Raw genomic sequence first — 41,105 nt, 5'->3', positions numbered from 1 at the left:
CATCGAGATTGAAGAAGGGGGAGGCCTCGCGGCCTCCCCCTTTTTTGCGTTTATTGGGCGTAAATGACTCTATTACACCAGACGATCTTATCGTTTTTGGTATTGAGCCTTTATTTAAAGAAGATAAATCGAATAACAAGGGCAACCGCTATGGCCACAATGATCAAAAGCAGGATTGTCAGTCGATGCTGCTTGTGTCGTTTACTTGATGAAACAAAGATTGATTTTCCCTGTTTTGGCGTTTCGAGATAGCGAGCCGAATGCGTCAAGGTTTGCTTTGGCCGAGGACCTCTTTGTTGATGAGCGGCGGATGCTTTCAGTGGCTCCTCACTAGCTGCGCTGTTTTTTGATAACGGTGCGTCTTTCAGATATACAGGGTCTCCCGAGGCGACGCCCATATGTTTACGTTCCGTTTGGGCATCCTCGAGCGTTTGATATCGATTTCTCGTCACATACTCGGGCTCAGGATCATTAATGGGCTCTTGTGAGATGTGGGGGCGATGGAACCGTGGCGGCTGCGTGGAAGTATCTTCCCCCTGCGTCGGCATAAACATTTTGTTCTGGTTTTGGTCGTCCATGATGCCCTTTAGCTCGTTACCAACAACGTGTACGCGCTCATTGTAAGCCCCTTGTTATTTGTAGCTGCGAACATACTCGTTATTATAGCTCTGGTTCAAAGAACCTTAATCTTACTAAAACCTGAGTCATACACACTTAGATATGCTTATAGTACAGGACTCAAAAAACTTTATAGTCGATGTATATATAAGAAGCGGTTGGGCATATATAAGAGCGTCAAAAGAAGTCCCAGTCACCTAAAAGATGGCTCGGCAGTCCTTAAAAGGAGTGGTAAACATGGCAAGCATGGTTCCTTATCGTTCGGTTTTTGGCGTTCGTCCTTCTGCTAGCTCGCTGTTCGATCTGTTTGATGATATGACCGACCTTGCAAACAACTCGATTGCTTCCAAGGCGTTTCCCGTTGACGTTGAGGATAAGGGCGACGGCTATGAGGTCAAGGCCTATCTGACCGGCGTCGCCAAGGACGATATTGATGTCGAGCTCAATGAGGGCCGTCTGTCCATTAGCGTGAATGTCGAGGAAGACGAGGAGAACGAGGGCAAGAACTTCCTGCAGAAGGAGTTCAGCTCGTACAGCGCGACGCGTGGCGTGTATCTAAAGGACGCTTCGAGCGAGGGTCTCTCGGCTAAGTACGCTGACGGCATCCTGACCGTTACGGTTCCCAAGATCGTCGAGAAGAAGAACGTTACGAAGATCTCCATCGACTAACTTCGTTGGTGTTCTGCGCTATTAAAAGACAGCAAAAGGGGCTGGGAAGCGATTCTCGGCCCCTTTTGCTGTCTAGGACAGTTTATTGAATGGTTGCCGGCTGATACTGACTCGCAGGGCGTATCGAGAGTTTTCGCAATCCTTGGAGGAGGGTTGCGGAGCTGCCGACCTCGTCATCCAGGGTTGCGGCCAGAGCTTTGGCATAGCTTTTGACGGTAAGGCTCGGACGATTGTTATCTTGGCTGATATGCATGGCAATGAGCTGTTCGGTGCGATCGGTAACAAGTTCGCGCGCGGCTTCGGCGGCTTGGCCATTGGAGAGGTGTCCCCTTGCAGACAGGATGCGCTCCTGAAGAAAGCGGGGATATTCTCCCTCGCGCAGCATGGTCACATCATGGTTGCTTTCGAGCGCGAGGACTCGACAATCTTTGAGGGCGTTCATGGCTTGGCTCGATAGCTCTCCGGTGTCGGTGGCAAAGCCGATGGAATCATCGAGGGCGTCGAATCGATAACCGACTGGATTGATGACATCGTGTGATGTTGAGTAGGTTTGCACGTGAATGCCGGCAATGGATAGGGCGTCGCCGGGATCGAATTCCTCGACAGGCAGATGCGAAAGATTTTCTTTGTTCGAAAGGGTGCCCCTGCTGGCAAAGAGGGGGCCGTGCCAGTGCTTGCACCAGACATCGAGGCCCTTGATGTGATCGCTATGCTCATGAGTAATGAGAAGAGCCGAGACGTTGTCTGTCGAGAGCCCCAGTTCTGCCATGCGCTTTAATGTCTCGCGGCGAGACAGCCCGTCATCGACCATAATGAGCCCCTGCGGGCCCTCGATGAGTGCGCAGTTGCCTTTAGAGCCACTGCCGAGGATATGAAGGTGCAGACGAGACATAAGATTCCAAAGGATACAATGGGTGCGGACGAATAGAGGAGGAAGCAAATGCCTACGGTATCTCAGCATTATGGACACCATGCCGTGCCTGGGGCAGTCGATGAGACCCGGACGAGGCAGCAGGCTGCTCCTGTCGTGCTCATGGTATCAGGCGGCGCGGACTCGACGGCGCTGCTTCTTATGGCGTGCACATCAAAGCTGGATATCCAAGACGGACGCGGTGTTGCCCCCATTGCTCGCGAGCGCCTGCATGTGCTGCATGTAAACCATCATCTGCGCGGCAAGGCGTCCGATGGCGACGAGGCCTTTGTGCGTGAGCTTTGCGCGAAATATGGTTTACCGCTGTGCGTGGAGCACGCTTATTTTGATGGGGAGTCGGGCAATATTGAGGCCGCGGCCCGCGAGGTGCGCTATGCCGCGGCGCGGAGGTATGTTCGCGAGCTCTGCGCCCAGACGGGGGCACCGCGAACGGCGGCTCGTATCTGCACCGCGCACACGTCTTCGGATCGCGCGGAAACGTTTTTGATGAACGCGATTAAGGGTTCGGGGCCCGCTGGCCTATCGAGCATTCCTCGCCGGAGGAATATCGTGGTGCGTCCCTTGCTCGACCTAACTCATGGCGAGCTCGTGGGCTATCTGCAGGTACATGGTCAGCCGTGGCGTGAAGACGAGAGCAATGAGGATATCTCGTATCTGCGAAACTACGTGCGCCATCGAGTGATGCCGGTGGTGGCGCAGCGCAACGCGAGCGTCTGCAAGACGATTGGCGCCGCCTGCGAGATCTTAGGCGATGAGGACGCGTTTTTGTCTCAGCTTTCAGCACAGGCGTTTCGAAGCTGCCTGCGTAAGGAGGCGGCGGGCGCGCTGGTGCTCGATGCCAGGCGCCTTGCTGCGGCCGAGGTGGTAATCGCGCGGCGCATCGTGCGACTGGCGATTAAGCGCATCGATCCGGACGCTCGTCCAGAGATGCGACATGTGGAGCGAGTCCTTTCCTGCGTTGCCGAGGGCGCCGGCTCGGTCACGCTTCCGGCGGGGATTGACGCACGCATTGAGTTTGGCATGCTGGCGTTCAAGGCGCCGGCGGCTCGCGAGGGCCTGGTCGCGGACTGGGTTACCGTACCCGGTCGTTTGCCGTTGGGCGGGGGACGTATGCTGGTCACAGAACCGATGGCCGTTGAGCCGGGATGCGATATCGTGCGCCGCGCCCGTGAGCTTGCAGCTGCCGGGGAAGTGACAGCTTTGGTAGACGCGGCTGCCCTGGGTTTTGCCGACAGCGATAGTGAGCGGATCCTGGCGGGCTCGCGTGGCGAGATCCCTGCCGAGGCGCGATTGGCGCGCCTGTGGGTGGACGGTCCTGCACCGGGAGACGTGATGTGCCCGTTAGGGATGAGTGGTCGAAGCAAGAAAGTATCCGACTTGCTAGGTGAGGCTCGCATTCCCGTTTCCGAGCGCGCCGGCGTGCCCATGGTGAGGACGGCGCCGGGGGGTGTCGTGGTGTGGGTCGCCGGAGTTCGCGCGGACGAGCGTTTTAAGTGCACGGCCGCAACGCGCGTGGCATATCTGCTTCGTGTGGTCGATGCGGAATAGCGTCCCACGCCAGCTATTCTGTGCGACGTTGACGGTATTCCCGCGCTGATGGCGTACGGGCTGGAAAATATACCCCGTGCGCTGCTAGAATGTGAAGTTCGCGTCCATACGGCGGTGTGTGGGCGATAAGCACAAGAAAGGGTTGTCATGGCTTCTCAACATCCGGATATCGAGAAGGTTCTGTTCACGCAGGAGGATATCGACGGTATCGTCTCTCGCTTGGGCGAGGAGATTACTCGCGACTACGCGGGTAAGGATCTGGTGCTGATTGCGGTCCTGCGCGGCGCCGTGGTCTTTATGGGCGACCTGATGCGTAAGATCGAGCTGCCGACCAACATCGATTTCATGGCTGTTTCGAGCTATGGCGACGGTGTGAAGTCCTCGGGTATCGTGCGTATCATTAAGGACCTGGATATCGACATCCGCGGTCGCGACGTGCTGATCGTCGAGGACATTCTGGACTCGGGCCTGACGCTCAAGTATCTGATGAAGAACCTCGAGAGCCGCAAGCCCGCTTCTCTGGAGGTCGCCGCCTTCCTGTGGAAGGACGTTGAGGACCGCGTCTCGGCCATCACGCCCAAGTATGTTGGAACCCATTGCCCCGATGCCTTTGTGGTGGGCTACGGCCTCGACTATGCCGAGCGCTATCGTAACCTTCCGTATCTGGGCATTTTGAAACCGGAGGTTTATTCGTAAGATGCCCGACGACCGTAACGACAACAATTCCCAGACTCCCCGGGACCCAAAGATCCCGGGGATGCCCGGAGGCAAGAAGCCCACGCGTACGGGCTGGCTGTATTTTCTTTTGGCTTGCGCGCTTCTGGGCTATGCCTTCTTTAATATGGGCTCCGGCTTTGCCAGCTCCAGCAATACCGTTAAGCTCGCGACGAGCGAGATGGTCAGCGCCATCAAGCAGGATCGCGTCGAAGATCTGACCTATACGGTTCAAGACGGAAGCGTGACGGGTCATTACTGGAAGACGAAGAAGGACAAGGGCGATACGAGCGAGCTCAAGAGCTTCTCCTCGACCTATGTCGGCTCCGATTCGCTTGCCGAGCTCATGGCGGAGCACCCCGATACCAAGTACATCGTCAACACCAACGATCCCGATTTTTGGGGCGACTTGGCGATGAGTGTGCTTCCGACGATCGCCCTTATCGCCATCATGTTCTACTTTATGCGCCAGATGATGGGCGCCAACAACAGGAACATGCAGTTTGGCAAGACCAACGCCAAGACCAACGAGGCCACACGCCCCAAGGTCAAGTTTGAAGACGTTGCCGGCGTGGACGAGGCAGTCGAGGAGCTCGAGGAGATCCGTGACTTTTTGAGCGATCCTGATCGCTATCGCAAACTGGGCGCCAAGATCCCGCGTGGCGTGTTGCTGGTTGGCCCTCCGGGCACCGGTAAAACGCTGCTGGCCAAGGCCGTTGCCGGCGAGGCGGGCGTGCCGTTCTTTAGCATCTCGGGTTCCGACTTTGTCGAGATGTTCGTAGGCGTCGGCGCCAGCCGTGTGCGCGACCTCTTTAAGGAGGCCAAGTCCCAGGCCCCGTCGATCATCTTCATCGATGAGATCGATGCCGTGGGACGTCAGCGCGGAGCTGGCTTGGGCGGCGGTCACGACGAGCGCGAGCAGACGCTCAACCAGCTGCTGGTCGAGATGGACGGCTTTGAGGAAAGCGAGTCGGTCATCCTGATCGCTGCGACCAACCGTCCTGACATCCTGGATCCGGCATTGCTGCGTCCCGGCCGTTTTGACCGTCAGGTTACGGTCGACCGTCCGGATGTGAAGGGCCGCGAGCAGATCTTGCGCGTGCATGCCGAGAACAAGCCGATGGACGAGGACGTTAAGTTTGAGAAGCTCGCCCAGATGACCGTTGGCTTTACTGGTGCCGATTTGGCGAACCTGCTCAACGAGTCTGCGCTGCTGGCCGCTCGCCGTCATCGTTCCGTGATCTCGATGGACGAGGTCGAGGAATCGATGGAGCGCGTGATTGCCGGGCCGCAGCGCAAGGGTCGCGTGATGACCGAGGCCGAGCGCACCACGATTGCCTACCACGAGAGCGGTCATGCCCTGGTGGGCCACATCCTGGAGCACTCCGATCCGGTCCACAAGATCTCGATCGTCAGCCGCGGCCAGGCTCTGGGCTACACGCTGCAGCTTCCGCAGGAGGACCATTTCCTCAAGACCAAGAACGAGATGCTCGACGAGCTCGCCGTGTTCTTGGGCGGTCGCGTTGCCGAGGAGCTCATGTGCGATGACATTACGTCGGGTGCGAGCAACGATCTGGAGCGCGCAACCAAGATGGCGCGCGAGATGGTCACGCGCCTGGGCATGAGCGAGGAGCTGGGCACACAAGTGTTTGGCGAGGCGCAACATCAGGTGTTCCTTGGTCGCGATTACGCCGATCACCAGGATTACTCCGAGGAGACGGCACGCCGCATCGATATCGAGGTTCAGCGCATCATGCGCGAAGCCCATCGTCGTGCGGTCGAGATTTTGGATGCCCGTCGCGATCAGCTCGATCTGATGGCGAAGGTGCTGCTTGAGCGCGAGACCGTCGAAGGCGACGCCGTGAACGCCCTGCTCGACAACGAGTGGAATGCCTACCTTGAGCGCGAGGGCGATATCCTGGCGGCCAAGGAGGAGCGCAATGCCAAGGCGGCCGGCATGCCGACCAAGAAGCGCGCGCCTCGTATGAGCGAGGAGGAGCTGGCGGCTGATGCCGCGGCCTTTGCGCAGGCGGCCATGCAGGAGGATGCCGAAGCCGCATCCGATGATACTGACGATGACCATGCCGTCGTCGATGCCGATGCCGATGCCGACAAATAGTCTTTGTGGCGAAAGCCTCCGCGGGGAAACCTGCGGAGGCTTTTTCTTTTGAGCGATATGGGGCCGTCTGTTGATTGGGGACAGACTTAAATGAGCGTTTTCACGCATTTAAGTCTGTCCCCAATCAACATTGCTGCGGCACTTTGCTCGGCTAAAGCGTACAATAGCGCCTATGCGAAAGGGGAACAGATGATTAACGAAACTATGTATGCTCGCGGTGCGGAAAGCTCCATCATCCGCGAGATCTTTAGCTATGGTCTTGAGCGCAAGGCACAGATCGGTGCGGAAAACGTATTCGATTTTTCGCTGGGCAACCCGAGTGTTCCGGCGCCAGCTGCCGTGGCGGAGTCCATTAAGAAGGCCTTGGGGCTGCCGAGCGACCAGTTGCACGGCTACACCCCCGCTCCGGGCCTGCCGCAATGTCGAGCAGCCGTCGCCGAATCGCTCAACCGCCGCTTTGGAACGAACTATGAGGGTAAGGACGTCTTTATGACGGTGGGTGCCGCGGCTTCGCTCACCTGCACGCTCAACGCCGTTACGAACCCGGGTGACGAGGTTATTGTTATCGCCCCGTACTTTCCGGAGTATCGCGTTTGGATTGAGAAGGCCGGCTGTACGTGTGTTGAGGCGCTCGCCGATGAAGACACGCTCCAGCTGAGCGTGGACAACGTGCTCAAGGCGATCACCGACAAGACGGCAGCCGTCATTATCGACTCGCCCAACAACCCGACCGGTGCCGTATATACGCGCGACACGCTGACGCGACTGGCCAATGTTCTGCGCGAGGCCAACGCTCAGCGCGATCCCGAGAATCCGATTATGCTCATCTCGGATGAGCCGTACCGCGAGATCGTGTACGGTGCCGAGGTGCCTTGGGTGCCCTCGATCTACGAGCACACCATCGTGTGCTACTCGTATTCCAAGTCGCTGTCGCTGCCGGGTGAGCGCGTGGGGTGGATCTTGGTTCCCAACACCAATCCGCAGGCTGCCCGTCTGATGCCGGCTGTTGCGGGTGCTGCCCGTACGCTGGGTTTTGTATGCGCACCGGCACTCTTCCAGCGCGTGATCATTGATTGCATCGATGAGCCGAGTGATGTCGGGGCCTATGCCCGCAACCGCACGGCGCTCACCGATGCTTTGACGGACTACGGCTATACCTATGTTGAGCCGGACGGCGCGTTCTACCTGTGGGTGAAGGCACTCGAGCCCGATGCGAATGCGTTTTGCGAGCGCGCAAAGAAGTATGAGCTGCTTGCGGTTCCCTCGGACAGCTTTGGTATGCCGGGTTGGTTCCGCCTGGGCTATTGCGTGAGCTACGAAACGATTGTCAATTCGCTACCCGCTTGGAAACAGTTGGCGGACGAGTATCGTTAAAAGTAAAGCGCTCTGCCTACAATGTTTTACGTGAAACGGGGTTTGGTGTTAAGCCGGACCCCGTTGTCATGGACGTTGTGTCTTTGGGATGGAGTGGTTTTACGACTATCGAAGGCTATGCGTACAATGAATATAAGCGACGGCCGTGCCAGATAAGGAGACCTGATGCCCTACCTGCTTTCTTGTGACATTCATACCCATACTATGTTCTCTGCGCATGCATATTCGACCATTGAGGAGAATGTGTACTGGGCGGCAGAGCGTGGTCTGCAGGTGCTCGGATCTGCCGACCATTTGAGCTCTATGGTTACGGCTTGCCCCAATGACCTGCGCAGTTACCAGTTCTTTATCAACCAGGATATCTGGCCGCGCATTTGGAGCGGCGTGCTGGTGCTGCGTGGTGCCGAGGCCGATATCGTTTCGCTGGACGGAAGCCTGTTTGGCGAGGACACCCCTGTCACGCTCGATATTGCCGGCGATTCGTACAGCCGTCAGCATTCGCTGTTCGATTTGGTTACGCGTAATTTGGATTATTTGGTTGCGAGCGTGCATAATCCGCAGATTGCTGAGGGCGCGACGCTGGCCCAGACGACCGAGATGTATATCAATGCCCTGGAGCACCCCAAGGTGTTCATGCTGGGTCACACGGGGCGTTCGGGCGTGCCGTTCGATATCGACGAGGTGCTGTTGGCAGCTAAGGCCAAGCACAAGATTATCGAGATCAACAACCATAGTTTTGAACACGGTGTCGACACTGAGCATTGGGCCGTATGCCGCAAGATTGCCGAGCGCTGCGCCGAGCTGGGCGTGGGCATTGGCGTTTCGACCGATGCGCACATTGGCATGGCAATTGGTAAGCTCGATTACGCTCGCAAGATGCTCGACGAGATTCACTTCCCGTTGGATCTGATCGTGACGCGCGATCGCGAGACACTGCTGCGCGAGATGGCGGCAGCCGGCGTGTGCGATCTGCGCAATGGGATGTAGCGGAATTTATAAACCAAGCGAAGGGGGGCGGCCCGCCTGGGCCGCCCCCCTCGCTTGTGCCGGTGGATTAGCGGCGTTCGAGGACCGCTACGGTTTCGGTGTGGTCGGTGTGAGGGAACATGTCGACCGGCGTGATCTTGAGCAGGCGATAGCCTCCGTCGAGGAGCTGGTGCAGGTCGCGCTCTTGGGTCACGGGGTTGCAGCTGATATAGGTGATGCGGCGCGGCTTGAGCGCGCAGGCGGCCTCGAGGAACTCGGGGGTGGAGCCGGCGCGCGGCGGGTCGATGGAGAGAACGTCAACGCGCTCGTTGTTATCGGCGGCGTCCAGGATGTAATCGGTGGCGTCGTCGGCCATAAACCAAGCGCTGCGGGTGAGGCCGTTGAGCTCGGCATTGCGACGTGCGTCGGCAATGCCCGCCGGGTTGCGCTCCACGCCGAGCAGCATAATGCCGACACCTCTGTCCTGGGCATCCTTCGCGGCGCACAGACCGATGGTGCCGCTGCCGCAGTAAGCGTCCATAAGAATGTTGCCCTGCTGCAGGTCCATGCCGTCGATAGCGAGCTGATAGAGCAGCTCGGTCTGTTGCGGGTTGGTCTGATAAAACGCGGTGGGGGAGATATCGAACTCGCAGCCGAGCAGCTGGTCGCGCATGCATTCGGCGCCATACACGATGCGGGTTTCCTCGCCGAGGATGGCGTTGCCGGGGCGTCCGTTGATGTTTTGGGCGACGGTGACGATGTGCGGATTGAGTGCGGCGACAGCCTCAAAGAACTCCTGCGCATGCGGCAAGTCGCGCTGAGCGGTTACGAGCGTGACCATGACCTGGTCGGTACGCCAACCGCAGCGGACGACGGCATAGCGGAGCAAGCCCAGATGCTTGTCCTCGTTAAAGGCGGGAATGTGCAGGCGCTCAGCTTCACGCGCGATGCCGTTGAGAATCTGACGGGCGCCCGGTGCCTCGACGGGGCATTCGGGTACGGCAACGATCTTGTGCGTGCCGCGCTCAAAGAAACCGCAACGGATGGCGCCCTCCTTACCGGGAGCAAAGGGAGTGGCAGCCTTATGACGAAAGCCACGCGGCGCAGGATATTTGCCCGGGTCGCCCAGGGTGACTCCCATACCGCGAATGGAGTCGACGCTAATACCCTCGCGCTCGCAAAGAGCAGCAAAAAGCTCCTCCATAGCAGCCTGCTTGGCGGCGAGCTGCTTCTTATAAGGACGATTGAGCGCTGTACACCCACCGCAAGCTTTCATGATGGAACAAGGAGACTTGGGGTCCACAGCCTTACGCGCAGACGAAACCGGATCTTTATGCGAATGCTTGGAACGAGCTTGAGGTGCCTTATCCCCGCTCCGACGAGAGCCGGGACGCTTGGCCTTAGCCTTGCCCTTGGCCGACTTACCCTTCGCATCCAGAGACGACTTGGATTTCTTAGAAGATTTTCTCCCCCCCGACCCCTCAGCCGCCTCGATCAAAGCACGACGAGCCTTACGCTCCGCACGAGATTCTGCCATGAATTAACCCCACTAATTTACAAATTGAAATCTGAAAGCATTGTACCGTGCCAAGCTAGCGGACGATATGCAAGCGCCCATTTCATGTCAGTGATAAGCCCAACGACGTTTGCCCGCCGGGTGCCGGGGCAGGGGTTAAGTTTGTCGCGAGTTCCGCACGAACAGGAGAGCACTTAATGTGCTCTCCGTCGTGAGCAGGACTGTAGAGCAGCAAACTTAACCCCTGCCCCGGCACCCGGCGGGCAAGCCCTCCCTTGTACTCCATCTCACTAAAGTGTATGATTCTGAACGTTACATGACTCACTTTACCTAACTAAAGTGCCATCAAGGGGGAATACTATGAATACCGATATGTCTCGTCGTCAGTTTGTTGGTCTAGCCGGCTCGTTCGCCACGGTGCTCGGCCTTGGTCTTGTCGGTTGTGGCGGCGGGGCCGCTAAGGGCTCTGCTGCCGGCTCTGCCGCGGCAAAGGACGTGAAGGGCGCCGCCGAGTCCAAAAAGCTCGTGGTGGGCTTTGACAAGTCCTATCCTCCGTACGGCTTTGTGGGCGATGACGGCGAATATACGGGCTTTGACCTTGATCTGGCCAAGGCCGTTGCCGATAAGCAGGGCTGGGAGGTCAAATACGAGGCCATCGATTGGGATGCCAAGGATACGCTGCTCAACTCGGGTGCCATCAACTGCATCTGGAACGGCTTTACCATGGAGGGTCGCGAGGACGACTACACGTTCTCCGAGCCGTACATGCTCAACGAGCAGGTGCTCGTGGTCAAGAAGGACGCGGGTATCAAGAGCTGGGACGATCTTGCCGGCAAGACCGTGATTACCCAGACCGATTCCGCCGCACAGGATGTGCTCGAGGGCGACCAGAAGGATCTGGCCGCGACGTTCGCCACGCTCGACACCATCGGCGAGTACAACACGGCCTTTATGCAGCTCGAGAGCGGCGCGGTCGATGCCGTGGCTTGCGACCTTTCGATTGCCCAGTATCAGCTTGCCGCCAAGCCCGATGCCTATACGCAGCTTGATGAGCCGCTGTCCAGCGAGCACTACGCCGTCGGCTTTAAGAAGGGCGACACCAAGTCGGCCGATGCCGTGACCGAGTCGCTCAAGGCACTCTATGAGGACGGTACGGTCGAGGACCTGTGCGACAAGTATGCGAGCTACGGTCTATCCTTCGACAACTGGGTTCTCAAATAGCGGCTTTCCCAGGCACCCGATTTTGCCGTTCAAACCGTCGCTTGCGTACATTTAGTACGCGGCGCTCCTCTTTCACGGCAAACTCGAGCACCTGGAAAACCCGCTTAAGCATTGGGTTTGCTGTTCTGTTGTCGCGAAAGAGAGCTTAGGTTGTCTATTCAGGTCATGATGCAGATGCTTGGCCAGGGATTCTTGGTCAGTTTGCAGTTGTTTGTGCTGACGCTGCTGGGGTCGATTCCGCTGGGAATCCCCGTGGCGTTTATGCGCATGAGCAAAATCGCGCCGCTCCGCTGGATTGCGCGCATCTATATTTCGGTGATGCGCGGCACGCCGCTCATGCTGCAGATGTTTGCCATCTACTTTGCCCCGTACTACGTGTTTGGCATTTCGCTCACGCCCGATTCCAAGTGGACGGCGTGCGTCGTGGCGTTCATCATCAACTACGCCGGTTACTTTGCCGAGATCTATCGCTCGGGCCTGCAGTCCATTCCGCGCGGTCAATACGAGGCTGCCGAGGTGCTGGGCTACTCGCGTCTGCAGACGTTTCTGTATATCGTGATGCCGCAGGTCGCCAAGCGCATTTTGCCGGCGATGGGCAATGAGATCATCACGTTGGTCAAGGACACGTCGCTGGCGTTTGCCATTGGTGTGGGCGAGATGTTCTCGACGGCCAAGGCGCTGGTCGCCTCGCAGGTGAGCATGGTGCCGTTTGCGATCGCGGCGCTGATCTACTGGATCTTTAACTTTGTGGTCGAGATGCTGCTGGGCGCCGCCGAAAAGAAGCTGGACTATTATCATGACTAACTCAGTGATGAAAATCGAAAGCGCGCGCAAGGCGTTTGGCGGCAATGAGGTGCTCAAGGATATCTCGCTCGAGGTCAAGCGTGGCGAGGTCGTGGCGATTATCGGGCCTTCGGGTGGCGGCAAGTCCACGCTGCTGCGGTGTGCCACGCTGCTCGAGACACTCGACGGAGGCTCGCTCTCGTTTGGTGACCTTGCCGTTGCGACGGATGCGGGTTCGGGCGCGGTCTATGCGAAGGGCGATGTGCCCAAGCGGGCACGCTCGCGATTCGGCCTGGTGTTCCAAAATTACAACCTGTTCCCGCACTATACCGTGATGAAAAACATCATCGACGCGCCGATCCGCGTGCTTAAGCGCCCGCGCGAGCAGGCGGAAGCTCGTGCGCGCGAGTTGATCGCGCAGATGGGGCTTACGGGCAACGAGAACAAGGTGCCATGTGAGCTTTCGGGCGGTCAGCAGCAGCGCGTGAGTATTGCCCGCGCCCTGGCGCTCGATCCGGAAATCCTATTCTTTGACGAGCCGACCTCGGCGCTCGACCCCGAGCTGACGGCCGAGGTGCTGCGTGTCATTAAGGACCTGGCAGCGCAGAATATGACGATGGTAATCGTGACCCACGCGATGCAGTTTGCGCGCGATGTTGCCGACCGCGTGGTCTTTATGGACGGCGGCCGTATTGTCGAGGAAGGTCCTGCCGAGCAGGTCATCGACCATCCACGCGAGCAGCGTACCCGCGAGTTCTTGAGCCGTATCGAGGGGTAGGCTCAACTATATATTGAGATGAAGCCGTCGCAGGTCTTATGGTCTGCGGCGGCTTTTATTTGTATCGATGGGGTTTAATAATCGTCTCGCCTGCTCGCCCCCATCCTCTCGCCGCCTGTATTCATACGTGCGCCGAAAGGTATGCATGGACAGCCGCCCGTGAGGGTAGGGTGGTGGCATAGGACATTTGGAGGGTGAGTCGGCTCGGCTGCCGACCATGCTGCTCCCGGGATGGCACCGACCGCGAACTCTCCCCGTTGGCGTCGCGCATTGCGCGCGGCCCTGCAAGGAGGTCATCATGGGTGCTCCCAAGACCGGTAACGTAAGGAACGTGGTGCTCGTAGGCCAAGGCGGGGTGGGCAAGACTTCACTCGCCGAGGCCATGCTCCACCTTTCCGGTAAGACCGCCCGTCTGGGCGGCCACGACGGCACCAAGCCTACGCTCGACTATGACCCCGAAGAGGTCAAGCGTGCATTCTCCATCTCGACGACCATCGCGCCGATCGACTGGAAGGGCGCGCGCATCAATGTGCTCGATGCCCCGTGCTACCCCGATTTTATCGGCGACGCCTTTGCCGCGATGAGCGTCTGCGAGACGGCTCTGTTTGTGGTTGACGCCGAGGCCGGCCCGCAGCCTACGACGGTTAAGCTCTGGTATGCCGCCGAGGACCTGCGTCTGGCACGTGCGGTATTCGTAAACCGCCTGTCGCGCTCCGAGGCCAGCTTTGCGACCACAATGGACCTGCTGCAGGAGCGCTTTGGCACGCGCCTGGGCGCCGTGACCCTTCCCTGGGGCGAGGGCGAGGACTTTGACGGCATCATCGACCTGGTGCGCATGAAGGCGCGCCATTGCAACGGCACCGAAGCCGTTGAGTCGGAGATTCCCGAGGAGTATCGTGTCCAGGCCGAGGAGGCTCACGACCATCTGTGCGAGTTGGTGGCCGAGGCCGACGATGAGCTGATGATGAAGTACCTGGAAGGCGAGGAGACGCTGACGCAGGAGGAGCTTGAAGGCCTGCTGTCGAAGGCGATCGCCGAGCGCATCTTTGTGCCGGTCTTTGCGGGCGATTGCATTAAGGAGCAGGGCGTCAACTCGCTGATGGACGACATTGCCACGTACTTCCCGGCGCCGACCGACTACGGCGAGATGCCGCTTATCGACGGCGATTCGCTTAAGATCTCGAGTGACGATGATCGTCCGGTGGCGTTTGTGTTTAAGACGCTGGCCGATCCGCAGCAGGGTCGCATCAGCTTTATCAAGGTGCTGACGGGCACGCTTGAGCCGGGCCTTGAGCTGATCAACGCGCGTACCCGCAAGAGCGATCGTCTGGCTCACCTGTATGTGATGTGCGGCCGCGATATGACCGAGGTCGGTCACGCCTATGCCGGCGACATTATCGTGGCGCCCAAGTTGGCGGCCGAGACGGGTGACACGCTCTCCATTACCGGCAAGGTCGAGGCTGCGGCGTTTAAGTTCCCCAACTCGCAGTATCGCATCGCTATTGAGGCCGAGAATCGCGGGGACGAAGAGAAGCTCTACACGTTTATCGAGAAGGCCTGCAAGGCAGACCCGACCATGAGCATCGACCGCGACGAGGAGACTGGCCAGACCATTATCTCCGCCGTTGGCGAGGCGCAGGTTTCGGTGCTGCTCAACCGTCTGGAGGATCGCACCAAGGTTGCTGCCAAGAGTGTGCCGATCCGCATTCCGTATCGCGAGACCATTCGCCGTACGGCAAGTGCCCAGGGCCGCCATAAGAAGCAGACCGGCGGCGCCGGTCAGTACGGCGACTGCTGGCTGCGCGTGGAGCCGCTCATTGGGCCCGACGGCACGAGCGATGGCTATGAGTTTGTGGACGAGGTCGTGGGCGGCCGCATTCTGCGCTCGCTGATTCCCGCCGTGGACAAGGGCGTCCAGGAGACCATGAAGGACGGCATCATTGCCGGCTATCCGCTCACGGGCATTCGCGTGGCTGTGTACGACGGCTCGTATCACAGCGTCGACTCCAACGAGATGGCGTTCCGCGCGGCGGCTCGCATCGGCCTGCGCAAGGCATGCGCCGATGCCGACCCGGTGGTGCTGGAGCCCATCGAGGAAATCACGGTGACAATCCCCGAGAGCTACGCCGGTGCCGTGATGGGTGACATCTCGGCCTCGCGCGGTCGCGTGACGGGCATGGAGACCGATGAGCGCGGCGATACCGTGGTCATTGCCCAGGCCCCGTTGGCCGAGCTGACGGATTACTCGACGCGCCTGCGCTCTATCACGCGCGGCACGGGCGACTTTACCATGAAGCCCGCAGGCTATGAGCAGGTGCCTTATGACGTTCAGGCCAAGCTGGTCGAGCGCTATGAGGAGGGCCGCGCTAAGTAACTAGACGATAAAAAACCGCCGCGATGGGGTAGTTCCGTTGTGGCGGCTTTTTTGGCGGGCGAGGTGCCCGCCCCAGCATCTGTGGGGCGGGCACCTTTTTGTGCCGTTGCAGTAGAAAAAGTCCTCCTTTGCTAGAATAAACGTATATAGACGTCTACTTGAACAGGGAGGCAATATGTACGAGGCGGTTATCTTCGATATGGATGGGCTTATGTTTGACACCGAGCCTATCTGGGCTTCTTGCTGGCCTAAGACCGCAATCGAGTTTGGGGTTGAGTGCATGGAGGGCCTTGCGGACGCCATGCGCGGAACCAATGGAGCCGAGGCCGTATCCATTATTCGCGAATGGTATGGTGACGAAGTCGACCCCAAGGCATTTGTTGATCGTTTTTACGAAATAGCCCATGAAGCATTGGCCCATGGCGCAGAGAAAAAACCTGGATTGGATAGGCTTCTCGAGTATCTCAAGACTGAAGGGATTCCGATGGCGGTTGCCTCCTCGTCGAGCAGGGAGATGATCAAGGCCAACCTGATAAGGGGAGGAATACTTCCATATTTTGATTCGATCGTTTCTGGTATCGAGGTCGAGCATGCCAAGCCCTATCCTGACGTCTTTTTAAAAGCGGCGGACGAGCTAGGGGTGCCGCCGCAAAAATCCCTCGTCTTGGAGGATTCCTATAACGGGGTGCGCGCGGGCTTTGCAGGAGGTTTTCACACCGTCATGGTTCCTGATCTCTCCGAGCCAACAGAAGAGATGGAAAGATTAGCCACGGCGATTGTCCTGAACCTTAATGATGTTGTCGACATGCTGGCAAGCGGAACATTGGGGTAAAAAGGTTGAACGATGGGCTGTCGAGTGTTTCTCGGCAGCCCTTTTTCTAATTCGAGACATTTAATGCTATGCGCAAGAATCAAAAAGGTATATAGTCGTCTATAAACAGGTACATAGACGTCTATATAAGTATCTGGAACGTAAACTCAACTCGAATTGCCGTAACCCGGTTGGAGGAATCATGGCAGTTGTAACTTCGACTGAGCTGATCCAGATTGCACGCAAGAACGGATGGCTCCTTCCCGCATATAACACGACCAATATGGAGATGACCCTGGGTATCTTGGACGGATTGCAGAAGGCCGGCATGCCGGGCATCCTCCAGATCGCCCCTACCAACGTTAAGCTTTCCGATTACGGCATGATCGCCTCTATCGTTAAACGCGCGGCGGAGGACTATATCGTTCCCACGTGTCTGCATCTTGACCACGGCAAGGCGCTCGAGGATGTTCGACAGGCGGTTCAGGCCGGCTTTACCTCCGTTATGATCGACGGTGCCGCGTTGCCCTTTGAGGAGAACATTCGCTTCTCGCGCCAGGCAGTTGACTACTGCCATTGCTACGGCGTGCCCGTCGAGGCTGAGCTCGGTGCCATCAAGGGCAAAGAAGACGATCATGTTTCCGAGGCGGATCTTAAGACCGACCCCGATCAGGTTTGCGAGTTTGTGGAGCGCACGGGCTGCGACCTGTTGGCCGTGTCTATCGGCAACGTTCACGGCCTTGAGGATACGCCGCGCATCGATTTGCCGCTGCTTGAGAAGCTTGCCGAGGTGTCTCCGTGTCCCCTCGTTCTTCATGGTGGCTCGGGCATTCCCTATGAGACCATCCACGCTATGCAGCCACACAAGATGTCCAAGATCAACATCGCAAGCGACCTGCGCAAGGCCTACATCACGACGGTTGGCAAGGCGTACGAGGCAAACAACAACGAGCATAATCTCGCCAAGGTACTGATTGATACACGTAAGGCAGTTGCGGACGTTGCTTACAAGACGACGCGCGCCATCAACGGCATCGCTGAGTAGCGCGGAATTACGAACATGGATGAGGCGATAATGGGTGCGCTCTACCTTGGTGTCGATGTGGGCACGTCATCGGTGAAGCTCACGTGCATTGATGAAGGCGGAAAAGTTGTCGCGACTGCGAGCGAGGCTTACGAGTGCTCTGAGCCTCATCCCGGTTGGCGGGAAATCAATCCCGAGACATGGTGGATCGCCATTTGCTCTGCATGCTCCCTGCTTGGAGAGAAAGTTGACCTGTCTCTAATAAAAGGCGTTGGCGCTACCGGGCAGATGCACACGACGGTCTTGATCGATGCCGATGGGGTGCCAACGTGTCCCGCCATAATGTGGAACGACCAGCGCACGATTGACGCTGTCTTTACCGAGAAGCAGTGGGCGCTGTCTGCGGGCTATCCTAGGGTCGCCAGCTTTCTTTCGACTGGGGTTCCGGCGATTAACCTTGCATGGATAGCTAAGAATAATCCTGAGGGCCTTTCAAAGAGCGAAGTGTTTCTTTCGGTTTCAGATTGGATTGCTCTCAAGTTTGGCGGGCGTGCTGGTACGGACTATTGCGGGGCTTCGACAACAGGGCTCTACGATAACGAGAGGCAAGCTTGGATCGGTGAGGTCTGCGAGCATTTTGGAATCCCCGAGTCGTTGCTTCCCGTTGTCGAGCCTTCTGATGCCGTAATTGGGACCGTGGTTGAGAGAGCTTCAAGCGAGACGGGAATTCCCGCAGGTGCCATGATCGTGAGGGGAACGGGCGACAATCCCGCGGCAGCGATCTGCACGGGATGCCTTTTGGAGGGCGTCCCCACCATCTCACTTGGAACAAGCGGCGTGCTGATGTATTCATCTGAGGGAGTTGACCTTCCGGCTGTTGGCAAGCCCGTGTTGTTCAAGTGGGGAAATACCCTTAAGACCCAAATTCAGCTGAGTATCAGATCGTGCGGCGGTGCCAAGGAATGGTGGTACGGGCAGATTCTAAGCAGTGAGTCCTACGATTTGGAGGACAAGGCCGTCGAGGACCCCTTCTACGACATGAGGGATCTCATGTTCTACCCCCATCTATCGGGAGAAAAAGTCCTGCACGGTTGCCCGTCGGTACGCGGTGCCTTTCTGGGGCTTGATCTTGACACGACTCGTTCCGAGCTCGAAAGGGCTCTGATGGAGGGCACGGCGTATGCCTTAAGGGAGCTCAAGGAGTCCGTGGACCATTCGGAAGAGTGGCGCAGCATCAGGCTCGTTGGAGGAGGGGCCAAGAACGATTTTTGGGCGCAAGCGCTCTCCAACGTGTTGGGGGTCGATATGGTGCGGATGGAATCCTCCGGCGCCGGTCAGGGCGCGGCGCTGCTGGCTCTCTCGGCTTCTTGCGGCCAAGACTTGACGGCGGTTGCCGCAGGGGTCTGCAGAAAACTCGATTCCATTGAAAAAAACGACAGGGCCCATGAGCTCTACGACGCGCGTTTTAGCAGGTATATGCGTATATTTGAGGCACTCCAAATTATCTTTGAGCTAAATAGCGCGTAGCCGTTTGTCTTGTAAAATCTACCGTTCACCGAAAGGAATGCGAGAAGGCAACTCGAAGAGCGGTCCCTTTGTAAGATATAGACAATCGTAGACAACCATGAGCGTATATGGCCGATTGAAAAGGAGGAGGGGGCGCTCAGGTAGAACGATAGAAGTAACGAACATTAACTAAGGAGAATGAAAATGGGAGCAGTAAACGATTTCCTTATCTTCCTTGCGGAGGGCTTTACCGGCCTGTTTAATGCGGCTGGTGATCAGTTTGCCTCGTTTATTACGGGTATGATCCCCATGCTGATCTGTCTGATCCTTACGATCAAGGCAGTCATCCAGCTGATCGGCGAGGAGCGTGTCTATGGGTTCATGAAGAAGTGCACCAAGTATGCAGTTCTCCGCTATACCCTCATCCCGTTCCTTTGCACTTTCTTCCTCTGCAATCCGATGGCATACACCTTTGGTGTGTTTGTCGAGGAGGACTACAAGCCCGCATTCTACGATGCGGTCGTGTCCATGATGCACCCCATCGTTGGCCTTTTCCCGCACGCTAACTCTTCCGAGCTCTTTGTTTGGCTTGGTATCTCGGCCGGCTACGAGGCACTGGGAAAGAACTCCTCCGAGCTTGCTATCCGCTTCCTCATTGTTGGTCTAATCGTCTGCCTGATCAAGGGCATTGTCACCGAGAAGCTGTACCTCATCATGAAGAAGCGCAACGAAGCTAAGCTTGCCGCCTAGCAGTTCAGCGCAAAAGGAGAGTCTAAATCATGAGTGAATTCAAAAGCGTAAAGGCGTCCCACGGCGGCAACGGTTGGGGCGGTCCCCTCATCATTACCCCCACGGCCGAGAAGCCTTATGTTCTGAGCGTGACCCTGGGTGGCATCAGCCCGGTCGCCCTTCGCATTGCGGAGCTTACCGGCGCCGAGGCGCACGACCAGTTTAAGGACCCGATCGAGACCGATCAGGCATGCGCCGTTGTCATCGACTGCGCCGGCGTGGCTCGCTGCGGCACCTATCCCAAGATGGGCCTTAAGACGCTGAACATCAAGCCCGGTTCTCCGTCTGGTCCTCTGGCCCAGTTCATCACCGAGGATCTCTTTGCATCTGACGTCAATCCCGATTGCATCGTCCTTGCCGATGCGGCCGATGTTCCCGCTGAGCCGGTAAAGGCCGAGAAGGCACACGAGGAGACGACGAAGGAAAACGTCCACGCCAAGATCGCTGAGGGACGTGCCGAGATTGCGTCCAAACAGTCTAACGGGTTTATGGACGTTGTCTCTAAGATCGGTACCGGCGTTGGTCGCGTCATCAGCATCATCTATCAGGCTGCACGTGATACCGTGAATGACGTTATCCGCAACATCATCCCCTTTATGGCGTTTGTCTCGGTGTTGATCGGCATTATTAACTACACGGGTTTCGCGAACGTTCTCGCCGGCGTTCTCACTCCGCTTGCGGGCTCGCTGCCCGGTATGCTGGCAATTGGCATGTTCTGCTCAATCCCGTTCCTTTCGCCTTTGATCTGCCCGGGCGCAATCATCGCTTCTGTGCTTTCTGTCCTTGTTGGCAACCAAATCGCCAACGGCACGATTCCCGCCAACTTTGCCCTTCCCGGCTTCTTTGCCGTCAACTGCCAGGTTGGTTCCGACTTTGCTCCCGTTGGCATGACTCTCATGGAGGCAAAGCCCGAGACGATCGAAATCGGTTACCCTGCATTCCTGTTTGGCAAGCTGATTACCACCCCGATTCAGATTATTCTTGCCTACGTACTGTCCTTTGGCCTGTAAACTGAAGCTTTAAGAGGGAAAGGCCCACTATGCTCAACGCGCTCATTACAATAGCCTTCTTTATTCTCGTATGGCTTGCAGGAACATTCACCCAGTATCGCTACTGGAAGAGGGTGCGCATTCTTATCCATGAGCGCGCTCGCGATCATGAGGGATACTTGGGCACGGGTATGTGCAAGGTGAGTTTTAGCCGAAAGGCGTTTGTGATGATTCTGACTGATCATGATGGCGCGATTAACGGTTGCTATGAGCTCAAAGGGCTTTCCCTCAAACCAGAGTTTTCGGAGATGAGCGAGATGCTGGGGCTGAATATCGAGACCGCCCTAGACCATCTGGCCAACGAAAGCTATCACGATGCTTTTGCCCAGGCTATTCGTGTTATCGACAGGTCAATGACTGCGCCTGCGGCGTAACAAAGATAGGAGAAATCAAATGTACAAGGTTAAGGTCACTGAGATCGGCTCGTTTGTTGAGGAACTTCTCAACGAGAAGATGGTGGTCCTGTTTGGCCCGACCGCTCCTGCAGAGTTGCGCGACATCTGCGTCGTTCACGATGGAACTCCCACGGAGGATAACGTGCTTGCTGAGGGCGGCACCATTTCCATCGGCGATCAGGTCTACACGATTAAGGAGTTTGGTGAAGCTGCGAACGAGAACATGGGAGGGCTCGGTCATCTAACCATTGCGTTCGATGACGAGCGAGAGCTGCTTCCTGGAACGGTTCTCGTGACACCAAGCGTGCTTCCCAAGCTGGAAACCGGCATCGAGATTAGCTTCAACGGCTAAATCGCTCGGTATGGCAGGCCATGTATTAGTCGGAAAGGACGTGTTCTCATGAAACGTTCCGATTTAAAACTGCCACTTTTCACGGTCAGTCCTAAGACCTATTTGCTTGCGGACGATTCAATTGCAGCGGCTCATCTTACGGATGAAATCGCAAAAGATCGAGATCATTCGATTTTTTGGACTGCTCCCGTTCCCGAGCTCTGCGCAGTTGCGAAGGATTTGAAATTTGCAATTCCCACAGCGCAGCATGCCGATCTTATCGGTGACGGAAAAGGAATGGGACTGACACCTCTTGAGTCGCTTAAGAGCGCGGGAGTTCAAGCTGTCTTTCTAAATCACACGGCACACCCCCTGACCGTTGATAAGTTGGCGGCAACGATCGATCGCGCTCGTGAGCTTGAGATTCTAACCATTGTTGCAGCCGATAGCGTGACTGAGTCCAAAGCGGTTGCGGCGATGGATCCGGACGTGATTCTTTGCGAGCCGAGCAGCCTTGTGGGAACCGGCCATACAAGCGGCGATGATTACATCGCAGAGACCATCGCTGCCGTACGGTCCATCAATCCCGACATCGTTATCATGGAGGGAGCGGGAATCAGGTGTGGAGGCGACGTTCGTCGCTTGATTGGACTTGGCGCGCAAGGCACCGGCATTTCGAGTGCCCTGGCGATTACGGATGACAGGGCAGCGTTGCTTACGGAGCTGTTTGACGCGCTGGACTAAAACCGTTTACAAAAAGGCGAACCCACGGGTTCGCCTTTTTGCGTTTTGGAATTATATTTGGCGTAATGCCGCCGCTCTCAAGAGCTTTAATGGCGACGCTGAAAAACGGTGCCAAGCTGGAACCTGCTGGATTTAAGCCATACGCGCGCATATTCAATTGCAGAGTCATTGTCCAAGTAGACTGTTTGAAGCTGCTGAAGAAGCGGGGACTGCGTAGAGAGACCGAGCGCATCCGCGCGTTGGGTGTCCGCGAGCTTTGCCACAAAGGAGGTCTTTGAGTATTCGATCTGGTGGCCTGAGAGCCGCTCGATTATTGCAAAGAGACCTTCGTTAACAAAGTCGGCTGTTTCAATACCTGGGACAAGCGCCATATTGATGTTGTTTTCGATGAACATCACAGGTTCACCCTCAACGCTGCGCACTCGCTCGAGATGAAGGTAGTCAGAACCTTCGACAATACCGAGATGTCTGGAAATATCCTCGTCCGACTTACGAATTTCGCAATCGAGAATGTTTGTTTCGAAAGAAAGGCCTTGCTCGATTAGAGATTCGGAGAAAGAGATAAGACCCTCTGTAAGGGGGAAAGAGATGTCTTTTGACTTAACGTAAGTCCCCTTTCCCTGAATTTGCTCAAGCAGGCCCTCATCAACAAGCTTGGAAATGGCCTTTTTGATGCTGCCGCGGCTGACGCCGAGCGTACTCATGAGCTCGACTTCCGACGGGATTTTGGATGCTTGCTCCCAAGCTCCTGAGGCGATGTTCTCGCGCAGATAGTCGACCACCTGCATATAGATGGGGGTGGGACAATCCTTTTTAATATGTGAATTGTTGACGCGATTGGTCACAGTTTCTCCTGATTACTTTGAAGCAAAATTACCTTCATTTTACGTTGTTTTGCTTCGATTAACCTATCGAGATTGTGATTGCAAAGAATAAATCACGTATTTAATGTAGGGCTTCTGCTGCTTTGGCTGCCTGTCTGGCGTTTGCCTTCTACTCTTATCGACAATACGGGTATCTTGGAGAGATGGCCCCATGTCACTGAAATGCGCCGTAGGAGGCAAGAATTAGCCTCCCGTGCGCGTCGGTGACAAACGATGCGGGCGTGGCCCCGGTTGAACCTACTCTCCGGCGGCCTGATTGCGGCCGGTGGCGTAGTCGATCTGCACATGCGGCTGCAGGTTGTAGCAGTATACGTGGAAGCACAGCGTCTTGCCGTGGTCCTCGACCGATTGCGCCTCAAGGCGCACGCCGCGGCAGACAAGTTCCTCTTCGTTATACATAGGCGTGACGCGGTAGAGCACGTGGTTGCCCGTTTCGCGGATGTAGTCGAGAATCTGCTCCTCAAACGGTAGCATGCCCGTCTCGTTGAGATAGCGCGTGCCGGTGAGGAGATCCTTGCGATTGGCGTTTTCGCCGCAGAGCGACCAGGCGATGAGGTGGCAGCGGTTGTAGAGGCTCTGGCCCGGAATAAAGTCGTAGCGCTGCTGATGCCATCCGGCGGGATGGATGCGCGAGATATCGCCGCGCTTGCCTTGACCGAGCGATTCGGGGCCCACGCAGGCGAGCGCTTTGCGAGTGCGGCCCATACTGTCGAGCTTGGAGAATTTCTTAAAGCAGCCCTCTTCTGCAGCGCGTTCGTATTCATCGAGTGTGAATGACGGCATGCCGAGCGGGTGCGTGCTGTCGGCGCGAAGGGCGACGTAGGGATTGCCGGCGTAGTCTGGAATGCTGCTGAGATATACGCCGCGGGCGCGGTTGAGATCTGGGTTTTCCACTTCGTCGATGGGGGTGGCGGCACTGTCCGCGGAGGCAACGTTGCCGTTGGTGTTGGTCGCGGTGGATTCGGAGCCATCGCCGGAGTCCTCGGAGCTTGCTGTTCCCGATTCGAGCCGGGCAACCAGGTCTGCCTCGTCGTCGGTGCGGCTGGGACTCTCGTTTTGTTTTTCGGCCAGAGCCGTCGCCTGCTCATCGCTTTGCGGCGACAACAACTTGGGCGCTCCGTCGAGCGACCCTGTGAACAACGCAAACCCCAGCACCACGGCGGTGCCGATGGAAAGTACTTGCTTGTAGGCGGACTTGCGCGACATTGCGGCTCCTGGATGGACGGTTGGGAATCTACCAGTCTAGCAGGAGCCGGCAGGGGCCGTTCTGTCGAACAAATACTCAAGATTTGGGATAGACGTTACTGATTCATTTGCCTCATATGGAGCTGCGGCGGTTGTGTACATGGAATCAGTCGGCGTTTCCCCAGATAAAACCTGCCAAAATAAGCCTGTCCCTTTTTGGTAGGTTAATCGTGAGCTATTTCACCGCAACTTAGGGCACGGTTAGGATGTGTGCACTTTAAAGAGAAGAACCCATGATTAGAGAGGTCGCGCTCGTCTCTCTAAATGTCTCTATAAAGAGAAAGTCAGTTAAAGAGATAACATTGGGCAATCTAACAGTGAATTCGGTACATCTCTCTAAATGTCTCTCTAAAATAAGGTGCTTATCTCTCTAAAGTTAGAGAGATATACTATACTTTAGAGAGATAAATCTATCGTTTTAGAGAGACGGAATGTCAATGCTGCTGGATGAACCCCTTGGCCTTATCGTTGAGCGCCTTCGCAGGCGAGGGACTGATGACGCATCGGTAGAAGTTAAAGCCTGCACGAATAAATTGAGCGCAGACGTATGGGAGACAGTGAGCGCTTTTGCGAACACTGCGGGTGGGCTCATTATTTTGGGCCTGAACGAAGCCGAAGGATTTGTTCCTTCGGCTAACTTTGCTATCGATAGGGTGCGCGATCAGTTTGTTTCGGGTATCGGAGACGGAGGCTCAGCGGCAGTGGTGACCCATGCGCCGCGGTACGAGCTTGATCGAGGCGAGGTCGACGGGCTCCAGGTGCTTCTGGTGCGCATCTTTGAACTTGAGCTTAAAGCGAAGCCTTGCTATATCGGCGCGCGCGGCGTGCAGAACGGTAGCTACAAGCGCGTGGATGATAAAGATATCAAGATGTCACCCGCTGAGCTATATGAGCTGCAGAGTGCGTTGCTTCCGAGCGATGCAGACGACACGGTGGTTTCGGAGGCAACGGTCGAGGATTTGGATCCAGATGTCGTGCGGTCTATTATCGCAAATCGCCGGCTGCAGACCCCGCGCGTTTTGCGCGGGGCCGATACGCTGGAAAAGCAGCTGGTCAGACTCAATATCACTACAAAGGATGGTGCCGTGAAGCTCGCGGGGCTTCTGTCGGCGGGAATTTACCCCCAGCAGTTCTATCCCAAACTGATGATCGATGTCGCCGTTCATTCCGATGTGGAAAAATCTGCACCCGGGCAACCCCGGTTTATTGACCGCCAGTTGTGCGATGGCCCGATTCCGGCTTGCATCGAAGATGCCCTTGCCGCGATTGGACGAAACTTGCGCAAAGCGGCGATAGTGCAAGGCGCTGGCAGAAGGGATGATTGGGAAGTTCCCCAGGAGGTTTTGCGCGAGGCCTTGGCAAATGCCTGCATCCATCGAGAGTATTCGCCCATGTTTGTGGGGCAGGCTGTGAGCGTCGATATCTACCCAGACAGAATAGAGATCAAAAACCCCGGCGGGCTTTGGGGCGGAAAGACGGTGGACAATCTTGCGGACGGGGAATCGCGCTGCCGAAACCCAAAGCTCATGAGTCTGATGGGGGCGACGCCGTTAGAGCATGCTGAGGGGGCTGTTGCGGAAAGTCAGGGATCTGGCATCCCGGCTATGATTCGCGAGATGGAGTCTCGTTCGCTTGGCAGGCCGAAATTTATCGTTAAGGCCGATTCGTTTACGGTGCTGCTTTCCCGGCACGGGGCGGAGCTTGCTGAAAACCGCATGTGGATTCAGGGCCATGTGGACACCGAACTGACGCATCGCGAGGAAACATTACTCATGTTTATGCGGGAGCATGGGTGCGTATGCGATGTTCAAAAAATACGAGAGGCTTTGAAGTGGGATTCGGATGACATTCGCCTGATCTGCGGGGACCTTGTCGATAAACATGTCCTGTCAAAATGTGGCAAAGACACGTTTGAAATTATCGATATGAGCAGAGAATCGTCAGCTTCGACGGCGGATAGGATCCTGGAGGCTCTCAGCGCCGGAATGGATATGACGGCGCGAGAAATAGCGGTTGCATCGGGGGTCAAGATTTCGTCCGTCCGTTACCATCTGCCAAAAATGGCGGATAAAGGACTCATTGAAGTAATGGGTTCATCGACGAGCCGCAACCGCCGCTATCGGAAGAGGTAGATGCAGCCGAGTCGCCTCTCTAGTGTCTCTCGAAGTTAGATGGATACTAGAGAGGCGGTGGCTCCGCGATATTTCCCCAGATAAAACCTGCCAAAATAAACCTGTCCTCTTTTGATAGGTTAAACGGCGCAACCTACTGGTTCATGTTGCCGTGGATGTAGGGGGTGACCTCGGGGGAGATATGGCCGCAGCCCAGCTCGCGCAGCGCGGACTCGATGGCGGCGGGCAGCGGGGTTTTGCCTTTGTCGTCGACGGCGGCACCGCCGAGGGCGGCAATCTTGGCAACGTCTGTCGGCGCGGCCTCGATATGCATGCAGCCGCCGACGAGGCGTGCGCGGACCTGGTCCAGGCCAAGGTCGTGCAGGTAGTCCTCACAGGCGCGGATTACATCGACCTTCTCGCGCGTGAGCTCCTCGCCCGTGGGGACACGCGTGGCCAGGCAGGCTCCTGCCGGCAGGTTCCAAACGGGATAGTCCCAGGCGCGCAGCAGCTCGCGCTCTTCGTCCTTGGTAAAGCCGACCTCCATGAGGGGCGAGCGCACGCCGAGCTCCTGGGCGGCGCGCATGCCGGGGCGGTAGTCGCCGCGGTCGCTTGCGTTGCTGCCGTCGATGACGGTGGGAAAGCCCAGCGACTTGGCGTGGTTGACGATGGCGGTAAAGCCGGCGCGCTTGCAGTGGTAGCAGCGGTCGGCATCGTTGCAGGCTACTTGGGGGAGCCGCAGCTGATCGACCGAAAGATTGAGCACGGGGAGCTTAAAATGCGGCCCTTCATTGGCCTGCCCGTCAACGGACCGCTCAAACGAAGCCTGCTCGGGCGTGCCGATGAGCGGCGTGGTGAGGTGAACGAGAAGCGTGCTGGCGGGCATGATGCGGGCGCAGACCGCGGCCAAAAAGCTGCTGTCGACGCCACCGGAAAAGCCGATGGCGACGCGTCCGTATGCCAAAAGCAGCTGCTCGAGCGCTACGAGTTTGTCCTGAAGCCCCTCTGCAGGTGCGGTGGTGTCTGAAAGCATGAATCGATCCTTGCCGTTGAGTACTCGGTCGAAAACTATAATCCTACCGAGCCACTTGTCATAAGACTTCTATCTATGTAACGAAAGTGCAATATGCTATATACGTTATATACAAGTTTACAAGTGCGGTAAAGTTGCGGGAGTACAGCAGCGCGAAGCGATGGGGGACCGATATGATCAAGGCTGTTATTTTTGATATGGACGGAACGCTGGTCGATACCGAGCGTTTGGGTATCAAGGCGTGGAAGGCGGGAGCGGCCGAGCTGGGATTCGCGATTGATGATGCGCTGATCCATCAGTTTATCGGTCGCACGCTGCCCGATGTCATGGAGATCCTTGATGGGCATTACGGCAGCCGCGAAACCGCTGAGGCAATCTATCGTCGCCATAGGGAGATTCGCGACGAGATGGTCAAGACCGATCTGGAGCTTAAGGCCGGCGCCGCCGAGTGCCTGGACGAACTGCTGGCTGCGGGCTATCACGTGGGCCTCGCGACGTCGTCGCGCCATGTTACCGCCGAGCGCAACCTTAAGACGGTCGGCCTCTTTGACAAGTTTGAGACGGTGACCTGCGGCGAGGACGTCGTACACGGCAAGCCCGACCCTGAGATGTACCTGCTCGCCTGCGAGCGAGCGGGCTTTGCGCCCGAGGAGTGTGCCGTGGTCGAGGATTCCCGCAACGGCTGCGTCTCGGGCATCACGGCCGGCTGCCATGTGTTTGCCGTTCCCGACATCGTGCCGTTGCCGCAGGACGTGGTGGATGGCTGCGAGGCCGTGCTCGATACGCTGTTCGATCTGCCGGCGGCGGTCAAGGCCGTGCGCTAGCGTTTGCACGCGAGTCGCCATGCCCCGCGCCCGATCTCGCAGGACGGTGGCGGCAACGGCGCCTGCGTGAAGGCGCTGACGCAGTCAGCCCCTCTTATCACGCCAAGATTGCTGTTTTGGCCGATAAGAGGGGCATTGTGCTTTAAGCGACTGGGGCTGCGGCCTTGGTAAGGAGCTGGCGGAGGGTTATGACGTTACAAGTTACTCCAGGAGCCAGTCGATCACGTTGCGCTTGCGGACTCCTTCGTAGTTCGCGTCCGCAAACAGCGTGTCGAGCGTAAGAAGCGTCTTGGGGTAGTTGTCTCGGACTTTCTTAAAGGGGGCCAACTCTCGATTGAGGGTAGTTTCGTCGAGCGTTGTGGCTGAAACCTGAAAATAGGCTGTCTCGTCTGACTTTAGGGCAACAAAATCGATTTCCCCGCCGTCGATATCGCCCACGTAGACGTCGTATCCACGGCGTAGGAGCTCGAGATAAACAACATTTTCGAGGATATGACCGATATCGCTGCTTTGGGTTTTGACGAGAGCACCTCTAAGTCCAAGGTCAACGGCGTAGTATTTGCCGTTTGTTGAAAGAAGCTGCCGACCGCGCACGTTATAGCGCGGAGCAAAGTACAGCACAAGGCTGTCTGTTAAGCCTTTGAGGTATTTGGCTACGGTTTTCTGGTCGGTTTTGCTGCCGTTGGACGAGAGCGTGTCGGAGATTTTTTTAATCGAGATCCGGTTTCCAATGCTATGGAGTAGGAACTTGGTGATATCGCGCAGGGTCGGGACGTCCGAGACCTTCAGGCGTTCGATAACGTCGCGTATGACGATGGTATCGTAGAGGCTCATAAGATAATCGCGCGCCTGGGGTCCCTGAATACCCGTCTCGGCGATAAAGGGAAAAGAGCCCCGAGTGATGTACTCGTCAAACAACTGCGCGGGAGCCTTTCCGTCATTGGTTTTTGCCGAGCAAAACTCTTTAAAGGATAGGGGCAGCATCTTGAGCTCTACGTAGCGGCCGGAGAGCAAAGTTGCCAGCTCGCTCGAGAGCAGATAAGCGTTGGAACCGGTTATGTAGAGGTCGACATTGTCCTTGATAAAAAGACTGTCGACGGCTTTTTCGAAATGCTCGACGTGCTGTATCTCGTCTAGAAAAACGTAGTTCATCTTATCGGGGACGAGTCTGGCGGAAATGTAGTCGTAGAGTGCTCTATACGACGTAAGCGACTCGAACTCCAGGTCTTCAAAGTTGAGGGATATAACCTGGTCGCCTGTGATTCCATGATCGCGCAGGTAGCTGCGGTAGATTTCGAATAGCTTTGATTTGCCGGACCTTCGCACGCCCGAAACGACCTTGATGACGTGTGAGTCTTTCCACGAAATGAGCCAGTCGAGGTACTGTTTGCGATCAATCAGATTCATGAAACCCCTTTCTTGGCGAGAAAAAACTGGAGCAAAATCAATACTTATAGGAAATATCTAAAAATATGGAATTGAGTCTATTTTAACAAAAAAGCTAATGAAAAATGGATTACATTCCATAAATATCCGTAGCCGCAGGTCCGGCTAAATGGGGAAGGCCCGTGGGGCCAGCAAAAACGCCGCAGCGGGGCTGTTCCCGTTGCGGCGTTTTTTGTTACAGGTAGGCGCCCAGGTTGATGTCGGTTATTGGGGCCGCGGATGGGCCCGTCGGGTGCTGCTCGGCCTTTTGGGTGCTCATACGTTCGAGCAAGAAGGGGCGCACGAGCTCCTGACGGTTAATGTCCTCGGTGGCCGTGACCGTGGTGACGGTGCGCGCGGCGGAGCCGATGCGGACTCGTTTGGTCTTGGCGGCAGGTTTATCCTCGATTTGTTCCATGAGCAGCTGCACGCCCTTGCGGCCGATCTCGTAGCCCGGTGGTGCTACCGTGGTGAGGGGGACCGATCCGCTCCAGGCAAGCGGGTTGCCATCGCAGCCGGCAACAAGAATCTGGCCGGGGACGGAAATGCCCTTGTCGACCAGCGCCGAGATAACGCCCGAGGCCAATACGTCGGTCAGGCCGATGACAAAATCGGGGCGCTCGTCAGCAGGGCGCTCGGCAATCTGGGCACCGATACTGTAGCCGTCGGCTGCGGTATTCCATTCACCGGCGTCGATGACCTCAATTTTGATATCGGGATGCAGGGCAAGTGCCTTGTGGATGCCAAGGACGCGCAGAGTGAGCTGCATGAATGCTGCTCGACCCACAACGACAATATGGCGTGCGCCGCGGGCGATGGCGAGCTCGGCGATAATGCGCCCCTGTGCCTCGTTGTCGGCGGCCACGTAGTAACCGGGCTCGGAACAGTGGATATCCAGGTGGACGATCGGCACGGGCATCTTGGCCATGGCGGGGTGCCAATCGGGGGATGCCATGGGCTGAACCATGACGCCGGACATCTGCGTGCCCATAAAGTAACGCAGGTAATGGTCCTCGAGAATATCGTCGTTATCGGCGTTGGCGATGAGCAGGTCGTAGCCGTGCTTACGGGCCTCGTTGTGGGCGCCGCTGGCGATTTGGAGCGAAAAGCCGTGATCGAGACGGGGGAGCACCAGGCCAAAAGACTTGGTGGCGCCGCCCGCGAGCTGACGAGCGCTTTGGTTGGGCAGGTAGCCAAGGCGATTGATGGTCTCGTTGATGAGCTTGAGGGTCTCGGGGCGCAGCTTTTCGGGGTGGTTGAGCGCGTTGGAAACCGTGCCCAGCGAAACCCCGGCCTCGCGCGCGACGTCGCTGATTTTTACCTTTGCCATAGCGGCCCCTTTGATGCGTTTCAAGTACAAGCCAGATTGTAGCATCCCAAACCTACCAAAAAGGGACAGGTTTATTTTGGCAGGTTTTATCTGGGGAAACGCTGTTGCCAACGCGACCACCACGAAGGTGCCTGTCCCCATTGTGGTGGTTTGGACCGGCTGGGCATGTGTGCATCGGGTGGTATCTAAGTTGAGATACCACTTCTGGTATATCAGCTTGCGCTTGCGTGAGTACAATACTCGAACGTTATACGTCTCAGCGCCCCCTGTGCGTGGACGTCTTGCAGTCACGCGAACGAAGGGATTTATCCTATGTGCGGAATCGTCGGCTACACCGGCTCTGATATTGCAAAGAACATCCTGGTCACGGGCCTCAAGCGTATGGAGTATCGCGGCTATGACTCCTCAGGCGTCGCGCTCGAGGTGGGCGAGGGTGCCGCGGCGCACCTCGACGTCATCCGCCGCGTGGGCAAGGTTGCGGGCCTGGAGAGCGAGCTTTCCAACATCGACAGCGACGCTACCTGCGGTATCGGTCACACCCGTTGGGCCACCCACGGCAAGCCCTCCGTCGTTAACGCCCATCCCCACACCAGCTGCGACGGTCGCATCGCCATCGTCCACAACGGCATCATCGAGAACTTCGCCGAGCTGCGCGAGGAGCTGGAGGGCCGCGGCCATCACTTTAAGAGCGAGACGGATACCGAGGTCTTCGCGCATCTGATCGAAGAGGCTTATGCCGAGACGCACGACCTGATGGCCTCCGTGCGCGAGGCGTGCACCCACGTGGTCGGTGCCTATGGTCTGGCCGCCGTGTGCGCTGACGAGCCCGGCGTGATCGCCGTGGCCCGCAAGGATTCCCCGATCGTGGTCGGCGCGGGCGAGACCGGCGCCTATGTCGCCTCCGATGTCATCGCGCTCATCGACGCCACCCGCGATGTCGTGGTGCTCGAGGACGGTCAGTTTGCCAAGCTCACGCCCGCAGGCGTCGAGTACACCGACGAGGCCGGCAACGTTATCGAGCCCAAGGTCACCCACATCGACTGGGACCTGGACATGGCAGAAAAGGGCGGTTATCCCGACTTTATGCTCAAGGAAATCCACGAGCAGCCGCGCGTCGTGCGCGACACGCTGGTCGGTCGTATGACGCCGGCCGGCGAGCTCGACATCGACGAGCTGGGCCTGTCCCTCGAGGAGCTCAACGACATCGATCGTGTCTACGTGATCGCCTGCGGCACCAGCTATCACGCCGGACTCATCGCCAAGAACCTTATTGAGGGCTGGGCTCGCATTCCCACCGAGGTCGAGGCTGCCAGCGAGTTCCGCTACCGCAACCCCATCATCACACCGACGACGCTCGTCGTCGCCGTGTCCCAGTCGGGCGAGACGGCCGATACCCTTGCCGCCATTCGCGACGCGCGCATCAAGGGCGCCAAGGTCTTCGGCATCACCAACGTGGTGGGCAGCCCGGTGGCGCGTGAGAGCGACGGCGTCATCTACACCAAGGCCAACAAGGAGATCGCGGTCGCCTCGACCAAGAGCTTTATCGGTCAGGTCGTGAGCCTTACGCTGCTGGCTCTGCTGCTGGCGCAGGTTAAGTACCGTCTGACCACCAAGCAGGCGCGCATGCTGTTCCGCGAGCTTTCCGATACGGCCGAGCAGATCCAGTGGATTTTGGATACCCAGACCGAGGCCGTTCATGAGGCCGCCCTGCTGTGCAAGGACGCGCAGTCGGCGCTGTTCGTGGGCCGTGGCATGGGTGCCGCTATTTCCTACGAGGGCGCACTCAAGCTCAAGGAGGTCAGCTACCTGCATGCCGAGGCCTACGCCGCTGGCGAGATGAAGCACGGCCCCATTGCCCTGATCGACCCGGGCTTCCCTGTCATCGCTGTGGCCACCAAGAGTGCCACCTACGACAAGACCGTGTCGAACCTCATGGAGTGCAAGGCGCGTGGCGCCAAGGTCATCGTCGTTGCCACCGAGGGTGACGAGGAGATCAACAAGATTGCCGATTGCATCATCCGCGTGCCGGCCGTCCGCGACGTGTTCAGCCCCATCACCGCGAGCGTCCCGCTGCAGCTGCTCGCCCGCGAGGTCGCCATCCTGCGCGGTTGCGACGTTGACCAACCTCGTAACCTGGCGAAAAGCGTTACTGTCGAGTAGTTGGTTCCGCCGTTCTAACGACCAAGGCCCGGCTCCGCGTCATCAGACGGAGCCGGGCCTTTTTGTACGGAGAAACCAGCACAAAGGTGCCTGTCCCCTTTGTGGTGGTTTTGGCAGGTTAGCGGAGCTTACTGGTCTCGAAGTACTCGGGGAACTGGTCCAGAACCTCGGTTTGGTTGCGGAACATCATGTGCAGGTGCTTGCTGACCAAAAAGCTCGCTTCGATGGGGTCGCGACCGGCGATAGCGCGGCGAATCTGCTTGTGCTCGTTCACGATGTCCTGATTGTCGAGAACCTGCGTGGCGGCGCGCAGCCAGCGGAAGCGCTCCAGGTCGGCATTGGTCTCTTCGAGCCACGACCACACGGTGCTACGGCATGCGATGCTAAAGATCATGCGGTGCATGAGGTTGTCGCTTAAAAAGAAGCCGATGCGATCCTCTTCGGTCATGGTCTTTTCCTGCAGCGCGATGGCTCGGTCGAGCTGCTCGATGCCTGCCGAGGTGGCACGGGCGCAGCACTCCACAATCACCTGCTTTTCCAAGTGCTCGCGAATGTAGCAGGCGCTCTCGGCAAGAGTGAGGTTGATGGGCGAGACATAGGTGCCGCTTTGGGGCACGGTGCGCACCAGGCCCTCTTGCGCCAGACGCACCAGCGCCTCGCGCACAGGGGTTCGCCCCATATCAAGGTCGTCGCAAAGCTGCTTGACGCCCAGCTTTTCGCCCGGCTTGTAGTCCAGGTAGACGATTTTGCGTCGAATGGTGTGGTAGGACTGGTCCTGTAGGCTCGTTTCCTGCTCGCCGACGTGCATCGATTCTTCCATAGTGCCTCGCAACCGTTCTATCACACTGATATGTCAGCTGTTAATTATGACGCGAATCAGCTCTCCACGGTGGGTAATTCGACTGTTGCCCGAGAACTATTGCGGCATCTTGGTCTGTGTTTGTGCGGAGTTGTGTTCAAATTGCCGTATCATAAGCCGTCGCAAACGTGAAATAGAAAGAAGGAATCCCATATGCAACTGGCGAATATCGTACGCGAGCGCTGGAAGGGCGTCTTGTTCTGCCTGATCGTCGCCATCCCCGCGATGTTGCTCGGCAAACAGATTGAGGTGGTCGGCGGGCCAGTGTTTGCCATCCTCTTTGGCATGGTCCTGGCGCTCGTCTTTCCCAAGAATCGTCGCGAACAGCTCGCCGCCGGTGTCACCTATACGTCTAAAAAAGTCTTGCAGTACGCGGTAATCCTGCTTGGTTTTGGCATGAACCTCTCGCAGATTCTGTCCAAAGGCGCTCAGTCGCTGCCGATTATCGTGGCGACGATCTCGACCTCGCTTGTCATCGCCTTCGTGCTCTGCCGCGTCATGAACGTGCCGGGCAAGATCGCGACGCTTGTGGGTGTGGGTTCGTCGATTTGCGGCGGTTCTGCCATCGCCGCGACCGCGCCCGTCATCGATGCCGACGATCGTGAGATTGCCCAGGCTATTTCGGTCATCTTCCTGTTTAACGTTATCGCGGCGCTCGTGTTTCCGACGCTCGGCGGCATGCTCGGGCTGACCAACGAGGGCTTTGGTCTGTTTGCCGGCACCGCCATCAACGACACTTCGTCCGTAACGGCTGCGGCGAGCGCTTGGGACAGCATGCATCCCGGTGCCAATGTGCTCGAGAGCGCCACGGTGGTCAAGCTCACCAGGACGCTGGCCATTATTCCCATTACGTTGGTTCTCGCATGCTGGCAGATGCATCTGGCGCGCAAGGCCGGCGGCGACGCCAAAAGCACGTTCTCGCTTAAACGCGCGTTTCCCATGTTTGTGCTGTTCTTTGTGCTGGCGAGCGTAATCACCACGGTGCTTCAGCTTCCCGCGTCCATTACGGCGCCCATCAAGGAGCTTTCGAAGTTCTTTATCGTGATGGCCATGGCGGCTATTGGCTTTAATACCGATATCGTCGAGCTGGTCAAAAAGGGCGGTAAGCCCATCGCATTGGGCTTTTGCTGCTGGATTGGCATTGCGTGCATGAGTTTGGGAATGCAGCACGTGCTGGGAATCTGGTAGAGAAGTAGCTTATTTGCGTGCTGCATGCTGGTGAGCGCATGCCTGCGGTGGAGCGATAGGAGCTCTTGCGGGTATGGCTTGTCCGCAGGTTTATAGGTCCCGAAGAGCTCTTATCGCCCCGCCAGGATGGCGATGCGGGGCAACTCATATACTCGCAGGACGGCGGCCTCTGCCCTATAGTGTTTGGTGAGCAATATCGTTCAATTTTGAAACACTCGCCCGCGCGGCCGTCGGTGGCGGCGTGGCGTCGAGGACGGGACGCAATATGAACAGTGACGCCAAGCTACAAATCTTGATCGAGGCCTTGGCTGCTGCCGGGGCCTCGGCGTTGGCAATCGATGGGCATGGACACGTGGCGATTTCGACCATGGATGATGTCGCGCTCGAGCAAGATGTCGCGGCATTTGTCGCCGAGCGCCTGGGGCGCGTGGGCAACGGCACGCGCCTGGTGATGGGGCATGCGGGAGGGCGCTTGAGCCTCACGGTGCGTCCGGTCGCCAAGGAAGACGGCGCGCTTTGGGTGGTCGTGATCCGCGAGGTGCGCGGTGTGGCGGCACACGCGGGCATTGAGTGGCTTAACGCAGATGAGGTCGAGGCGCGCTACGAGGCAAGCGCGTACGGCATTGTCGAGGGTGCCGCTGCGGTCGCTGCCCCCGTCTGCGAAAGCTATGCCCGCGGTGTGCCCCTCATGCTGGAGGGCGAGCTGGGTGCTGGCCAGGCAGAGATTGCAAAACGCCTCTATCTGGATGGGCCTTATGCCGACGAACCCTTTGTGTCCGTGGCGCTTGACGAACTCACGGATCGCGGCTGGCGCCATCTGCTCAAAAGCTCGGAATCGCCGCTGTTCCAGGCAAGGCTGACCCTTTGTATTGGCGGCTGGCATGCACTTTCGCCGCAGCGTCTGCGCGAGCTTGTCTCTACGATGACCGACACGGCGCTGGCCGCGCGTTGCCACGTGGTTCTGACGGCAAACGATATGCCAGGCGGTGGCGAAAGCGATCAGGCCGCTTTTGTAACCGAGCGCTTGGCGTGCGCAGTAAGTGTGGCGCCTGCGATTGCCGAGCAGGGTGGCGCATCGAAAAAGGTTGCGCAGTATTTGTCGTATCTGTCAGATGTCTTTGGAACTGCCGCTCCGAGTATGTCCGAGGAGGCCGCCTCGACGCTCAACTGTTATCGCTGGCCACGCAACTATCTGCAGCTTCGCGAGGTCTCGGAACGACTCTATATATTAGTAGGGTCGGGTGTGGCGGAGCGCGCGGTGGCGGAGGAGGTGCTCGCCCAGGAGGACGTCATCAAAACCGCAACCTTTGGCACTCCGACGCTCGACAGCGACCTGTATATCCTGCGTCCACTGACCGATACCGAACGCGACATCGCGCGGCTGGTCGTAGGCTACCTTCAGGGCAACCGGACCCGCGCTGCCGAGGTGCTGGGAATAAGCCGCACGACCCTGTGGCGCTTGCTGAAGGACGACGACCGCTGAGCGAGGCGCTCGTGACCGCATGCAGCGCGTGTGCTACAGTCCAAAGCGGTAATGTTTCGATTGCGTTACGGCGTGCGGGGGTGTATGACGGAGACTTCAAAACCAAATCGGGCTCGAAAGCCCACGGCGCCGGTCAACCGTCGCACGACTTCGCGGACGTGGGGCAAAAGCGCCTCAGGCTTCGACGGCTCGTTCAAACGCACTAGATATGGCTATCCTTCGGCAAGCGCTCGCTTGGCCATGCAGGCCGAATCGTCGCTGTGGGGCCGTAAGCGTGTGGTGGGGTCAAAGCTCAAGCACGATGGAACGCTCGGCTTCATTAGCCGTGGCGCTGCTCGCCGTAGCGGCCTCAATCCCGCAGGCTGGCATCGCTATGTTCCGATCGCGGTCGTTGTTGCGGTGGTTGTCATCGCGCTCGCGGCGCTTGGTTACGCCGGCGGCGGGGCCGACCTGAGTGCGATGTTCGGGTCTGCTGAGCTCGCGCATGCCGGCACGGAGCTTATCGAGGGCGCTCAGGCCCAGACGGGCGTGGCGCCTCAGCGTGGTATCGTTGCGGCGGCCTCCACCATCGCCGACGCGCAAAAGGACGAGGACGAACAGGGCGACAGCGCCGAAACGACCCACGCGAACGAAACGACGACAACTCCATCGGCAAGATAAGTTGCGAGTAGAGCAGCAAATTTGGGACGGGGCCTTTTAGCTGCCCAAGTGCCAGATGTCACCAGTGGCGCACCCGATGTCAGTCACCAACAGCGAGCGAGCCGCATTTGCGCCAAGGTGACGTGAAATGAGAGGGCGCTAACCTTTTGGTCGCGCCCTCGAAATTGAACGTCAGATTGGCGTGAATGCGGCTCGCGCAGCGTCAGCGGGGCCGCCGTTCGTTAGAGCGGCGGAACTAATTACCTGACGTACACGATGTTGTCGCGGCGGGGTTTGGCCTGGGGAAGCATGTCTTCGGCATAGCCCAGAATGCAGTTGCCCACACCGCGCAGGCTTCCGTCGGCGGGCAGACCCCACTTGTCCAGCAGTTCCAATCCTTCGGGTGAGTCAAAGACCTCGTGTGCGCGGTGGATCCAACACGAATCGACGCCCAGCGCATAGGCTGCGTTGAGCAGGTTGCCCATGGCGAGCGAGCCGTCTTCCAGGTGCGTGGGCACGCTGCGGTCGACGAGCACTACCACAACGGTCTTGGCGCCGTAGAAGGGATCTCCCTCGCTACCCATAACTTGGACGTTGAGCTGCGAGAGGCGCTCGACGGTTGCGGGATCGGTGACGGCGACGAACGTGACCGGCTGGCGCCCCATGCCGCTCGGCGCATACTGGCCGGCTTCGAGAATGCGTGCGAGCTTCTCGGCCTCGACAGGGCGATCGCTGTATTTGCGGCAGCTGCGGCGGTGGATGAGCGCCTCGATGGTCTCCATGTGTCCTCCTGACGTTGGTTGCGATGCCTCGTTCTTACCCGCCGAACCAAAACCGTAATCGCGCCGTCGGCCCCAAAAAATGCAAGCTACCAGGTGGAAAAGTTGGTTTGCATAAAACTTCAGCCAGAATGTGACAAACCGGTGGGATGATTAAACGTTTTATCCCGTCTACCCTGCGGTTTTTACCATTTGCCTAAATGATGCGCGCATAAGCCCTGATAAAGGTTTTACTAAAGGAGTACCAACGTTTATCAACGCGCCATGGTGGCGCCGGGCCAGGAGGTAACATCATGTTCCAGGCTGGAGATGTCGTCGAGACCGACTTCGAAGGATTTCTGAAGCTGTTGCGTTCCAAGACGCGCGCTTTCGTGTCGATCAACGATCACGAGTACTACATTACGCACACCGATGGCTATTGGCGTGTTCAGGATTGCGAGGCCCTCAACGATAAGGGCCATTTTACTGACTGCTCCGAGCTGGTCAATACGGTCTGCGAGGTCGTCGAGCTGCCTTGGATCTGCGGCAAGAGCCTGCACGACAGCTTCTCGGGCGCCACGGTCTACGAGGCCGTCGCTGCTTAACAGCCAACAATCGATATTCTCTCGCAACCGTCGGCGCCGCCCCGCGCCGGCAGTCTTTTTTGTCGATATGTTATATAGGTCGCACGTCTTGGTTGATTTCCGATCTCAGCCGAACACATTGAGCGAATAGGCCGTTCCCGCAGCTAGCCGAACGCCCCCGAGGTCCCATTCGGGCCCCCGGGTCGGCATTTTCCCAGTTGAAGGAACGGTGGAGATGTGTTTCGATGGGTCCGGTGGCCATGCTCCGCCCGCCGCCCGGCACCTCCTCCCAGACCCAGCCGAACGGTCGGTCAGTCTATTCCGTTTTTCCCTTTCAGGCTAGGACAGCGGGGCATCGCCCCTCTCTGCGCGCGCCCGCGCGATGAGCCCCGGCGTCAGGTCGAGCCCGTCGACGGGCACGTCCTCGATGCCGTACGCCTCCAGCAGCGCCGCCGCGTCGTCGCCGAGCATCGCCCGGAAGGTGCGGGCGGGCGTCGCGAAGCCGAGCGCGCCGCGGGGCTCGGAGTTCACGTGCGACATCGCCAGCGCAAGGTCGGCCGGGGCCAGCCGGTCGAACCTGAGGCCGCGGCCCTTGGGCAGCAGCTTCCTGATCTCGACGTGGTTGCGCTCGCAGGCGCCCTTCTGGTCGCTGCGCCGGGGGTCGCAGTAGAACAGCCTCGTCTCGCCCGGCCCCTCGCCGATCAGCGCGGCGATCGCGCCCTCGTCGGAGAACTCGGCGCCGTTGTCGGTGAGGACGGCGCGGAACACGCGGCGCGTCCCGCCGGCGCCCAGCACCGAGCGCACGCCCCCGAGCGCCGCCGCCACGCTCTCGGCGTCCTTCGCCGCGAGCGGCAGCGCGAGCTGCAGCCTGCTGGGGCGGTGCAGCAGCGTGAGCAGGCAGGCGCTGTCCTCCCGCGAGCCCTCGACGGTGTCCATCTCCCAGGCGGCGGCGCACGCGTCCTCGCCCAGGCCGAGGAACGCGGCGTGCGACCTGCGGGGCGAGTGCGGCGTCGCCCTCTTCGGGGCCCGGTGCGACCTGGGCCTGTAGCCGACCTTGCGCCTGAGCTCCATGTTGGTCATGCCGTCGTAGCCCGCCGCGACCCAGCGGTAGATCGTCGAGGGCGACAGGTCCACGGGCCCGCCGTTGCGGGCGGACAGCTGCTCGGGCGACAGCCCACGGCCCAGGCCGTCGCGGATGAGGGCGAGCGCCGCGGCCGCGGCGGGCTCGTCGGCGTCTATCCCGCGCCTCGACGAGACGAGGACCGAGTCCGCGCACAGCTGCGCGGCGCGGGCCTCGTAGAAGACGTGCGGGCGGCGCTTGCAGCCGATCGCGCGGTACCGCCCGCACCCGTTGCAGCATCGCGGCCACGCGGCCAGGCGCGGGCATGCCGCGGACAGGTCGGCGGAGGCGTCCACGCGCTCGCCGCGCCTCTCCCTCGGCGCGGTCACGAACCTGTGCGACGCCACCTCGGCGCTCACCGTCGAGGGCGACCTGCCCAGCTCCCTCGCGATCTGCCTGCACGAGGCCCCTCGCTCCAGCATCCTCTGGACCGTGTTCCGCTCGTGCCTGGTGAGCCTGCCGTAGGCCCTCGGGGCCGCCTTCCCGACGCCCTTCTTCCTCTTTCCGGACATGCCGTCCTCCGATCTCCCGGGGCCGGCCGGTCCGGCCCTCAGGGTATCGGATTCCCACATTCACCCGCACATGTGCGGATGAATGTGGGAAGTGTTCGGATGAAGTTGCCAATCAAGGGAGGTGCAGTGACAGGTTGATTTTCAATCTCAACGCAACAGCCTGAACGGGTCCCGCGTTTCCGCAGCTAGCGCAACGCGGGAATAGCTCCCGGCGCCTGGCCGTCGCCTCGTTTCCGCAGGTGGAGAGGCTGTGGAGGCCGGGGCCCCCATGCCGCCGCCGCATGCTCCGCCAGCCCGCCGCGCAGCCGTTCCGGCCTCAGCGCAACGGGCCCTCCGGCCCATGTCCCGGCCCGCCGCCTACCCCGCCAGCGGCCCCTCGCCCCTCGCGGCCCTTGCCCTGTCGATGCAGCCGGGCGTGAGGTCGAGCTCGCCGGGCGCCAGCTCCTCTATCCCCAACGCGTCCATGAGGGCGGAGGCGTCCTCCCCGAGGGCCATCCGCAGCACGCGCGCCGGCGTCAGGAAACCGAGCGCGCCCCTCGGCTCGGAGTTCACCTGCGACATGAGCAGCGCGCAGTCCTCCGCCGTCAGCCGGTCGAACCTGGCCCCGGCGCCCTTGGGCAGCAGCTTCCTGATCTCCACGTGGTTCTTCTCGCACGCGCCCTTCTGCTGGCTCTGCCGGGGGTCGCAGTA

The 41,105-nt window shown here is 58.5% G+C and carries 36 protein-coding genes and 1 pseudogene; 25 read left to right on the top strand and 12 right to left on the bottom strand.

Annotated elements, in window-relative coordinates; translation table 11 throughout:
• Positions 1 to 110: 110 nt before the first annotated feature.
• Positions 111 to 578 (bottom strand): hypothetical protein, encoded by a 468-nt coding sequence (locus DWY05_RS08430; RefSeq protein WP_117821303.1) that lies wholly within the window; start codon positions 576 to 578, stop codon positions 111 to 113.
• Between the two features lie 277 nt (positions 579 to 855).
• Between DWY05_RS08430 and DWY05_RS08425 the strand changes: the two genes are divergently transcribed.
• Positions 856 to 1,287, top strand: a complete 432-nt coding sequence (locus DWY05_RS08425) for an Hsp20/alpha crystallin family protein (protein ID WP_040359532.1) — start codon at positions 856 to 858, stop codon at positions 1,285 to 1,287.
• Positions 1,288 to 1,369: 82 nt separating this feature from the next.
• Here the strand turns inward: DWY05_RS08425 and DWY05_RS08420 are convergent, their stop codons facing one another.
• On the bottom strand, positions 1,370 to 2,179 hold the full coding sequence (locus tag DWY05_RS08420; protein WP_117821302.1) for an MBL fold metallo-hydrolase: 810 nt from the start codon (positions 2,177 to 2,179) through the stop codon (positions 1,370 to 1,372).
• A gap of 48 nt (positions 2,180 to 2,227) precedes the next feature.
• Between DWY05_RS08420 and tilS the strand changes: the two genes are divergently transcribed.
• The 5 genes from tilS (at position 2,228) to DWY05_RS08395 (ending at position 8,960) form a co-directional block, all read left to right on the top strand.
• Complete coding sequence (gene tilS / locus DWY05_RS08415) at positions 2,228 to 3,766, top strand: tRNA lysidine(34) synthetase TilS (RefSeq protein WP_199409610.1); 1,539 nt, start codon at positions 2,228 to 2,230, stop codon at positions 3,764 to 3,766.
• A gap of 147 nt (positions 3,767 to 3,913) precedes the next feature.
• Entirely contained in the window at positions 3,914 to 4,462 is a 549-nt protein-coding gene (hpt, locus tag DWY05_RS08410) for a hypoxanthine phosphoribosyltransferase (protein WP_022093938.1), read from the top strand.
• A gap of 61 nt (positions 4,463 to 4,523) precedes the next feature.
• Positions 4,524 to 6,599, top strand: coding sequence for an ATP-dependent zinc metalloprotease FtsH (gene ftsH / locus DWY05_RS08405; RefSeq protein ID WP_233504060.1), 2,076 nt, complete (start codon positions 4,524 to 4,526; stop codon positions 6,597 to 6,599).
• A gap of 189 nt (positions 6,600 to 6,788) precedes the next feature.
• Positions 6,789 to 7,973: a pyridoxal phosphate-dependent aminotransferase gene (locus tag DWY05_RS08400; protein ID WP_117821299.1), complete on the top strand. Its 1,185-nt coding sequence runs from the start codon at positions 6,789 to 6,791 to the stop codon at positions 7,971 to 7,973.
• 165 nt (positions 7,974 to 8,138) lie between these two features.
• Positions 8,139 to 8,960 (top strand): phosphatase, encoded by an 822-nt coding sequence (locus DWY05_RS08395; RefSeq protein WP_117821298.1) that lies wholly within the window; start codon positions 8,139 to 8,141, stop codon positions 8,958 to 8,960.
• A 67-nt stretch (positions 8,961 to 9,027) separates the two neighbouring features.
• Here DWY05_RS08395 and rlmD read toward each other — a convergent pair whose 3' ends face one another.
• A complete protein-coding gene (rlmD, locus tag DWY05_RS08390; RefSeq protein WP_117821297.1) occupies positions 9,028 to 10,476 on the bottom strand; it encodes a 23S rRNA (uracil(1939)-C(5))-methyltransferase RlmD in 1,449 nt (482 codons plus the stop codon).
• A gap of 339 nt (positions 10,477 to 10,815) precedes the next feature.
• Here rlmD and DWY05_RS08385 point away from each other — a divergent pair, with 339 nt between their 5' ends.
• The 12 genes from DWY05_RS08385 (at position 10,816) to DWY05_RS08330 (ending at position 22,260) form a co-directional block, all read left to right on the top strand.
• Positions 10,816 to 11,676 (top strand): transporter substrate-binding domain-containing protein, encoded by an 861-nt coding sequence (locus DWY05_RS08385; protein WP_117821296.1) that lies wholly within the window; start codon positions 10,816 to 10,818, stop codon positions 11,674 to 11,676.
• 150 nt (positions 11,677 to 11,826) lie between these two features.
• Positions 11,827 to 12,480, top strand: coding sequence for an amino acid ABC transporter permease (locus tag DWY05_RS08380; RefSeq protein WP_233504059.1), 654 nt, complete (start codon positions 11,827 to 11,829; stop codon positions 12,478 to 12,480).
• Positions 12,473 to 13,237, top strand: coding sequence for an amino acid ABC transporter ATP-binding protein (locus DWY05_RS08375; RefSeq protein WP_117821295.1), 765 nt, complete (start codon positions 12,473 to 12,475; stop codon positions 13,235 to 13,237). Before DWY05_RS08380 ends, DWY05_RS08375 begins: the two co-directional genes overlap by 8 nt.
• Positions 13,238 to 13,535: 298 nt before the next feature.
• Positions 13,536 to 15,611, top strand: a complete 2,076-nt coding sequence (locus DWY05_RS08370) for a translation factor GTPase family protein (RefSeq protein ID WP_117821294.1) — start codon at positions 13,536 to 13,538, stop codon at positions 15,609 to 15,611.
• 175 nt (positions 15,612 to 15,786) lie between these two features.
• Positions 15,787 to 16,443, top strand: coding sequence for an HAD family phosphatase (locus DWY05_RS08365; RefSeq protein ID WP_117821293.1), 657 nt, complete (start codon positions 15,787 to 15,789; stop codon positions 16,441 to 16,443).
• A 181-nt stretch (positions 16,444 to 16,624) separates the two neighbouring features.
• Positions 16,625 to 17,467, top strand: a complete 843-nt coding sequence (locus DWY05_RS08360; protein WP_117821292.1) for a class II aldolase — start codon at positions 16,625 to 16,627, stop codon at positions 17,465 to 17,467.
• A 15-nt stretch (positions 17,468 to 17,482) separates the two neighbouring features.
• On the top strand, positions 17,483 to 18,973 hold the full coding sequence (locus DWY05_RS08355; protein ID WP_117821291.1) for a xylulokinase: 1,491 nt from the start codon (positions 17,483 to 17,485) through the stop codon (positions 18,971 to 18,973).
• Positions 18,974 to 19,156: 183 nt separating this feature from the next.
• Complete coding sequence (locus DWY05_RS08350) at positions 19,157 to 19,702, top strand: PTS glucitol/sorbitol transporter subunit IIC (RefSeq protein ID WP_117640464.1); 546 nt, start codon at positions 19,157 to 19,159, stop codon at positions 19,700 to 19,702.
• Positions 19,703 to 19,731: 29 nt separating this feature from the next.
• The gene (locus DWY05_RS08345) at positions 19,732 to 20,751 is read left to right on the top strand and encodes a PTS glucitol/sorbitol transporter subunit IIB (RefSeq protein WP_117821290.1); all 1,020 of its coding nucleotides are present in this window, start codon (positions 19,732 to 19,734) and stop codon (positions 20,749 to 20,751) included.
• Between the two features lie 29 nt (positions 20,752 to 20,780).
• The gene (locus DWY05_RS08340; protein WP_117821289.1) at positions 20,781 to 21,164 is read left to right on the top strand and encodes a transcriptional regulator GutM; all 384 of its coding nucleotides are present in this window, start codon (positions 20,781 to 20,783) and stop codon (positions 21,162 to 21,164) included.
• Between the two features lie 19 nt (positions 21,165 to 21,183).
• Positions 21,184 to 21,537, top strand: coding sequence for a PTS glucitol/sorbitol transporter subunit IIA (locus DWY05_RS08335; protein ID WP_117640461.1), 354 nt, complete (start codon positions 21,184 to 21,186; stop codon positions 21,535 to 21,537).
• A 48-nt stretch (positions 21,538 to 21,585) separates the two neighbouring features.
• A complete protein-coding gene (locus tag DWY05_RS08330; RefSeq protein WP_117640460.1) occupies positions 21,586 to 22,260 on the top strand; it encodes a triose-phosphate isomerase in 675 nt (224 codons plus the stop codon).
• 86 nt (positions 22,261 to 22,346) lie between these two features.
• Here DWY05_RS08330 and DWY05_RS08325 read toward each other — a convergent pair whose 3' ends face one another.
• Both DWY05_RS08325 and DWY05_RS08320 read right to left on the bottom strand, forming a co-directional pair.
• Positions 22,347 to 23,105: a GntR family transcriptional regulator gene (locus DWY05_RS08325; RefSeq protein ID WP_199409608.1), complete on the bottom strand. Its 759-nt coding sequence runs from the start codon at positions 23,103 to 23,105 to the stop codon at positions 22,347 to 22,349.
• A gap of 276 nt (positions 23,106 to 23,381) precedes the next feature.
• The gene (locus DWY05_RS08320; RefSeq protein ID WP_117640458.1) at positions 23,382 to 24,350 is read right to left on the bottom strand and encodes a DNA/RNA non-specific endonuclease; all 969 of its coding nucleotides are present in this window, start codon (positions 24,348 to 24,350) and stop codon (positions 23,382 to 23,384) included.
• Positions 24,351 to 24,820: 470 nt separating this feature from the next.
• On the opposite strand from DWY05_RS08320, the gene DWY05_RS08315 reads away from it, so the two are divergent.
• A complete protein-coding gene (locus tag DWY05_RS08315; protein ID WP_117821287.1) occupies positions 24,821 to 26,521 on the top strand; it encodes an ATP-binding protein in 1,701 nt (566 codons plus the stop codon).
• 133 nt (positions 26,522 to 26,654) lie between these two features.
• Here the strand turns inward: DWY05_RS08315 and DWY05_RS08310 are convergent, their stop codons facing one another.
• Positions 26,655 to 27,533, bottom strand: a complete 879-nt coding sequence (locus tag DWY05_RS08310; RefSeq protein ID WP_117821286.1) for an ATP-dependent sacrificial sulfur transferase LarE — start codon at positions 27,531 to 27,533, stop codon at positions 26,655 to 26,657.
• A 173-nt stretch (positions 27,534 to 27,706) separates the two neighbouring features.
• Here DWY05_RS08310 and DWY05_RS08305 point away from each other — a divergent pair, with 173 nt between their 5' ends.
• Positions 27,707 to 28,357: an HAD family phosphatase gene (locus DWY05_RS08305; RefSeq protein ID WP_117821285.1), complete on the top strand. Its 651-nt coding sequence runs from the start codon at positions 27,707 to 27,709 to the stop codon at positions 28,355 to 28,357.
• A gap of 201 nt (positions 28,358 to 28,558) precedes the next feature.
• On the opposite strand, the gene DWY05_RS08300 is transcribed toward DWY05_RS08305, so the two are convergent.
• Both DWY05_RS08300 and DWY05_RS08295 read right to left on the bottom strand, forming a co-directional pair.
• On the bottom strand, positions 28,559 to 29,764 hold the full coding sequence (locus DWY05_RS08300) for an ATP-binding protein (protein ID WP_117821284.1): 1,206 nt from the start codon (positions 29,762 to 29,764) through the stop codon (positions 28,559 to 28,561).
• A 214-nt stretch (positions 29,765 to 29,978) separates the two neighbouring features.
• A complete protein-coding gene (locus DWY05_RS08295) occupies positions 29,979 to 31,112 on the bottom strand; it encodes a LacI family DNA-binding transcriptional regulator (protein ID WP_233504058.1) in 1,134 nt (377 codons plus the stop codon).
• 312 nt (positions 31,113 to 31,424) lie between these two features.
• On the opposite strand from DWY05_RS08295, the gene glmS reads away from it, so the two are divergent.
• Positions 31,425 to 33,272 carry a glutamine--fructose-6-phosphate transaminase (isomerizing) gene (glmS, locus tag DWY05_RS08290; protein ID WP_035138734.1) on the top strand — a complete coding sequence of 616 codons (1,848 nt, stop codon included), beginning with the start codon at positions 31,425 to 31,427 and terminating at the stop codon, positions 33,270 to 33,272.
• A 118-nt stretch (positions 33,273 to 33,390) separates the two neighbouring features.
• Here glmS and DWY05_RS08285 read toward each other — a convergent pair whose 3' ends face one another.
• Positions 33,391 to 34,092 carry a GntR family transcriptional regulator gene (locus DWY05_RS08285; protein ID WP_233504057.1) on the bottom strand — a complete coding sequence of 234 codons (702 nt, stop codon included), beginning with the start codon at positions 34,090 to 34,092 and terminating at the stop codon, positions 33,391 to 33,393.
• A gap of 192 nt (positions 34,093 to 34,284) precedes the next feature.
• Between DWY05_RS08285 and DWY05_RS08280 the strand changes: the two genes are divergently transcribed.
• The 3 genes from DWY05_RS08280 to DWY05_RS08270 all read left to right on the top strand — a co-directional run bounded on the left by DWY05_RS08280 (position 34,285) and on the right by DWY05_RS08270 (position 37,462).
• Positions 34,285 to 35,319 carry a YeiH family protein gene (locus DWY05_RS08280; RefSeq protein WP_117821282.1) on the top strand — a complete coding sequence of 345 codons (1,035 nt, stop codon included), beginning with the start codon at positions 34,285 to 34,287 and terminating at the stop codon, positions 35,317 to 35,319.
• Positions 35,320 to 35,584: 265 nt separating this feature from the next.
• Positions 35,585 to 36,802, top strand: a complete 1,218-nt coding sequence (locus tag DWY05_RS08275; protein WP_117821281.1) for a helix-turn-helix domain-containing protein — start codon at positions 35,585 to 35,587, stop codon at positions 36,800 to 36,802.
• Positions 36,803 to 37,042: 240 nt separating this feature from the next.
• Positions 37,043 to 37,462, top strand: a complete 420-nt coding sequence (locus DWY05_RS08270) for a hypothetical protein (RefSeq protein ID WP_147335213.1) — start codon at positions 37,043 to 37,045, stop codon at positions 37,460 to 37,462.
• A gap of 239 nt (positions 37,463 to 37,701) precedes the next feature.
• On the opposite strand, the gene DWY05_RS08265 is transcribed toward DWY05_RS08270, so the two are convergent.
• Positions 37,702 to 38,223, bottom strand: coding sequence for a nitroreductase family protein (locus DWY05_RS08265; RefSeq protein WP_117821279.1), 522 nt, complete (start codon positions 38,221 to 38,223; stop codon positions 37,702 to 37,704).
• 290 nt (positions 38,224 to 38,513) lie between these two features.
• Between DWY05_RS08265 and DWY05_RS08260 the strand changes: the two genes are divergently transcribed.
• Positions 38,514 to 38,804, top strand: coding sequence for a CDP-alcohol phosphatidyltransferase (locus DWY05_RS08260; RefSeq protein ID WP_118260475.1), 291 nt, complete (start codon positions 38,514 to 38,516; stop codon positions 38,802 to 38,804).
• 318 nt (positions 38,805 to 39,122) lie between these two features.
• On the opposite strand, the gene DWY05_RS08255 is transcribed toward DWY05_RS08260, so the two are convergent.
• Together DWY05_RS08255 and DWY05_RS08250 are read right to left on the bottom strand one after the other, a co-directional pair.
• Positions 39,123 to 40,415 carry an IS30 family transposase gene (locus DWY05_RS08255; protein ID WP_117837244.1) on the bottom strand — a complete coding sequence of 431 codons (1,293 nt, stop codon included), beginning with the start codon at positions 40,413 to 40,415 and terminating at the stop codon, positions 39,123 to 39,125.
• Between the two features lie 357 nt (positions 40,416 to 40,772).
• A pseudogene (locus DWY05_RS08250) lies at positions 40,773 to 41,105 on the bottom strand (IS30 family transposase); the annotation flags it as partial.

This window comes from Collinsella sp. AF23-4AC (assembly GCF_003462685.1).
Classification (GTDB): Bacteria; Actinomycetota; Coriobacteriia; order Coriobacteriales; family Coriobacteriaceae; genus Collinsella.
This window is presented reverse-complemented; position numbering and strand designations above follow the sequence as displayed.

Bases quoted from the DNA above. Each gene is read 5' to 3' on its own strand.
- DWY05_RS08375 (WP_117821295.1), top strand. From the start codon at position 12,473: ATGACTAACTCAGTGATGAAAATCGAAAGCGCGCGCAAGGCGTTTGGC.
- DWY05_RS08275 (WP_117821281.1), top strand. From the start codon at position 35,585: ATGAACAGTGACGCCAAGCTACAAATCTTGATCGAGGCCTTGGCTGCT.
- hpt (WP_022093938.1), top strand. From the start codon at position 3,914: ATGGCTTCTCAACATCCGGATATCGAGAAGGTTCTGTTCACGCAGGAG.
- DWY05_RS08265 (WP_117821279.1), bottom strand. From the start codon at position 38,223: ATGGAGACCATCGAGGCGCTCATCCACCGCCGCAGCTGCCGCAAATAC.
- DWY05_RS08330 (WP_117640460.1), top strand. From the start codon at position 21,586: ATGAAACGTTCCGATTTAAAACTGCCACTTTTCACGGTCAGTCCTAAG.
- DWY05_RS08350 (WP_117640464.1), top strand. From the start codon at position 19,157: ATGGGAGCAGTAAACGATTTCCTTATCTTCCTTGCGGAGGGCTTTACC.
- DWY05_RS08395 (WP_117821298.1), top strand. From the start codon at position 8,139: ATGCCCTACCTGCTTTCTTGTGACATTCATACCCATACTATGTTCTCT.
- DWY05_RS08295 (WP_233504058.1), bottom strand. From the start codon at position 31,112: ATGGCAAAGGTAAAAATCAGCGACGTCGCGCGCGAGGCCGGGGTTTCG.
- DWY05_RS08260 (WP_118260475.1), top strand. From the start codon at position 38,514: ATGTTCCAGGCTGGAGATGTCGTCGAGACCGACTTCGAAGGATTTCTG.
- rlmD (WP_117821297.1), bottom strand. From the start codon at position 10,476: ATGGCAGAATCTCGTGCGGAGCGTAAGGCTCGTCGTGCTTTGATCGAG.
- DWY05_RS08335 (WP_117640461.1), top strand. From the start codon at position 21,184: ATGTACAAGGTTAAGGTCACTGAGATCGGCTCGTTTGTTGAGGAACTT.
- DWY05_RS08345 (WP_117821290.1), top strand. From the start codon at position 19,732: ATGAGTGAATTCAAAAGCGTAAAGGCGTCCCACGGCGGCAACGGTTGG.
- DWY05_RS08320 (WP_117640458.1), bottom strand. From the start codon at position 24,350: ATGTCGCGCAAGTCCGCCTACAAGCAAGTACTTTCCATCGGCACCGCC.
- DWY05_RS08425 (WP_040359532.1), top strand. From the start codon at position 856: ATGGCAAGCATGGTTCCTTATCGTTCGGTTTTTGGCGTTCGTCCTTCT.
- tilS (WP_199409610.1), top strand. From the start codon at position 2,228: ATGCCTACGGTATCTCAGCATTATGGACACCATGCCGTGCCTGGGGCA.
- DWY05_RS08400 (WP_117821299.1), top strand. From the start codon at position 6,789: ATGATTAACGAAACTATGTATGCTCGCGGTGCGGAAAGCTCCATCATC.
- DWY05_RS08420 (WP_117821302.1), bottom strand. From the start codon at position 2,179: ATGTCTCGTCTGCACCTTCATATCCTCGGCAGTGGCTCTAAAGGCAAC.
- DWY05_RS08365 (WP_117821293.1), top strand. From the start codon at position 15,787: ATGTACGAGGCGGTTATCTTCGATATGGATGGGCTTATGTTTGACACC.
- DWY05_RS08370 (WP_117821294.1), top strand. From the start codon at position 13,536: ATGGGTGCTCCCAAGACCGGTAACGTAAGGAACGTGGTGCTCGTAGGC.
- DWY05_RS08360 (WP_117821292.1), top strand. From the start codon at position 16,625: ATGGCAGTTGTAACTTCGACTGAGCTGATCCAGATTGCACGCAAGAAC.
- DWY05_RS08355 (WP_117821291.1), top strand. From the start codon at position 17,483: ATGGATGAGGCGATAATGGGTGCGCTCTACCTTGGTGTCGATGTGGGC.
- DWY05_RS08300 (WP_117821284.1), bottom strand. From the start codon at position 29,764: ATGAATCTGATTGATCGCAAACAGTACCTCGACTGGCTCATTTCGTGG.
- DWY05_RS08270 (WP_147335213.1), top strand. From the start codon at position 37,043: ATGCAGGCCGAATCGTCGCTGTGGGGCCGTAAGCGTGTGGTGGGGTCA.
- DWY05_RS08430 (WP_117821303.1), bottom strand. From the start codon at position 578: ATGGACGACCAAAACCAGAACAAAATGTTTATGCCGACGCAGGGGGAA.
- DWY05_RS08305 (WP_117821285.1), top strand. From the start codon at position 27,707: ATGATCAAGGCTGTTATTTTTGATATGGACGGAACGCTGGTCGATACC.
- ftsH (WP_233504060.1), top strand. From the start codon at position 4,524: ATGCCCGGAGGCAAGAAGCCCACGCGTACGGGCTGGCTGTATTTTCTT.
- DWY05_RS08280 (WP_117821282.1), top strand. From the start codon at position 34,285: ATGCAACTGGCGAATATCGTACGCGAGCGCTGGAAGGGCGTCTTGTTC.
- DWY05_RS08340 (WP_117821289.1), top strand. From the start codon at position 20,781: ATGCTCAACGCGCTCATTACAATAGCCTTCTTTATTCTCGTATGGCTT.
- DWY05_RS08310 (WP_117821286.1), bottom strand. From the start codon at position 27,533: ATGCTTTCAGACACCACCGCACCTGCAGAGGGGCTTCAGGACAAACTC.
- glmS (WP_035138734.1), top strand. From the start codon at position 31,425: ATGTGCGGAATCGTCGGCTACACCGGCTCTGATATTGCAAAGAACATC.
- DWY05_RS08285 (WP_233504057.1), bottom strand. From the start codon at position 34,092: ATGGAAGAATCGATGCACGTCGGCGAGCAGGAAACGAGCCTACAGGAC.
- DWY05_RS08315 (WP_117821287.1), top strand. From the start codon at position 24,821: ATGTCAATGCTGCTGGATGAACCCCTTGGCCTTATCGTTGAGCGCCTT.
- DWY05_RS08385 (WP_117821296.1), top strand. From the start codon at position 10,816: ATGAATACCGATATGTCTCGTCGTCAGTTTGTTGGTCTAGCCGGCTCG.
- DWY05_RS08255 (WP_117837244.1), bottom strand. From the start codon at position 40,415: ATGTCCGGAAAGAGGAAGAAGGGCGTCGGGAAGGCGGCCCCGAGGGCC.